Consider the following 57,308-nt stretch of genomic DNA (forward strand, 5'->3'; position numbering starts at 1 on the left):
GTGCGAGGCGTAGTCGACCCTGATCCACGCCGACGCGACCGAGCGCGCGGCGAGTTCGTCCCGTATCGCCTCGATCGCCGATCGATCACCGGAGACGACCGTGGATCCCGGGCTCGCGCTGCCTGCGACCCATACGTCACCGCCGTGCCGGGACAGCAGGTCGTTCGTGTCCTCAGCGGACAGGTCGAGCACGGCCATTCCGCCGTGGCCGGACAGTCTGGCGGCGATCGCGCTGCGCCTGCACATGATCAGCGCGGCATCATCGAGAGTGATCGCTCCGGCGACGTGCGCGGCGGCGACTTCACCCATGCTCATCCCAGCGACGGCATCCGGCTCGACTCCCTGTGATCGCCACAGGTGGGTCAGGGCGATCTGCATCGCGAAGATCGCCGGCTGGGCCAGCTCAGTACGCTCGATCCAGCTCTCGTCGGCTGAGGTCAGCAGCCGGGTGAGGGACCAGTCGACGTGTGGGCGCAGCGCGGTCTCGCACCGCATGATGGCCGAGCGGAACGCGGGCTCACGCAACAACGGCGCACCCATCCCGGTCCACTGCCCACCCTGGCCGCCGAACAGAAACATGATCTTCGGCCGGTCGCGGTCGACAATCCCGGTGCTGATTCCAGCCCCGGCACGGCCGCTGAGGAATTTCTCGGCGCCCGTGGCGATATCGTCGCGGTCGCGAACGGACAGTGCGAGCCGGTGCGAGCCGTCCGCCTCGACCGACGCGGCGGCGCACAGTCGGGCGATCGGCGTCAGGTCCCGAGCGGACGCCAGCTCCCGCGCCGCGGCACGGAGGCCGTCTTCGGTGCCCGCGGCAAGGGGCAACAGGCAGACCGGAGCGCAATCGCCGCTCTCGAGGACCACATGGCAGTTCGTGCCGCCGAAGCCGAACGCACTCACCCCGGCGACGAGGCGGCCCTCTGCGTCACCGTGCCACCGTTCCGCCCGCCTAGGCACCCGCAAACCCCATTCACCGAGAGGGATATTCGGGTTGGCTTCCTCGAACTGGCCGCATGGCGGCACGGTGCGATGCCGCATCGCCAGCAGCACCTTGATCAGCCCGGCGATCCCGGCCGCAGGCTCGAGATGGCCGATCGCGCTTTTGACCGAACCGACCGGCAGCAGCTGGTCGCGAGACCGGCCCGCGCCGAGCACCGCGCCCAGCGCGCTCGCCTCGATCGGGTCACCGAGCGCCGTTCCCGTTCCGTGCGCTTCGACGTACCCGACCTCGGCAGGCGCAACCCCCGCTCGGCGATAAGCGCTGCGCAGCAGGGATTCCTGGGCCAGCGGGCTCGGCGCGGTCAGGCCGTTACTGAATCCGTCGTGGTTGACCGCGCTGCCCTTGAGCACACCGTGAATCGGATTACCGTCGGCGAGCGCCCGATCGAGCGGCTTGAGTACGACCATCCCGCCACCTTCGCCGCGGCCGTATCCATCCGCACGCGCGTCGAACGCCTTGGACCGCCCGTCTGGTGCCAGCGCGCCGAGCCGGGACAGTGCGTGCACCGTGTCCTGCGCGAGCATCAGGCTCACACCACCGACCAAGGCGAGATCGCACTCGCCTTCACGCACGCTCTGCGCCGCGAGGTGGACCGCTACCAGTGACGACGAGCATGCGGTGTTCACCTGAAGACTCGGGCCGCGCGCACCGAGCGTGTAGGACAATCGGGCGGGAATAATGCTCGGATCGCCTCCGGCCAAGGTGTGCTGGGTGACCAGGTCGGGGTCCGCACGAATTCCCGCTCCGTACTCACTCCACATCGCACCGACGAAAACTCCGGTCCGGCTGCCTTCGAGACCGCTGGGCGGAATACCCGCGTCATCGAGAGCTTCCTGCATCAGTTCGAGCATGAGCCGTTGCTGCGGGTCGACGTGCGGAGCCTCACGGGGAGATATACCGAAGAACTCCGGGTCGAACTCGTCGATCCGGTCGAGGAACCCGCCGCGCGGCGGACCGTCGCGCCATCGACCATCCGGCGGTTCGGTGAGCGCGTCGGCGCCCGAGCTGAGTAATCGCCAGAATGCCATCGGGTCGGGAGCGCCGGGGAACCGGCAAGAAAGACCGACGATGGCGATCGAAAGCTGTTGATCCGGCGTTTCGCGCTGCACCGGTGACGTCGAGGCGGCTCCGGTCAGCCTGCGCGCCAGAGTGATCGGCGACGGATGCGCCCAAAACAGGACTGGCGAAACGGGGTGTCCCCCTGCCTCACTCAATTCGTCGGCGAGCACCGTCAACATCAGCGAGTCGAGCCCGTAGCTGGTAAACGGCTCACGTCCATCGATCGCAAGGGGATCCAACCCACTGAGGGCGGCGGTTCTAGCTATGAGCCAGTCCCGGACAGCTTCCATAGACCAGGACAACACGGGTGAAGCTACCTCCAGCAACAATCTAGTTCGTGGCATATCCGATGCCCGACCGGCGGCTCGCCCGAATCAGACCAGATGGTATCCCCGCTGAATTGCCTATGTAAAGTGCGGGATTCGTAGGTCGGCTTCAGATGTCTACCAGCGGTTCGGAGGATCCCGAGTTCCACGATCTGGTCGGCGATAGCGAGCGCCGGGCGATTTCACCGCGGTTGGTCCGACATCAACGCCCGACCCCGGTTCCGGCACCCGCTTGGACCCGGCTCGGGAGCGAACTGCGGGATAGCTGACCGGCGGCAACACCCGCCCTCTCCGGCAACCGAGCCGCTGGCCACCGGATCGGCCGTGATGGTAGACCGCCGCGCTGGGGACGACCTCGTAGGCGCCGACCGAAGCGAGGTTTACGAAGTGCCCGCCGCCCTGCCTTGCATGACCGGAAGCGCGGCGGCGATGCCGTGGAGCACTCCGCCTACGTTGACATCCAGCACGCGGTTCCATTCGTCGACTGTCAACGCGCTCAACGGCGACAGCGGCATGACTCCCGCGTTGTCGACCATGACCACCACCAGCCGAGGCTGGTCATCACCATTTCGGCACCCCAGCCCGCTCGGTCCGATGATCATCGGGGATTACGGCCGGTACCGGGGGTATACGCGGAGCAGGCAACGGCGGTGGAGTCGATGACGAACATCATCCGGTTCCGTCCGAGTAACAGTCGCCACCTACCGGAATGGATGCGCACATGCAGATTCAGGTCAACACCGACAGCAACATCGACAGCGGCGAAAAGCTGATCCGGCACGTCGAGGAGGAGATCGCCTCGACGCTCGAGCGCTTCAGCGACCAGATCACCAGCGTGGAAGCCCACCTCAGTGACCAGAACGCGGGCAAAGGCGGACCGGACGACAAGCGATGCGTGCTGCAGGCTCGTCCGACCGGTCAGCAGCCGGTCGCGGTGACCCACAACGCCGCGACGATCGATGACGCCTGCCGGGGCGCGGCCGAGAGCATGGCGCATCTGCTCGCCAGCCGGTTCGGCCGGTTGCACGAGACAAAGGGTGGCGACTCCATCAGGCACCCGCACAAGAACCACCCACACACGAACTGAGTCGGCAGCACCCGGCTGTTCGGTACTCGGGGCGGCCCGTCGATCCGTTGACTCGGTTCAGGAATTCGGGCGGCACGTGACTGTAGGACGTCACCACCAGCGGGATCTTCACCGATTCCTGAGACGCGCTGCCCCGCCCGGCCGATAGCCGCGGTCGGGGCGGTTGCGCATCTGCTGGCCACTGACATCGAGGAGGTCCGTGATCTGTCCTCGATGAGCGGCATCCATCCTGGCCCGAGTCGGTAACCTTACTCGATATCGGCGTTGTGCTGATCTCCGAACTCAGACCGGTGAGATCGGCGCAAAGGCCCGAATCTCGGCGGTGCCGGGTCCCACCACCGCCGCCGACGATTCCGGCACTTCGTTCCACGCGCCCTCGAGGTCCCGCAGGGGCTCGGACACCACGAAACGGGTTTCGCCGCCCAGTTCGCGCAGAACCTCGATTTCCGGGTGCAGGGCGCGCAGCTGGGAGAGCTCGGTGGAGAAGAACAATGACCGCGTTTGCCGCTCGCTGGAATATCGGAAGACCCACAAGAATTCGCCGTTGGTGGTCGCGACGGTCATCTGAACCGGATGCTCGACCTTGTTCGCGTGCCCGACATCTTCGACGAAGCCGACCGCGCGGGCGACACCATCGAAGGGATCATCGACGAGACCGAACGTCAGAGCAAGGTAGAACAGAGCTTCCGTATCCGTGGAACTCTGGTGGTGATCGACTTGCCGCGTGTGGGGAACCGCTGCCCGTCGCTCGAGGACAGAGTTCCCGCCCAGAAGGTCGCGGCCCGCGGCAAACCGCTGGTGGTAGCCAATGAGCGCCAGGTTCGCTGCCCGCAGCGTCTCCTCCCGCACGTGCCACTCCTTGGTCCAGGTGAGGATGCCGTAGGAGATGCCCGCTGGTCAGGCCGAGATTCGTGGCACCGGCCAGCAGGACGGCCGAGAGTGATTCACCTATCTGCTCGACGCCGTGGACCACCACGGTCAGCAGACGCGGGGAGTCCTCCGAGATCGAGACACCTACGGAACCACCGCCGTCTGCGCAGTCGAAGCGGCCCGGCTCGATGCCGACCGCCACCGCGCCCGCCGCCACATCCCGTTTTACGGGGCCCGGATCGATCGAGGAACGGTATCGGTTGTGCGGCGGATCGGTGGAGATGGTGGTCGTCGGTACCACGGCCGGCGCGTAGCAGCCGCATGCTGGGCGGACAGAGGTCGGCCCAGCACCCGGAGAAGGGAGATGGACGGTGGCATTGGGACGTCGTCGGCTGCTGATCGGTTTCGCCGGTGCGGGCGGTCTCACCCTGGCCGGATGGGGATGGTCACGAGAACTCGCGTCACCACCCAAACCCGCCACCATCCGATTCGATCCCCCACCCGGCACCCACGATGTCGAAGCGCGCCACCCCGGCACGATCACCGTCACCGACGGGACGCTGCGGTCGGTCGAATGGATCGATGAAACGGGTAGATCGCTGCCGGGCGCAGCGGCACCCGACCAGCGAACCTGGACGAGCACCGAACCACTCGGCTACGGACACACCTACACCGCCACAGCGGTGGCTCACGGCGAAACCGGCGACGTCACCGCGACGGCAACCTGCACCACGGTGGCACCGCAACAGCTCATCGACGTCTCCCTCCGCTCCGCCAATCTCATCGAGCTGGCCGAAAACGACATCTATGGAGTAGGTTTCGTGCTCGTCGCCCATTTCGATGAACCCGTCGATCGGGCAGCCGCGGAACGCCACCTGAAGGTCACCACCCAGCCGGCCGTCACCGGTGCCTGGTACTGGCTCGACGATCACAACGCACACTGGCGGCCGGAGCATTATCACGCACCGAGAACCCGGATCACGGTCGCGGCCGAACTCTTCGGCCGCGCGCTCGGCGAGGGCCGCTACGGCGTGCGTGACCAACGGGTTTCGGTGATCATCGGGCCCTCGCACGTCGCGATCGCCGACGACGACACCAAGCAGATCGAGGTCTTCGACAACGGAAACCTCGTGCGCACCATGCCCACCTCGATGGGCATGGGCGGCACCGCGGTCGTCGACGGCACAGTCATGTCGTTCTGGACTCGCCCCGGCATCTACACCGTGCTGGACCGGAATGACCCGGTGATCATGGACTCCGCCAGCTACGGCCTGCCCACCAACTCCGCGCTCGGCTACCGCACGAGCATCAACCACGCGGTCCGAATCAGCCACGACGGAATCTTCGTGCACGAATTGGCTGCGAGCATGTGGGCCCAAGGCAATACCAACGTCTCACACGGCTGCCTGAACCTCTCCCCTGCCGACGCCACATGGTTCTACGACTTCGTCATCCCCGGCGACGTCGTCGAGGTCCGCAACACCGGCGGCGACCCCCTCGATATCTGGCACAACGGCGACTGGAGCATCCCGTGGACCGACTGGCTTCGCGGTGGCGCCCACCGATGAACACGACTCTCCGACAGTGCACGGACCGGACGCCAGCGACCCGCCACCTGCCCAGTCGGCAACCCTACTGCCCGCGACGCCCTGTGACGTGGGAAGGCGACTGCCGCCACAGAGATACGGCCGGTCACCAATTCCAGCGGGGCCTGTGCAGCGGGAACCGCGATCAACTCACCCGATGCCGCTCCGGGTGGTGGAAAGCAGTGACACCATGGTGCCCAGCAGTAGCCAGTCGCGTCTGCGGGAACTGGTTGAACACGAGCTGGACGATCCGCTCTCGGCGGGGCCGCACAAGGTGCGCGCGGTGCGACCCCTATAGGCCCCATGCCCGCTGAACGAACGGCCTGGACGGCAGCGGCGACTCGAGATCTGCCCAGCATCGAAAGATTCGCCGAGATCGCCGCGGTGTATCGGTCGTGGGCATCCCGCACAGCCTGGCGCATGGTGTCGATGCCTTCGGCGACATCGGTTGCCCCCGTGTGCCATTCCCGGAAAGCATCGACCTGGCATCCGCGGCGGCACCGTTCCAGTTCTGCTGAACGGCGGAGATGCGTTGCTGCAGTCCGTCGAGGCTGTCATCGCGGAATTCGCCGGACTCGGCAACGGATCGCACCGGCGGCTACCCGCACCAGCTCAGCGAACGCCGTGCTGGTGTCCGTCGCTGCAGTGTCCGGCTTCTGCTCGATGGTCTCCAAGGTTGCTCAACTCCTCGCCCACGAGCTGCAAGTAGTTGAGGCATGGCGTCGTTCCACCTGGGGCGCCTCAACTTCGTGAGACGGCATCGCGTGGGCCTTGTATCGTTCCGGGGCAATTATCGGCTGGGCGACGCTGCATCACCCGATTGCTGCTTGCCGTCCAATAGACGGTTGACCGCCTTGCGGGCGCGCGTCAGGGCGTCCTCGCGGCGGAGAAGCTGGCGATCGTGATTCGCCTGAAGCACCATGGCATGTAGTTCGAAGACGAGCTGCTCGACGTCTGTGCCTGGTGGAAGCTCCCGAAGGCGCACGGCGAGTTCGACGTCGCGTTGGAGCAGGGCGTCGGCTCGGGCGACGGCGTCCGCGACCGCGTCTCGGACGGGTCCCGACCGGCCGTCGAGTTCGCTTGCGGCAGCGACGAAGAGGCATCCGCCCTCGAATGTCTCCAGGTAGTCGATCCACAACGACATCAGCGCCCGCAGTCGCGCGAGCCCGGCCGGCTCCCGCTCGGCGGGCAGCAGTACATCATGCTCGAAGACCCGCGCTGCCGCCGCGACGATCGAGAGTTGGAGTTCCTGCTTCGTGCCGAAGAGGGCCTGGATGCCGCTCTTGCTGGTGCGCACAGCCTCCGCCAAGCGTCCTAGCGTCAGACCCTCGATGCCTTCGACCGACGCGATGTGCATCGCGCGATCGACGATCGCGCCGCGGCGGGCGTCACCTGTGCGAGTCATGAATACGATCGTACCTGACTATACGATCGGACGTATTGACGTATACGATCGTATCGCCTAGCGTCGTCGTATTCGACCTGAGGAGTTCCATGACAACCCCATCCACGGCACTGGATCCTTCCGCGATCGCGAAGCGCTATTTCGCCGCTTGGGAGGCGCACGACATCGACGCGATCGTCGCTCTCCACACCCCCGATTCGCAGTTCCAGGCCCATGGACGCGGTGCCGCAGTCCATGGCCGCGAAGCCCTGCGGCGCGAGTTCGCGTACGTCTTCGAGCTCTACCCGGGCTTCGGCTTCGAGCAGCGACGCTTGCTGTTCGGCAGCGGGCATTGGGTTCTGGACTGGACGCTGACCTTCCAGCGGCCCGGGGAAGATCGTCGGGGCGTCCACTGCCTCGACGTCGTCGAGGTGGCATCCGACGGCCTCGTCACGCGCAAGGACACTTTCTTCGACTTCGCCGAGCTGAAGGCCGCGTTCGAGGAGGCCGCATGACCACCGCCGAGACGACCACGCCGATATTCGACCGGCCGTTGCTCGATGCGTTGCCGGTCGAGCATCTCTGCGATCTCAGCATCGACCTGGAACCAGCCCAAGTGATTTCGACCCCGCTCGGTACCCGTATGACTTTCGTGACCAAGGGCGGCCGTTTCAACGGGCCGGGCTTCCGGGGTGAAATGCTGCCCGGGGGCGGTGACTGGGTGTGGCTGGGAGCCGACGGGATCAGTCGCATGGACGTTCGCGCGACCCTGCGCACCCACGACGGTGTCCTCATCCACTACGAGTCGAACGGAGTACTCCGGTTCCCGCCCGATGGTCGTCAGCGTCTGGCCGACGGGCACCGGCTATCGATCGATGAGAGCTATGTGCGACCGACGCCGAGGTTCGAGACCTCCGACGAGCGTTACTCGTGGCTGTGCGGACTGGTCGTGGTCGGCTACGGCGAATACGGTCACGGCCGCATCGACCATCGGATGTATCGGATTCTGTAAGGAGCACTTCGCCCCGACGCGCGACCTCGTCGACCTTTCTGTTGTCGCCGGAGTCTACCGCCACGTCCTGCCTCCGGTGGAGCGCTTTCACGCTCCACCCGGATCGAAGCTCGCGTGCCACCGAGTGCGGGGCCCGGGGCATCAGTTCATGCGGCGGTGGGGTCGAACTCGGCGGTGACGCGGTCCGCGAGTTTCTTGGCTTCGGGGCTGTCGTGGTCGGTGGGCAGCTCCACGGGCTGTCCGTTGATCGGGATGGTCACCGGCCGACGGTTCGCCAGTACCTTTCCGGCACCGTCGCCGAGCGGTAGACCGGCCAAGGCCAGGATGCGGTTCATCACGGTGTCGGTGCCGACCGGCGGGAGGGCTACGACGCCCTGCGGCCACTGAACGCCTTTGATTTCGAAGAAATCATGGTAGCCGTCTATGTGCTGGTACCCCACCTGTCCGAAGTACAAATCATCCGGCGTCGAGCCTTGCGCTTGACTTATCTCATTGTTGAACGTGCCTTGGAACACGCTGGTGGGGTCGAAGTGTGCGTATTGGCCTGATACGGACGCCTGCGTCTTGAGCAAGTCGAAGACAACTTTCATACCATCGGGAGCAGGCTGGTTGTTCTTGGAGTAGAGAGCCTTGGCGCCATCGATGTCGGGCGGGTTCCACATGTGCGGGACGATGTCGAGGTCGTTGGCGTAGCGCTGCACTCGTTGCAGGCGTTGGCTGGTGTAGTTGACGAATTCCTGATTGCAGAAACTCGGTCCGGCGGTCGAGAGCACGCTGATCCTGGCTTTCTCGGAATTGTCCCATAGCCACTGGGTGTCGCGCAGGAACAGGGCCAGTGTGGGTGATAGGGCACCACCGAGGCTGTGGCCGGTGACGGTCAGCTCGATCGCCTTGTCGCCGAGCGTGCTCAGGAACTCGGGCAAGGTGTGACCGGCACCGGGACGGGGCCCGGAGGGTTTGAGATTTATGAGGGTTTTCACCCCGATGGCCGTGCCGATCGTGTGCATGGCGGCGCTATTCGCGAACCACGGGGTCTGGAGAATGAAGGAGTCCTCGACGAGCCAGTCGAACACCAGTGCATCACTGCTGCCGGCCATGGCGATCACGTACCGGGAGCGATCCTCGATGCTTCGCACCATGTAGAGGGCGTTGACCGCGTACAAGTCGGTGTCGAACAACGCGACTCCCGGACCCCAGACGATCTCCCACCCTCCGATGACCTCCTGGTTGGTGTCGAGATACTGCTGTATCTTCTGATAGAGCGTCCCCTCCAGGTCGCTGTCTTCCTTGCTGATGCTGTTGACCAGATTCGCGTACTCGCACAGCTGGTATGTGATCTTGTCTTGCAGAGTCGGCTCGTTGATCGTCGTGGATTGTGCAGTCATGTTCCGCTCCTTGCCGTATGAGTTTCACCCGAAACAGAGAGGAGAAAAGCGTTGACGCGAATTCACACGCCACGTCCGTATCGGGGACAGAACATCCCGTACCGGTAGCTGTTGATACGAGTCCAGATGACTCACCACCCATGCGGGCGAATCACCTGCCTGTCCGGGACCTGACGTTGCAGCTGAATCCTCCTGAAATTTCCAGGAACCCGTTGCGCCGAACTACGCGCAGAACAAAGAGAGCGTACGAATAATTGATCGAGTTGCGCTTCACACCTTCCGGATGAAACACGGAGCACCGTCTACGAGCACCGGACGGTAGGTCCCGCGTGGCCACCTGGAAACTTGCTCACTTGGCTATCCGGCCCGCAGATCCGTATGGCGCCGACCTCGCGCAGATCGGCGAGCATGCCGGTCGAGCCATTTCACCGTGATCTCCGGCCGATCAGAGCCACCAGCCGGCATGCAGCCACGCGATGGACGAGTCGAGCGCGATCGGGAGTGTTCCGAGCCGCTGTGAGGGCGACCTTCCGCGCCGCACGTCGGCGGCTTCGAGATGTGCAGTTGCAGGTATCACGGTGCGGCTGGTCGACCACGAACGGATTTCAGGTTTCGCGATCCATTCCTCACTGCAGCTGACATGCCAGAGATCGGGTCGTCGAGCGGTCGACGAGGCGGATGAGATCCCAGCGTTTGAAGGGTGTTGTCTGCGCCGATGGTGTACAGCGTCCGGCTATCCGCGCTGAGTGCGAGTCGTGTGATCTCACCGTTGTGAGCGTGGATCGAGCCGCCCAGCCGGAGCCGTCCGTTGTCGCTGATGAACAAGGCCGAGAGCGTGCCGTCGTGTCGGAGCCTTCGAGCTACTGACCTGATCGCGCACAGTCGCGTAGGCAGCTGGTGGTCACCGCGCTCAGCTCAGCGTGAACGTCGCCGTCCCCGAGATCTGCTCCAACTCCCTGTCGTTCGCGTCCAGCGCGACGATGCGAGCCTCCACCCGGCCGGCGCCCGGCGCAGTGCCGAAACCGACGATCACGCCGTCCACCGTGTTCTGGACGACGCCGTTCACGACGCGGTGCTGCTGCCCGTCCGCGTACCCCGTATCCAGGTTCTTGAAGCGAACAGCGACCTTCCAGTCCGAGCAGCTCTCCCCGGTCTGGGTGACGTTCACCCGCACGCCGAACGTGCCGGGCTTCTCCTGCCGCACGGTGACCGCGTCGATGATCGCGGAGCAGCTGGTCGGAACCAGGCGTGTCAGGGTCGGCGAGAACGGAAAGCCCGGATCATGCGGAATGGCGGTAGACGGCGCCGCGAGCCCGACCACCCCGGCGGCGGTCACCGCTGCGATGACACCGGCGCGGACCGAAAACTGTTGCAGCTGCCCGTGAGTGAGAGTCATGGACGGTTTGTCGGGTCACCGGCAGATGTTGTTACTTAGGTGCGATCGTTGGGGACGCGACACCATGCTGGAGCGGCGCCGTTGGCTACGCCGCGCATTCGTCCTCGACGTATTCCCGATCCGGTGCGCATCGCCTTCGCTGGATACCCTCAGGCGGGCCGGGCGTCGATCGATTCGCGCGGATCAGATGGGGCGGAATCCGGCGCCTATGTCGTTGCGGGAGTCGATGTCGGTGACGATGGCGTTGATGTCGGTTCCTACCTCGGGCCCTAGACACCCCATGCCCAGGTAGGCGTTGACCATGCCGACCAGGGTCGAACCGATCACCACCGGCGCGCCGGAATCGCCTTTGAGCACGCACATCTGGGTCCAGGTGTCCCTGCTGTCGCCCATCATGTCGCCCCAGGCGACACCACAGGTTCGACCGGTAGTGCGGCCCTTCTTACAGACGACGTCGGGGAACTGCGCGGGAGCGCCGAGCCCGTCGATGCGGAACCCACCGACCTCCCGGGCGGGAACGACACGTGCGGAATCGAATTCGATGATCGCGTAATCCAGTTCGTGATCGGCGTGGACGAAGCGCCCCAGCACCCCGTAGCTGGGATAGGTCAGGGACGTGACGCGCGCCCCGGGTTCGCCACAATGGCCCGCCGTCAGACCTACCAACCGGCCGTCTGCGTCGTGGCCGATAGTGGTCAGCGTGCACTCGGCTTCGTCGTCGATCACGATTCCCGATCCACCGCCTATCGGCGGCAGCGGTAGCTGCGGAACAGCGACTGCCGCGCCTGCGCCGACCGAGACCGGGCCGCACGCCAGCGCCGCCGTGGCGACAACCTTCATCAGCGAATGAGTCATTGTTCCTCCAACCGGACCGAGCAGAGCTCCCGCGACTCGGCGCGTGCCGTACCCGGTACTGCCGTCGACAAACTCGACATCCGCATCGTCTCCCACGGCCGAAGTCCGAACCAAGCGCGTACTTTCGCGCGTCCAGCGGAACTACCCACGCCGACGAGGCGGAAACCGGTTGGTACATGTGGGAGATCGCGCGTGTACGCGCGGGCCGACTGCTCGGAGAGGGCCGCCATTGGCCGGGTTCCGGCGTCAACGCCTCGTGATCGGATCCCACTTACGAGAAACGCTTCGCGATCGCTTCCGTGATCGCACGCGGTTCGTGTTCCTGGATGAAGTGACGAGTGCGCGGCAACTCGACCACTTCGAGATCTGCGAAGGCGGCGCGCATTCGTGGGACACAGGCGCTCGGCCGGAAGACCATGTCACGCATTCCCCACACCAACAGGGTCGGCTTGTCGCCGAGCAGGGCAGGTACGTCCCGGGCGAGTCGCTCGAGCAGTGGACGCGCGGCACGAATCTGCCCGGGCATGACGGCGAGTCCGCGACGGGCTTCGGCGGTGGGTTGCACCGCGCGGTAGTGATCGGCCTCGGCCGCGGTGAGTTTGTGCTTCAGCTCAGCGAGCAACACGCGCTCGATGAGGAAGTTGTGTTCGAGTATCCGCCACTGCATCGGACGGCTGCTCATGATCATGCTGAACGCCCGGTTGGCGACTGCCTCGATCGGCCAGAACACGGTATTGCCAGAACGATCCCTCTCACCCGGTCCGCCCGCGCGGTGACCGCGCCCAGACCGATGGGTCCGCCCCAATCGTGTCCCATCACGACGAAGCCATCGAGTTGCAGATGATCGATGAACTCGCCGAGGACCGCGGTGTGCTCGGCGATGGTGTAGCCGAAACCCATGGGCCGTTCGGACAATCCGAAGCCCAGGTAGTCGACGGCGACACAGCGGTACCGATCGCGCAGGGCCTGCACGATGTGGCGGTAGAGGAAGCTCCACGCCGGAGCGCCGTGACAGAACAGGAACGTTGGTCCGGCCCCCTCGTCGATGTAGTGAACGCGGCCGACGGACGAGTCGAACCAGCGCGACGCGAATGGATACAGGTTCCCATCGGGAACAAAGTCGATCACCATTGAGCAGCCCCTCCCTCTGCGCGAGACTACATGCGCTGTCCCGCTCAGCACCGGCCCCTAGCCGATTGCGCCGAAGCCGCTCCCCCGGCGCTATCGCTGCCGGGCTCAATGGACCTTCAGTTGCTTCCACCCACGCGCCAACTGCATCCGAACGATCTCACCGACATGTCAACGCGGGCGCACGCGGTGCGGCCGGCTCGGCTGGTTGCCCCGTTCAGCGAGCACACGGCAGCGGAGTACTCCTGTCGGCGCGACCCCACAGCCACCGCGTCTCTCTCGGCCCCGACTTCCCCGGTGACAGCGCCACACGGAAGGGGAACTGCGACAGCCGGTGCGCCCGGACGCTTGTCGACGTGGCCGACCCGGCGTGGTCGGCGGTGGGGTGCAGGCAGGCGCACCTTCGTGCGGCAGTCGGCGGTCAAACCGTGATGCGGGCGAGTGCGCCGGTTTCGAGTGCCGTCCACAATGCACCGTCGGGACCGAGGGTGATGCCGTGCGGTTCGGCGCCGGGGATGGGCAGGTCGTATGTCTCGATCACGCCATCGGTGGTGATGGATCCGACACGGTTGCCGCCCCACTCTGTGAACCACAGTGCTTCACCCGGTCCGGCGGTGATGGCGTGCGGTCGGGCCGCCCGGTCGGGTAGCGGGAACTCGGTGACCTGGCCATGAGTGGTGATCCGACCGATCTGTCCGGCGGCGATCTCGACGAACCACAACGCGCCGTCCGGCCCCGCGGTGATCCCTACCGGCGCGGCGGCCTCGGTCGGTAGCGGGTGGACGGTGATGCTGCCGTCCATGTCGATCCGCCCGATGGCATTGGTCTGGTTCAAGGTGAACCACATTCCACTGTCCGGGCCGACGGTGATCGCGGACGGGAACGCGCCCGTGGTCGGGAGCGGGAACTCCGTAACCGCACCCTCGGTGGTGACCCGGCCGATGCGATCGGCGGTGGTCTCGGTGAACCACAACGCACCATCGGGTCCGGCGGCGATGCCGAACGGCCCACACTCCCGCAACGGAAACTCCGTGATCTCGCCTCCTGTCGTGATCCGGCCGATTCGGTGCGCCTGGTACTCCGTGAACCACAACGCACCGTCCGGGCCGGACGCGATGATCGTCGGCCCGCAGTCCAGGTCGAGTTGGTGGTTCTCCGGTTCACCGCCGGGCACCAACCTGCCGATCTGTCCACTCCGGACAAGCGTGTACCACAGGGCGTCATCCGGGCCCGTGGTGATCGCGTACGGGCCACCGCCGGGCACGGCGTTGTGTTGGATAGTGGTCATCGGATTCCCTCCGCGATGCGGACGATGTCGGCAGGAGAGCCGGCCATGATGGTGCGGGCGTGCTCGGTGACGAGTTCGGTCGGCCAGTCCCACCAGGCGGCGCGGAGCAGGCGCTCGATGTCGGCATCGTCGAAGCGTCGGCGGATCGGACGGGCCGGGTTCCCGCCGACGATCGTGTACGGCGGCACGTCCGCGGTGACCACCGCGCCGGTCGCGATGATCGCGCCGTCCCCGATGGTGGTACCGGGCATGACGGTGGCCTGGTAGCCGAACCACACGTCGTTGCCGACCACGGTATCGCCCCGGCTGGGCATGCCCATGACGATGTCGAGAGTCTTGTCAGCCCACTCACCACCGAACATGGTGAAGGGGAACGTGGACACGCCCACCGTCGGGTGCTCGGCGCCGGCCATCAGGAACCGCGTGCCAGCGGCTATCGCGCAGTATCTGCCGATGACCAGCCGCTCCGGACCGTAGGCGTAAAGCACGTTGCGGGACTGGAACTCCGTCGCGCCGTCCGGGTCGTCATAGTAGGTGTAGTCGCCGACCACGATCTTGGGCGAATTGATCAGCGGCGCGAGGAAAACCACCCGCTCGTGCGCAGGCAGGGGATGGACGGTCGTCGGATCAGGTGTCAACTTCCAGCTCCTGGTGAAGGGATGTCTGCGGGAAAGCTATCGAGGGAGTTGCGGACGCGGCGAGACGGCCCCTGCTCGGTGACCATCACGGCCGGCCCGACGATCACCGCCTGGCCGGCTCGTTGGTGTCGAACATGGTCATCACGCTACGGGCGGCGACGAGATAGGAATCTGTCACACCCTCGGCCTCCCCTTCGGGGCTCGCCGTCCTCGACGACGTCCCCAGCCGCAACCCTGGGCGAAGCCCTGCTGCGCTGCGGCATCTGAGCACCGAGGTTGCCGGGGTATCGACAAGTCAGCGAAATGCTGGTTCAGAGAACAATTGTGAGCATCACGCGACGCCCTCGCGGCTGCCGACGCCTACGTAGCTCACCGTCAGCGTGCTGCTTCCAACCTTGACGAACTGTTGGGTTTATGCAACATTTAGTTGTATGACCCCTGTGAGGCGTGGGAAAAATCTTCCTATTTACAACCGCATCGGGGTGTTACGCGCCGAGCGGAGAATGAGCCGGGCCCAGCTTGCCGAGGCGATCGAGGTGAATCCGCAGACGGTCGGGGCGCTGGAACGAGGCGATCACTATCCGAGTCTCGATCTGGCGCTGCGGATCTGCGATGTGTTCGGCCTGCCGGTCGAGGCGGTGTTCTCGCGGGAAGAATTCGCGCCGCTGTCCACGGCGGTCTACCGGAACGACGGAGGGGATATTCGATGACGCACCCGAACCTGCTGGAGCGCTACCAGGCTCGCCGGACACGCCGGTTCGAGGTCTACGCCGAGCGCTGGGCCCACATGTTGCCGCGGTGGCGGACGCGGCGCCGCCGCCGGTTGCTGGTGGTGGCCCTCGCGACGATGTTCCTGGCTCTGACGGTCGTCGCGGTGCTGATCGCGTGCGGTCTGGAGCGGGGACCCCTGCTGTGGGCGCCGATATGTCTGCTGTTCTTTCCGCTGTGGATATCGTTGCAGATCGTCTCGGGACGCCAAGCCGACGCGCCCGTCGGCGCTCTGGACGAATGGGAGATCGAGCAGCGCAACGCGGCTCGCTCAGTGGGGCTCACCCTCACCCAGACGCTGGCGATGATTCCTGCGATCTGGCTGATCGTCGTGGGCGGATTCACCGACCTCGACAATATCCAGTCCGCCTACGCGGGCGGGGTGATGCTGCTGACCGCGCTGCTTGTCGGCGGTTGCACCCCAACAATGATCCTGGCCTGGACCCGCCCCGACGCGGAAGCCGAGGACGAGTGATGAACCTGCTCGCCGGAGACTTGATGCTGCTGCTTCTCAACGAACGTACTGGGCGCTCAATGCGCCGACGTGTGTGGCGGGTCGTGTCGAGTCTGGCGGGCAACGGTTTCGTCCGAGCGACACGCATTGCCACCGCATCGGCACCGATCGGTGCGCCGACCTCTACCCTTTGACTGTGGCGACCACCCGTTCGGAGTTCCACACCCACCAGGACGTGAGTGCGTCCTGCGCCCTGTGCACACAGCCCGTGGACCATGCGCCGCCTCGGCATATGACTGCGGCGGAGTTTCGGGAACACGGTCGCGCGGTGGTGGATTGGGTGGCCGACTACTGGGAGCGGGTGGAGTCCCTGCCGGTGTTGTCGACGGTGCCGTCCGGTGCGGTGCGTGCGCAACTGCCGTCATCGCCACCGGAGTTGGGTGAGCCGTTTCCCGACCTGCTCGACGATATTGATCGCATTATCGTGCCCGGCTTGACGCATTGGCAGCATCCCGGTTTTTTCGCCTACTACCCGACGGGCGCGTCGGGTCCCGCGGCGCTGGCCGATCTGCTGGCCTCCGGATTGGGCGTGCAGGGGATGCTCTGGCAGACCAGTCCGGCCTGTACCGAGTTGGAACAGCATGTCCTCGACTGGCTTGCCGGGCTGATCGGCCTGCCCGAACGCTTCACCTTCGCAGGCACCGGCGGCGGCGTCGTTCAGGACAGTGCCTCCACCGCGATGCTGGTCACGCTGCTCGCGGCGCTGCACCGGGCCTCTGGCGGGCAGGTGGCCCAGGAGGGTATCGGCCTGGGGCGCTACGTCGTCTACACCTCCGCCGAGGCCAACTGCGGCTTCGAGAAGGTCGCGCGCACCACCGGTCTGGGCTCCTCGGCGGTGCGTTTCATCGAGACCAGCGCCGACCTCTCGATGGACCCGCAGGCACTGCGTGCCGCGATCGAACACGACGTGGGTCTCGGGTTCACTCCCGTGCTGGTGATGGCGACGGTAGGCACGACGTCCACTGGTGCGATAGATCCGGTGGGACTCATCGGCCCGGTCTGTCGCGAATACGGCGCCTGGCTGCATGTGGACGCCGCGTATGCGGGCGTCGCGGCGATCTGTCCGGAGCTGCGGTGGATCCATGCCGGCGTGGCCGAGTTCGCCGATTCGTATGCGACCAACCCGCACAAATGGCTGCTCACCGCCCTGGACTTCGACGCTTGCTACGTCGCGGATCGCGGCGCTCTGACCGGTGCGCTGTCGGTGCTGCCGGAATACCTGCGCAACGGTGCGAGCGAATCGGGTGCAGTAGTGGACTACCGGGATTGGCAGGTGCCGGTGGGACGTAGGTTCCGGGCGTTGAAGTTGTGGGCGGTGATCCGCTGGTACGGCGCGGCCGGGCTGCGCGAGCATATTCGGCACAGTGTGGCACTGGCCCAGCAGTTCGCCTCCTGGGTCGGAACGGATGAGCGCTTCGAAGTGCTGGCTCCGCATCCGCTGTCGCTGATCTGTTTCCGGTTGCGCGGAGACGATTCGGCGAATCGGGAACTGCTCGATGCGGTCAACGCGACCGGACGAGTGTTTCTGTCACACACGAGGGTTCGTGGTGCATTCGCACTTCGGCTGGCCATCGGCGGCACTGCCACCCGAGGCGAGCATGTCGCCGCCGCGTGGGCGCTGCTGAGTGAACGCGCTGGCAGCGCACGATACTGACTCGGCCGCGGTGATGCCGCGTTGCCCCGGAGGGGGTGGTTCGGCCACCGCTGCCGGCCGACTGTCTCGTTGCTGGCCCGATTGCCAGCCGGTTCACGCGGCGCCAGGTCGTCGGCAGCGGATGGGTGAGACGCAGCGGTGCACCCGCGTGACGCCGACCATCCGGCGCCATCACAGCAATCCGGTCCGGCGGCGCTGGACAGCGCGTACGTGAACGCCGCCGAAGCACCCTTCGGCGGCGTGCTCACCCATCTCGGGCATTCAGTAGACGGTGAATGTGCCGACCAGCTCCGCTTCGGTGACGCCGGGACAGGATTGGTCGGTGGTCACGGTGTTGTCATCGGATGCGGTATGTCCCGCGTAGGTACCCGATACGATCACGATCGGGAACAAGGCCGGACCCGAGCCCTTGGATTTGCTCTGATTGCCCGCGGCCGCGCTGCTGATCGTGCTGGTGCTGCCATCGGACCAAGTGATGGTCCCGGTGCCCTGGTGGATGTTGACTTTCCCGTCGCACGATGCGACTTCGAAGCCCTGCTCGTCCATGCTCACCGGGTACGGCTGCCCCTCGTCGACGGCAGTCCCCGTACAGTCGGTGAATTGGGCGGTAGCCGTCCACTCGACCTTCGACGGCAACGAACCCAACCCCGATCCGGCCCAGTTCACAGTGCCGTGTTCGGTGCAGGTGATGATGGGGACCGCGGTAGTGCCACCGGGCGGCGCAGCGATGCCCGGGGCTGCGAACGGGATCACCCCGAGCGACGCGCTTGCGAGAACAACGGCTCCGGCCAGACGATATCGAGTGAACATGCGTCTCCTTGGTCGTTCCTGCTTGCCTGACGTCCGCTCCAGACATTAACCGGCTACCGACCGCGGAACCGGTTCCCCACGCCCCGCGGCGTTGCGGAGACGACCGGAAACTCGCAGTCCGGCCGCGCCTGCACACGACCAGGCGGCAGAGGCGAGCAACGCTGGCTATACCTCTCTCCGCGGTCGGACCGGCGCTACACCTGAAACGGGCTTGCTCCCCTGGACGGCGCGTGCGTCAGAACGCGATGTCGCCGCTGTGCCTGGACTGCAGCATTCGGCGTGCCCCCGTCAGTGCCGCGGCGCCGAGGACCCGTTCCAGTTGCTCCCAGCGGGTGACGAGGTCGGCGAGCATCATCATCATGACATCCGGGAATGCGTAGAGGAACGTTTTGTAACGGTAGTGGTCGAGGTAGTAGAGACGGACTGCGGTCACGGCGGTGACGGCGGCGGTTCTGGCGTCGAAGAACAGGTCGTGGCCGCCGAGGATACTGCCTCTGGCCAGTACGGCGCGGTCGTAGACACCGCCGAAATCGACCTCCACGTCACCCTCGGCGACGACGTAGACGCCGTGGGCGGTGTCGTCTTCGCGGCAGATGGGGTCGCCGGGGGCGTAGGTGAGTTCATCGAACATGGAGGCAAGGGTTTCGAGGTCGGCGTCGACAAGGGGCGCGAACAACGGCACGCCGAAGGGGTCCACACCATCGCTGAGGCACGCCACGCGAGCTCTCAGACAGTCGAAGCCGATATGCTTCATACGCATTCGCGCGAAGCGTTTCATGCGGTCGATATCGCGGCGCTGTCGGCGCGAGGTCTCGGTGCTCGGCGGGCTGTAGATCGACGGGTCATCGGCGATTCGGGCCGCTTCGCGTAGACCCGACTCGTAGGCACTGTGGACGCAACCCCAGTGATAACTGTTGGTCGCCTCGCCCGCGAAGAACAGGCGCGCGCCGACGGGTTCGGCGAGGGCGTCGAGGTCGCGAGGGGAAGCCTCGACACCGATGCAGGCGTAGGAACCGAGCGCGTAGGGATCCGATGACCACGCCGTTCGGGAAACATGCCTGGGCTCCGGAGTGTTCGTGCCGAAGATATCCCGCACGACGCCGACAGCGTAATCCTGGACCTCGAAATCGGTCCAAGACTCCGAGTCGCGCCCGAGCGATGCGCCGAGCAGCAGCACCAGAATCGGCTTACCGTGCGACTTCCACATGCTGATGACCACGGTCGGGTAACTGTCGGTCTCACGGCACAGATAACCGAAGACGTATTGCTCCGCAGGCCAGAAGATTCGGTCGTAGTGCAAGGCGATCTTGTTCAGCGTGCCGAACCCGACGCGGTCGATGGCATGACGTTTGGTTTCCGGCAGTAGCGGACTGAACTCGATCCCATTCGACTTGAGGACGCCTAGTGGTACGGTGACCAGAACCTTGTCGGCTTCGTAGACGCCGAGGTCGGTTGTCACCCGCACCGGCGTCGAGCCGTCGCCGGTCTCGATCCGGCGCACAACGGTTTCCAGTTCGATGGTCAGATCCTCGGCGAGTGCATCGACCACCGCCTGGTAGCCGCCGTGCAGGACGCTGTCGCCATAACCGTAGACGCGGTAGCCGTCTTCCCAGAACTTGAACGAGAGGCCGCCGGGATCCTCACCGACGTCCTCGCGCAGAATCACATTGAGGTGGTAGCGGATGCCCTGTTCATCGTCGTCAGTGTGGCCCGCTTCAGCGATGATTTGGTCGATGACCGCAGCGAGCGGCACATCGGGATGTCCGCTGCGCCGGGCGATCTCCGCGCGTCGCTCCAGTTCGTGGAGTAATTCGTCGGCGAGTTCCAGTGTCCGGTTCTTCACCGTCGCGGGGCTGATCTGCCGATCGGGTCCGAACAGCGTCAGGCTATCGAATCCACCGGTATAGGAACTGTCGCCGCCGACATAGCTATGCGGGATTTCGAGTTGTTCGACCAACTCTGTGATCGGATTGCCCTCCGTACCGTGTATCCAGTGCGCGCCCAGGTCGACACCGTCGCTGTCGGTCCAGATCCGGCCGCCGATCCGGCTGCGCGCCTCCAGCACGGTCACCGCATGGCCCCGCTTCTGAAGACATTGTGCCGCAGTCAATCCCGCGATACCCGCACCCACTACGAGCACGCTCGACGGCCTCTTTGCGATGGCAGCGTCGCCGATCGTTGCCTGCCCCGCGAGAGTGGGCTCCAAGCCATTGCTCGGTGAAAAATCACTCAGGTGCTCCATCGTCACAGTATCGGGGAAAGGCGTTGCGAGAGAGCACGTTCTACAATATTCGCATATTACCCAAGCGACCATTCGGAGATCCGAAACAGACAAGCTCCAAGTTTAAATCGGCTGACCCACCGGCGTTTCGATTTCACACCCGGTTCGGGGCGTGGGCCGCGGTGATGTGTGCGGCTTCCGCGGACCTTTCGGTGGCACTGGCGGTGGGGCAACCTACTGCTGGGGTGAGAGTTCACCCGTGGTTGGTCACGAAGTGTGCAGCGGGATCGCGACGACCTGATTTACCGACTGGCCGGTGAACAGTGTCGGCCCTGCGCTCGCCTGCCGTAGGCGGGTGCACGGCATGGATAGTCACCCGTAAGCGATTCTCTCCAGCAAATCCAGCGCTTCGTCCACCTTGTTCAGTTCGCCGGACGGCAAGCTCTCCGACAAAACCTGCGCGAGAGCGTTGTTCGGTGACCCCTGCTGCCCGCGCACCCAGGCCACGCCATCGTCGGTGAGCATCAGGTTCACCCGGCGTCCGTCGATCGGGTCGCGTACGCCGACGATCAGTCCCTGATCTCGTAACCCGTCGACGACATTGCGCATCGTCTGCGGGCGCAACATCTCCAGGCGAGCCAGATCGACAGCGGCCATGGCTCCGCATCGATGCAAGCGTCCCAGCACAGCCCACTGCGTCGCGGACAATCGACACTCGTTCGGATCCCTCCGGGTGCGCCGCAGAATTACGGTCAATGCAATGCGCAGACGGGCCGCCGTGGCGGCCAGTGCTGTGGCGTCCGTGGTATCAACGGCCAACATAAACTCCTACTCACCCGAGCGGGACAATCCATGGGTGGCGTCCGGCCTCGGCAACGTCGCGACGAGTGCTTGGTCGTCGTCGAGGGCCGATGGGCGGCCACAGGGAGCCCTGATCGCGCTCGGTGCCGTGCGGGTGCGCGAGTTGTTCGCCGGATCCCGGCTCTGCAGCACCCGCCCGGCGGGTGGTATCGAACCCACGCGGCCACCCGGCGCCCTGCCGGCAGTCGCTCGACCGGACGCCAGATCGATCTCGCTGTGCAGGCTGCGCGGCGGTGACGACGTCGAACTAAAAACACGCCGTCGTGCTCACCATGAACCATGCCGCCACCGCCGCGTGCTACTCGGGCTGGCCGGTTACAGGCAGAAGCTCAACTCGACAGGGCCGACCGGGATAGGGATGCATACTTCCACCGAGCCCGCGACCGGGGTTGCCGCGGAGGTATCCGCCGAGGCCGTGCCGACGCCGAGGGCGGTGGCGGACAGCGCGAATGCGACGACGGTGAGCGGGCGAATAATTCTCGAGTTCATACAGTCATCCTCAGTCGTGTTCATGTGGAATTCCCGGGTTCGGGACGGAACGATCAGATCACGAACTCGGGAGCCGTTGCACGTCGTTTTCCAGACTCTGTATATATAGATCAACTCTTTCCGAACCCGTCGTGGATCATCACAGTATCAAGTGGCATTCACACTTGCTGTGACCCGAATGTACACGATAGTTCAATCCATTGATTGTGGCATTTCGTCGCTGGCATCGAATATCTCCGAGGTCGCCAGGAAGTCTGCCGTGTCACACCCCGGACCTGCGCTGATAGGGGGAACTTCTGCACGGCGGCGGGTGCCAACTCGCCCATTCGCCGCATGCGGACGTCCGCAGTGGACGCGATGCGGGCCACACGGCAGTTGTGCAGCTGTTGTTCGTGCAGCATTCCCCTGGTTTGTCACCGCGCCCGCCGTCACATAGAAACTTGTTCCTGAAACCGACTTTTGTCGGTGGTGGTGCGTTGTGACGCCAGGGAAGAGGCTGTCGTTCGAAATAGAGCCTGTCACAAAAATCCGTTCGGCCCGCTTTTCGCTGCGCTATTGCCAGTACTTTGATCTTGGAAAACTCCCCATGCCTGAGAGGCTGCCGGACATTCGGAACCGTCGTCCCGCAGCTGCTTTCGATGCCTGAAGAACATGTTCCACCGACCGGACCGGCCCGTAGGCCTGGTGAAGGAGAAATATGTCCACCGACACCGATGCGACCCCTATATCGGACACCCCACCGGGAAGCCCCTGGTCCGAACGGCTTTCGTCGATCTCCCGCCATGATCTGCCCGCCTCGATCGTGGTGTTCCTTGTTGCCCTGCCCTTGTCGCTGGGCATTGCCATCGCCTCCGACGCTCCTCTCGCCGCCGGCCTGATCGCGGCCGCGGTCGGTGGCATCGTGGTCGGCTTCCTCGGTGGAAGCCCGATGCAGGTCAGTGGGCCGGCGGCCGGCCTCACCGTGGTCGTCGCCGATATCATTAACCAGTTCGGCTGGCAGACAACATGTTTCATTACCGCCGCAGCCGGCCTGTTGCAGATCGTGTTCGGAGTGAGCCGGATCGCGCGTGCCGCGCTGGCGATAGCGCCGGTCGTCGTGCATGCCATGCTCGCCGGTATCGGTGTCACCATCGCACTGCAGCAGGTGCACGTACTGCTGGGCGGGGCATCGCGTAGCTCGGCCTTCGAGAACATCAGCGAACTACCCGGTCAGCTGCTCAACCCGCACGGTGACGACTTCGTCATCGGCCTGATCGTCATCGGCATCATCGTCGCCTGGCGCCGGGTACCGGACAAGGTTCGCCTGATCCCCGGCCCGCTGGCCGCGGTGCTGGTGGGTACGGTGCTATCGCTGGTGCTGCCTGGCAATCCGGACCGCATCGAGATCGACAGCTCGCTGTTCACCGCCATCGGCCTGCCCGACCTGCCGAGCGGCAACTGGGGTGGGGTGGTGTCGGCGGTGCTTACCATCGCCCTCATCGCCAGCGTGGAGAGCCTGCTGTCAGCAGTGGCCGTGGACAAGCTGCACACTGGCAGGCGCACCAACTTCGACCGCGAGCTGCTGGCCCAGGGCGCGGCCAACATGACTTCCGGCATGCTCGGTGGCCTCCCGGTCACGGGTGTGATCGTGCGCAGCTCCACCAACGTGGCCGCCGGTGCGCGCACCAGGGCCTCGACGATTCTGCACGGTGTGTGGATTCTCGTGTTCTCCATTGCGCTCGTCGGCGTCCTACAGCAGGTCCCGAAGTCGGCGCTGGCCGGATTACTCATCGTGGTGGGCGTCCAGCTGGTGAAGCTGGCCCACATCCAGCTCGCCCATCGCACCGGCGACCTGGCGGTATACGCGGTGACCATGGTCAGCGTGGTGTTTCTGAACCTGCTCGAGGGCGTGCTGATCGGCCTGGCTATGGCGTTCTCGATTCTGCTGTGGCGAGTGGTGAAGGTATCGGTACAGGCCACACCGGTGGCGGGCACAGACCGCTGGATCGTCCGCGTCGACGGCACGTGCACGTTCCTGGCGCTGCCGAAGCTGACCAAGGAGCTGGCCACGGTGCCGGCGGGTTCCGACGTACTTGTCGAGCTGACCGTCGACTTCCTCGACCACGCCGGCTACGAGGCCATCCGCGATTGGGTCCGCCAGCACAAAAGTACCGGCGGGAACGTGGAATTCGTCGAGATCGGAACCGCGCGCATGGAACACGCCATGACCGGCCCGCCTCGGCGCGGCCGGGCGCGCGGCATTCTCGACGAGGTGCTCGTCCCGTGGCGCGAGCGCGACGGCGACGCGGTCGCAGCCGGCGTGGTCGCCTACCATCGCAGCCACGCCCACGTGATGCGGCCGCACCTGGATCAGCTGCGCGACCGGCAAGATCCGCACTCGCTGTTCCTCACCTGTGCCGACTCACGCATCGTGCCCAATGTGATCACCAACAGCGGTCCCGGTGACCTGTTCACCGTCCGCAACGTCGGCAACCTGCACCCCGCAGACGGATCGGACGCCTCGGTCGAGGCGGCCCTGTCCTTCGCGGTGGACAACCTGAAGGTGCACAACGTGGTGGTGTGCGGCCACTCCTCCTGCGGTGCCATGAAGGCCCTGCTGGCCGGCACCTCCGCGGGACCAGGACTGGACACCTGGCTCACCCATGCCCGCCCAAGCCTGGATGCCTACCGTGCCGGGCACCCGGTGCGAGCCGCTGCGGCGGCCGCGGGATACGACGAAACCGCCCAGCTGAGCATGGTCAACGTCGCCGTCCAGCTCGAGACCCTGCGACGCCACCCGGTGATCCGCCAGGCTGCCGCTGCCCGCGGCCTGACAGTATCGGGCCTGTTCTTCGACATCTCCACCGCCCGCGTGCTCGAGGTCACCACCGACGGCATCAGCGAAATCACCGACCAGGTCGCCGAACCGGTCATCGTGACCGGTCGGGTGCGAGTTCGCCGGTCCGTTGGATGAACTCACGCCGCGTGGTGGTGCCGACACCATGCGGACCACACGTCGATCGCCGAATTCCCGCGTACGCCGCCGCAAGGTGAGCCCGCCCACTGCCCTTTCTCCACTGGGGCCCCGCCGTTCTGGCACACCGCGCGAGTGCGTGGCACTGCCCGCCGTCATCTGCCGGGCCAGGAACATCGGCGAGGATGAGTCGAAAGGCAGATCAACTTCCGCGCAGCGCGGTGATGACCTGGTCAGCGGCGGTAAGGTGGCCCCGATAGTTGCCCGGCTCGCCACCGTGCCGTCGCCCGCCCGATATCAGTTACCGGAGGCTCGCCGTAGAGCCACTCACGGGCCAGGCGATGCCAATTGTTGGTCGTCTCGAGCTGACCGAGCGCAGCGAAGGTGAACAACTCCGCCCGCCTGGAGAACACGTGCTCAGCCGGAAGCAGCTGATGGCGCATACCCCGGAATTCGTCCGCCCTCGGGTCGACGGCGAGCACCACTGCCGCGGTGGCGAGCTCGGGGGTGATCGTGATCTGCTCGTCGAGCAGATGCCAACCCGAGGCAGCCCATACGTATTCCAGACATTCCTGTGGTGTGACGCTCGCGTCCGGGTCGATGATGCCGCGTCCGACCCACGCCTGGTACAGATCCCCTGCCCGGTGTTCTCCGGCGGCTAGCAGGGACGCACGCTCGAACTCGGCGTCCGCGGGATTCATCCGGTAATAGAGCCCGAAATCCACGAAGGCGAGTCGACCGCCCCCGTCCAGAAGGATGTTGCCGGGATGCGGGTCACCGCAGAACTCGTAGTCGGAGAACAGCGAACTGATGTAGAAGCGGTAGATCAGCTCACCGATCCGATCCCGGTCGGCCGCGGGCAGAGCCTGAATCTCTTGAAAGGACCTCCCTGCGACGAACTCTGTCACAAGAACGTGGTGCGTGCAGAGTTCTCCGACACTGTCGGGGACGGTGGTGAAGGGATGTTCGTGGAAGCGCGACGCGACTGCATGCTGAGTCCGCGCTTCGCGAAGGTAGTCGAGTTCACCGCCGATGTTGCGTGCGATCTCGTCCAGCACGGCGGCGTCGGCCGCGCTCGGCAGCACGGATCTCCACACCTTGGCGAACAACTGCAAGTTACGCATGTCCGCATGAACGGCCTCATCCACACCGGGGTACTTCACCTTCACCGCGACCATGCGCCCGTCATGCAACCTCGCCCGATACACCTGGCCGATCGAGGCTGCGGCCACGGGCGTCTCCTCGAAATCGGCGAACACTCGCGACATCGGCCCGAGATCACTCTCGATGACCTTCCGCATCGCCTTGAACGGAACCTCCGGTGCGCGATCTCGAAGTTCGGCGAGCTTCACCCGAAACAGTTCACGGTGGGATTCGGGAACGAGGTCGACATCGAGAACCGACAGCATCTGGCCCAGCTTCATCGCCGCGCCCTTCATGCCGCCGAGCACTGTGACCATTTGCTGCGCGGCTTGCAGAGCGGAACGCTCAGCGAGTATCTGCCGGGCTTCGTCAGGCCGACCGATCATGGACAACCGAGTCCCGACTCCACGCGCAGCCTGCCCCGCGACCAGTCGGCCCAGCCGACTGCCCCGCGCCAGTCGACCTCTGGGCAGCTGACCGGCCGCCATCAGTACCTCCGTGGGCCGACCCATGACCTGTATCCCGTCGCTGGTTTCGGCCGTTCCCGCAACGTCGGCCGTCACTTCAACGGTCTAACAACTTACAACAAGCGGCAGTGATATACGACAGCTGAAGTTGAAGCGAGCGAAGCTCAGGACTGTGTCAGCGCGTCCTGCCGGTAATCCCGGGAGTGTGTGCCGATCGGCTGGAATCGAGTGTGCCCCAGCTCACCGCCTCTTCGGAGGCTTATGGCGTGGCAACAAACCGCTCGAGCGCCAGACCGGCTTGTCAGCGATCCAATGCTCCATGCGTTCATTGCCGGCCGCTCCATCTTCTGCGACTGATTGACGATTCGTTGTTCGCACCGAATCGGGCATTCCACCCTGATCGACCTCCGACGACTGGCGTCCACTGCTGGATCCAGTGGCCGAAGGATCGCGCAACTCCTGGCCGACGTTCGCTGCTCGCGCGGCTTGTGAGCGCTATCGCAAATAGTGAGCAAATGTGTCGCGTAACCACCGAAGAATTCCTTTTGACGGTGTGTCGAATGGTCTTCCGCCGCATGTCATCGCCATGGTTCACCGACATCGAGGGGTCGGGCAAAGAAGAGTGGAAGGTGAGTTCGGGATCCTCTTATCGTTGGACCACGACCGATGAAGGGCCAGGTCGAATGCGTTCGCCGGGAGTTCGGCCGCCTCGCACGGCTGCCGACCGCACCATCGGCCGGTAGAGCCGCAGCAACCAGGCGGAAGGGAGTCGACGATGACAGCCGACGGGGCACTTGGGAATGGATTGACCGTCTCGGGCAAACCGATGCCCTTACCCACACACGGCGTGCGGGAGGTGTCTCGGCAGCTGGCCCCTGGTGACGTCGTCCCTGGTGACGCCGCCGCCATCACCAGGGTCTGTTTCGAGCTGTCAGCCAGCATGCTGGACGGGCAGGATCTTCCGGCGAAGACCGGCCGGCTGGCCGAAGCGGCGGCCGATTGGGCCCGGGAGGGCGTGTCGATCGACACGATCCTGCATTCCATCCACGAAGGATTGAAACTCGGTATGGATCTCATCTTCTCGAACGTGACGGTGAAGGACTACGCCAATCTGGTAGACGGCGTGAAGCTGGTGGTGGAAATGCTCGACATCATGAGCGCGACTGTCGCCCGTGCCTATGTCCGTGAGTACAAGGCGGCAGTCAGTGAGCACCACACCGCCGTACACACTCTGACCTCCGCGCTGCTGGGGGGATACGCCACTACAACAACGGCCTGCGAACACGGAATAGGCATTGCCGACGAGTATTCGGTTCTGGCAGTGGATATTCCAAAACACCCCGACGAGCAGCATCCGATGCTCGACGGCAAGGTCGTCGCCCGCCGCAAACTGCGCCGCCTGCAGGCCGAGCTTGCTACCCGCTGCGGCGAGAACGCACTCGCGCTGCTCAGTGTGGACGGTGGGACGATCCTGATCCCGACTGCGACGCTGAGCGGCGGGCGTCTCGACGAACTGCTCGCCCAGCTGTCGGCCGCCGCGCGCGTACCCCTGACAGCGGCCGTTGTCACAGCATCGGCCACTGAAGTGCCCGGTGCAGCCGACCGCGCTCACGAACTGCTCGACACGGTGCGGCGGCTGCAGTGTGCCCCCACCCTGTACCGTTTCGCCGATGTGGCGTTGGAGTACCAGCTGACCCGGCCGGGTCCGGGTCGTGAAAGTCTCGGGTCGCTGCTGGACCCCCTCGACGATCACCCCGAACTGCTCCAAACCTTGCAGTGTTATATCGGCAACAACCTCAATCGCCAACGCACCTCCCGCTCGTTGCAGATCCACACCAACACCGTCGACTATCGGCTCAAGCGCGTCAGCCAGCTCACCGGATTCGATCCCACTACTACGTCGGGTGTGTGGCAACTACGTTCGGCGCTCATCGCCCGCACGTTCAGCAAGCGCAGCCAACCCGATATCCCGGTCGACGCCGTGTAAAACTGCCATTGCGAATTCCGACCATTCGGACACGCCCGCCTCATATTCGAGTGTGACGAAGTTGTGTGGTTGCACGAACATCGCGATCTCAGCCGGAGACCAGCCAGCTCAGCTTCAGCCGTATGCCGTGATCGAATGTGGGACGGTGACTCGGCGATCCATGTCTCAGGCGGACATACTCGGCAATTCATCTGTCTGCTCTTGTTGTGAGCAGGATCGTCGGCGCGGTGTCAGTCGCTGAATGTGACCGCTACCAGCCGAGCGGCCGTACCCGATCCGGTGACTGATAGTGCGCAGTGGCTATCCAGAGCTTGTCGATGCCTCGATTTCGGCTTCGGCCCCTGCCGCGATCAGGCGGGCGGTCATGACGATGACTTCCTGGCGCTCGCCGGTGTCAGCGTCGAGTAGCGCGGCGCGGACTGCCGCCGCGAAACCGACGTTGATCAGAACGAACGCTATCGCGTCGTGGGCATTTCCATTGCCGGGGCCGAGCACCTGGATCAGCAGAACTTTCAGTAGTGCGCGCAGGCGTGGTTCGAATCCTGGGAGGCCGCTGTTGTAGTAGGCCAGCCCTCCCGCCAACGCCCGCACCAGTGAAGCATTGGCCACCAGTTCGTCGGTGACGGCCTCGAGGATGGTGATGGCCAGTTCCAGAACGGTTCTGCCGGCGGAATCGGACACGCTGCGAATAAGGTGCTGTTCGATACTTTCCAGCAGGCTTTCCAGCAGTTCGTCCACCATGACCCCACGGTCGGTGAAGTGTCGGTAGACAGTATTGACGCTCACCCCGGCCTCGGCAGCGATCCGGTTGGTCGAGGTATTGGCGATCCCGCGTTCCCCGAACAGGCGTGCGGCAGTATCAAGGATGTGCTCCCTGGTCGCCTTCGCGCGTTCCTGTGTCGGACGACGAGTCGCCTTCTTCTGCGGGGTCACCTACCCGCTCCTGTCTGTCGGCCCGGGAGGCTCGATGTTGTGCGGCTTGACGGTGGGCCAATCGTTGCGCGTTCGACCTGCGTCATGCCGAGTCTCTCGTGCGTTCGGATTCGATCCACGCAGCGACCGCACGCGCGGTGATGGTGAGAGCCCGTCTACGTTGCTGGTCGTCGATCTCCAGTACCGACGCGCGGAGCGCTGCCGCGATCCCGGTGTTGATCAACACGATGCTCATGATGTCGTATTTGTGGTCGTCGCCTGGGCCGAGCAGCTGGATGACCAGCACTTTGGCGAAAAGACGTAGACGGAGTTCGAGTTCGGGGATGCCGGTGTCATAGAACGAGACCCCGCCCGAGAGCGCGCGTATCAACTGGGCGTTGGCCACCAACTCGTCGGTGATGACCTCCAGAATGGACGCCACCAGCTCCGCGGTGGATTGTCCGGCGAGGCCGAACACACGCTGGGTGAAGCGCTGTTCGGCATTTTCCAGCAGCCGCTCGATCAGCTTGTCCACCATGACCGTGCGGTCGGTGAAGTAACGGTAGACAGTGCCGACACTCACTCCGGCCTCGGCGGCGATCCGGTTGGCCGAGGTGTTGGCGATCCCGTGTTCTCCGAACAGGCGTGCGGCACTGTCGAGGATGTGCTCCCGGGTCGCCTTCGCGCGCTCCTGTGTCGGACGACGGGTGCCACTGTTCGACGGCATAAATACTCCTGCCTGCTGTCGCTGGGAAGGGTCACCGTCGCCAACCCTACGGTCTGTGGGAGCGCCGGATGAACGGCTCTGGTGCACTTGCGGTGGCGGCCGGGTCTCGGTGACGGCACGATGTCTCGCGGAAAGGGGAATCTGCTGTCGGTGTGGCATTTCGCCGCACCGATGCCGCCGGGAGGAACTGGTGATGGTGCAGCGGCGGCGCCAGGTGCTTTGTCGACACCGACTACCGGGCCACCAACGACCCGGCCCATCTGGCTCTGTTCGTACACTCGGGCGTGGCAGCGACGCTACTTCGCGCGGACGAGGGGACGCGATCGGACGGTGAGATGGGCCGGCCGTCCATGGTGCTTACGGTGCTTGCACCAGTGCAGCGGTGATACGCCGCACCGCAGGCAATACCAGCAGCAGCGTCGGGAAGGCGATGGGCCAGGATACGGCCCAGGAACGCAACCAGACCCCGATCGCGAGGCCGTCGCTCATCAGCGTGCTGATCAACGAGACGATGCAGGTCATCAGGATCGACAACAGCATCGGCATGATCACCGAGGTGTAGCGGGCGGGCAGCTTGCCGAAGCCGGTGCGGGACTGGGGATTCGCGGAATTCATCGGTCGCTCCGTAAACGTCTCGTCAGTCAACGACGCCGCCTGGTGGCGGGCCGGTGCGTTGGTTGACGTGAAACGCTTACGGCGAGCGAGGTCGCGGCACCGAGCTTAAGCAGCCGCGTGCGGCAGTGCAAGTCCGGCTCGCACCGCCGCACGGCGCCGAAGGTCCATCGGGTCGACACCCCGGGGAGTGCGCCCTACTTCGGCGCCTGGAAGCCGCCGATCTTCTGCTCGAGCAGTTCGGCCAGCCGCAGCGGGGTGCGGTCCTCGAATATCGGACCGATGAGCTGCACTCCCACCGGCAGCCCCTCAGGCGACCGGCCCGCGGGTATGGCGGTGGCAGGCAGGCCGGGCATGGTGGCCACACCGGCCCAGACGAGCTGGTCGAAGTACGGGTACTCGACGCCGTCGATGTCGATATGCCGGTTCTCCAGACCTCCGTTGTGGTCGTGCGGGAAGGCGGGAGTGGGCGTGATGGGGCACACCACGGCATCGAACTCGGCGAAGAGCTGCCGCCAGCCGTGGCGGTGGAGTTCGCGACGGTTGCTCGCCTCGACCCAGTCGCGGTGGCTCAGCACCATGCCGCGCAGCCGCGCCGCATCGAGACTCCGGTCGTCCGCGCTCAGGGCGGCGGCGTGGGTCTGCAGCTGTTCGTACGCGTCGAGGGAAATACCTGCGGCGGCGTTCGACAGCATCAGCAGCATGTAGAGCGTCGCCGCTTCGGTCGGATCGGGCAGTAGCGGACTGCGCCGTTCGACGCGGGCGCCCTCGTCGACGAGCGCCTCGGCGACCCGGTTCACGCCCGCCCGCACCGCCGATCCGGTCGGAATGAGCGGATGGTCCTCGATGATCAGGACACGGAAGTCCGACAGCCGCTCGTGGCGCGCGGGCGGCAGTGCGACGTCGTAGGCGACGCCGTGGGTCAGCGGGTCCGGTCCGGCCATCACGTCGAGCAGCAGCGCGAGGTCGCGGGCGGTGCGCGCCATCGGGCCGACGACGGCGAGGTCGAGGTCGACCGGCAAGGCCGGCGCAGGCGGCGCGACCATGCCGCGGGTCGCCGCCAGCCCGAGTGTCGGCTTGTGCGCGTAGACACCGCAGAAATGCGCGGGGGTGCGCAGCGAACCGGCGAGGTCGGAGCCGATGGACAGCGCGCCGAATCCGGCCGCCAGGGCCGCCGCCGAACCGCCGGACGACCCACCCGACGTGCGACCGTGATCCCACGGATTGTTGGTGGTGCCGTAGATCTCGTTGAAACTCTGAATATCTCGCAGCATCAACGGCACATTGGTTTTACCGAGCAGCACCGCGCCGGCCGCCTTCAACCGCGACACCTGTACCGCGTCCTCGGCAGGCACATAGTCCCGCTGCGCCGGCATGCCCCAGGTCGTGGGCTGGCCAGCGATATCGTAGGACTCTTTGACCGTTACCGGAATACCGAGCAGCGGCCGATCCTCGCCGCTGGCGCGCGCCTGGTCGGCATCGCGTGCGGCAGCCCGCGCATGGTCGAAGTCCGGTACACAGATCGCGTTGATCATCTTGTCGTCGCGCTCGATACGGGCGATCGCCTCGTCGGTCAGTTCCACCGAGGTCACCGCACCGACACGCAAAGCAGCCGCGAGTTCTTCGGCCGATTGAAAATTCCGCTCCATGAATTCGACGCTATTAGCCTGCGGCAGAGGACATAAAATGGTGCTTCGCACAACGGGAAAGTCGAACGGACCACCTGCATTGGTGAATTCACGCACCCGTTCTGCCATCGAGGACGGCCGACTCCAGGTCACAGCGTCGGCAGTGGGCCAACTCTCCAGCACAGGGCATGAAATGCCACTCCGCACAACGGGATGAATGTCTCAATGCTCATCCCCACGCCCCCGGACCCAGACTGATCGGCTGACGCCCCGAGAAAACCGATCTGCGGATCCAGAAGATCCGTAGTGCGGGTTCGCTGACTGGCTGATCATGTCGGGCCTTCGCGTCATACTGACGGTCATGGGGTATGAAACCGTGCGGGGGCATTCACGCAGAGGACGGGTAGGCGGGAGTTACGTGAGGGGGTCGGTCCGCTTCACCGACCGGCGCGCACCGCAGCGGCCGGGGCGTTACCGGTCCCCGTACTTCCACGGTTACCGCAGTGCGGCGCCTATGCCGATCCTGTGGGGCCTCGCGGCGCTCGTGGGCGTCCCGGTCCTCGTGCTGGTGGTGCTGGCGCTCACCCACATGGGATCTCCCGATAGGCCTGCCGACACCGCTGTGGTGCCCTCGTCTCTCGCGCCCGCGCAGCCGACTCCCCCGCCGAAGTCGTGCTTCCCGTTCAACTGCTGACCGCAAGACGCGCGTGGCTCGGTCCGTTGTGCTGCCGTGCTCGACGGTCGATTCGGACTGGCGTCAGTCCTTGCGCCCCAGCAGCGCCATGGCGACGTTGCGGCGATCACCCGTGGTGATGAGTGCGACTGGAATCGCAAACGCCGCTCGCAGGCGCAGGGGTTCCGGCAATAGCACCAGTTACGGCGGAGTTGTTGGTGGTAAACGATTCTCATTGGACGGGGCGAGTGGTTCGGCGTTGCGCGTCGGGGTTGTGAGGAGATCGGCGCGTTCACGCGTGCGTCCTCCCCGCCCATGCCATGATGCGTGCGGCCCTGACGCTCACCCGAAGGAGACAACAGTGCGACTCACCCGCCTTCCGGTTCTGCCCGCCGTCGCGCTGCTCGGTTCGGGCCTCATGCTCGCCGGCTCGTCCTCCGCCCTCGCTGCAGGCCCCGGACTCGACGTCGCGGCCTTCAGCTGTCCCCATCCCGACGGACTCTTCCCTTACCCCGGGGACGTGACGAGGTACTTTCAGTGCTCGAACAACGTCCCGACCGTTCAGAGGTGTCCGGACGGCCTGAATTGGAACCCGACTGGCCAGTACTGCGACTGGCCGGCCAGTGCGGGCGCGGTGGCTGGTGCCCGGCAGCGGTAGGAGCCGCGGGAAGAACAGGCGAGGATGTAGAGAGGCCCACAGGGAACGGGCAGACTCTTTGAAACGGGACAATCCGCAGGTCTGGCCCTGGCGGCATCGGCCCGCATTTACGCGTAGACAGTTTCGCGGCGGACGCCGAATTCCTTGACCAGCCCTCGGCGGAAGTGGCGGGTGGCTACATTCCGCGGGAACTGGGTCTATCTGTGTGCCACGGTCGGCAGCGTGATCACCTTTGTCCTTCTGTTTCAGCCGTGGCTGACCACTGGCACCGGCGGGACGGACGGTGTGATCCACGCCAACGCCTTCGGACGAATTCACGTCACTACCTTCTGGGTTGATCTCTGGGCGCAAACATCGGTACCGAATCCGAAAGCCAGCGGAACGTGGGGCATCCTCACCAGCGTCGCGATTGTCATCACGGTGTGCAGCGTGGCGGTCAACAGTGTGGCCCGCACCGCGGCGCTCACGCACCTGGTGATCGTTGCCACGGTATTCGTCGCCATCTTCACCGTCACCACCGCGCTCTACCTGAACAGCAAGGGCGACGAACTGACGCGAGTGGTTTCCTATGGCGCGGCCCGGGACCCGGGGACCCAGATCGGATTGCTGATCCGATGGGCCAGAGGCCACGACAATTATCCGGCACCGGGGTTCCGCCAGGTCTCCTACGCCACCTACAGCCTCACATGGTCTGCGATCTACACTTTCCGCTATGGCTGTTGTCGCGCAATGGCTTCGAGGACGCGAGAATCGGCTGCACCAAAAGAGGCTGAACAAATCGGCCGCAGAGACAGCGTAACCGGTGAGCAAGAAAGAGGATTGACGACCGCAGCCGGGCCGTTCGCGCGGAAGTGTGGGCTTTGATTCAGCAGCACGAACCCGGCTACCGTGACGATCCCGCTGTGCGGACTTCCCTCGAGATGGTGAAGCAGATGTTCGCCGAACACGTCCCGGTTGGCATATTCGGCACGGCCGGTCAGCGCTGTAGGGGTCGCCGTAGCATTCGCCGAAAATCGGGCGGATATAGCGTAGTCGGCTGGTAAGGCCCAGTTTTCGTGTTCGCGGTGCGGATGTGGCTGGTTGGTGCTTGGCTGGGTGGCCGATGAGGTTGATCGGCACGGGTGGAGGCTGGGTTCGTGGCGACGCGGGTGTTCGCGGACGAGGAGTTGGAGCGTCTGCGGGGGTTCCCGGAGATCAGCCGTGAGGAGTTGTTCCGGTATTTCACGTTGACTCCGGCTGATCTGGCGTTCGTGGATCCGGGCCGGGGTCGGGGCCCGGCGGATCGGTTGGGGTTGGCGGTGGCGTTGTGCACGCTGGGGTGGTTGGGGTTCGTGCCGGATCGGTTGGCGACGGCGCCGCCGGTGGTGGTGGCTCGGCTGGCCGAGCAGTTGCGGGTGGATCCGGTGGAGATCGGCTCGTACGGTCGGCGGGCCAAGACCCGCACCGAGCATGTGCGGCTGGCGGCGCAGTATCTGGGCTGGCGGCCGGCGGGGGCGTTGGAGTTCAAGGAGCTGGATGAGTTCCTGCTGGCACGGGCGATGGAGCACGATTCGCCGACGTTGCTGTTCCGGCTGGCGTGTGAGTATCTGATCTCGGCGCGGGTGATCCGGCCGGGCCCGGTGACGGTGGTGGAACGGGTCGCGCACGCCCGCCACCAGGCCCAAGCCGAGACTTACGACCGGTTGGCGCACGAGTTCACCCCCGAGCGGTGCGCGGAGCTGGACGCGCTGCTGATTGTCGATCCGTCGCTGGGGATGTCACGGTTGCGGTGGCTGTCGACCGGACCTGTGGAGGCCTCGGCGACGGCGGTGAAAGCCGAGGTCGACAAGCTGGGGTTCCTGCGCAACCTGGGTGCGGACACTGTGGAGATGTCGGTGCTGCCCGCGGAGCGGCGCCGTTTCCTGGCCACGATGGGCCGCCGCCTGACCCCGCAGGCCCTGGAGCGCCGTGATCCGCAGCGCCGGTATCCGATCCTGCTCACCGTGCTGGCACAGTCGGCCACCGACGTCCTCGATGAGGTGGTGGCGCTGTTCGACCAGGCGATCTCGGCGAAGTTCTCCACCGCTGAACACCGGATGCGTGACGAACTCGCCGAACGCGGCAAGTCGGGTGAGAACCGCCAGGCCCTGCTGGACGAGCTCCTAGAAATCATCAACGACCCGCAGATCCCCGATGAACAGGTCGGTGGCCTGGTGCGTGGTGACCGCATCGGGTGGGAGCGGTTGCGGGCGGCGGTCGCCCAGTCCAAACCCAGGCTGCCGCGTGACCACGGGCATCTGGCCGCCCTGGACGGGTCGTATTCGTATCTGCGGCAGTTCACCCCGGCGGTGTTGTCGGTGGTGCGGTTCGCCGGCGGCACCGCGGCGACTGAGCTGCTGATCGCGGTGGACATGCTACGAGAGCTCAACGCCACGGGCCGCCGCAAGGTGTTCGATGACGCCCCGGCCGGGTTCGTGCCGACCAAGTGGCGTGGCTATCTCGACGAGGCCCGCAAATCGGGCAGTTCCACCGCCTACCGGCACTACTGGGAGCTGTGCGTGCTGCTCGGGCTGCGGGATGGGCTGCGTAGCGGGGATGTGTATGTGCCGGGGTCGCGCCGGTATGCCGACCCGGCGGCCTACATGCTCACCCCGGCGCAGTGGGAGCCCCAACGCACCGAATTCTGCCGCCTGGTCGGCAAATCCGCCGACCCCGCCCACGCACTGGCCACCGCGTCCGACGAGCTGCACGAAGCGGTCGCCGAGCTGGAGACCGTACTCGCCGAGGGCGTGGGCCCGGTGCGCCTGGACGAGGACGGGGATCTGGTGATCTCGCCGCTGACCGCGGAGGAGGTGCCGGAGGAGGCGAAGGCACTCAAGGCCGAGCTGACCGAGATGCTGCCGTTCGCGCCGATCGTGTCGCTGCTGATCGAGCTGGACAAACGCACCGGCTACCTGGACTGCTTCACCCACGCCACCGGCAAGCAGGCCCGGACCCCGGAGCTGAAACGGAACCTGATCGCGGTGCTGCTGGCGTATTCGACGAACCTGGGGCTGACCCGGATGGCGGAGGCGTCCGGGATTTCCTACGACATCCTCGCATGGACCAGCGAGTGGTATGTGCGGGAGGAGACGCTGCGGGCGGCGAACTTGGCGCTCATCGGCTACCACCAAAGGTTGCCGCTGACCGCGGTGTTCGGCGCCGGCACCCTGTCCTCGTCGGATGGGCAGCGGTTCCCGACCCGCGGCAAGTCTGTGACCGCCCGCGCACTGAGCCGCTATTTCGCCAACGAGGGCCTGTCGACCTACACCCATGTCACCGATCAGCACGCCACCTACGGCACCAAGGTCATCGTCGCTACTCGCCGCGAGGCGCACTACGTGCTCGACGAGATCCTGGGCAATGCCACGGATCTGCCGATCACCGAGCACGCCACCGACACCCACGGCGTGACGCTGGTGAACTTCGGGCTGTTCGACCTGCTCGGGTTGCAGCTCTCGCCGCGGATCCGGGACCTGGGGCGGATCACCCTGTACCGGCCGGGTACCCGCACCGAGACCGAGGCCCGGTTCCCACACGCGGGCCCGCTGATGACCCGGAAACTGAACCTGGACCTGATCGCCGAGCACTACGAGGAGGTCGAGGAACATCGCTGAGAAATCCGGCGCTTAGCGGTTACCGCACATAGCCGCGCTATCAGAGATTTTCGGCATCCGTCGGCCTGCTGCGGAACAGTGCGAGGATCCGAAGGCTGAAGCTGAGGAAGTAGAGAACTCCGCCCACGATTATTGCGGCCATACTGAGCACGTAGACCCAACTCGGTTGGCCCGGAGGATAGAAGGAACTCACGCTGACCGAGGTGACCAGGCTGCCTCCGATAAGTATCCACGACAGGGTGCGGTTGAGCAGTATGCGGCGGGCCCTTGCGAATACACGTTGTTCGGCAGCACGCTCGGCCGACGAAGCGTCCGGTTGCCCAGCATCGTCGGATGCCACACGCAGCTCCGCCAGCTGGAGGGAGATCTGGCGTTCGATCGTGTCCTTACCCTCAAGTTCGACCGGCCAGTCCCGGTAGAGCTGCAGCAGCGTTTCAAGCTGTTCGTGTGGAGGAGGCTTGCGAACATTCAAGCGGGCTACCACGGCTGCAATGAATGGGGACTGCTGCATGGATAGGTGACAACCGAGTTGGCTTGCCCTTCGGGTGGGCTGGAAGGATGTCATCGTGCCGAAGCCCTATCCCCGTGAGTTCCGCGACGATGTCGTGCGTGTGGCTCGCAATCGCGACGATGGTGTGACGCTGGAGCAGATCGCCGCCGATTTCGGGATCCACCCGATGACGCTGTCGAAATGGATGCGTCAGGCCGACGTCGACGAGGGAACCAAACCGGGCACCAGCACGAGCGAGTCGGCCGAGCTGCGGGCGGCGAAACGGCGAATCCGGTTGCTGGAGCAGGAGAACGAGGTCCTCAAACGGGCCGCCGCTTATTTCGCGCAGGCGAACCTGCCGGGAAAATGATCTACCCGCTCGTCCGCGAGCTGGCCGAAGACGGGATCCCCGTCACGGTGACGTGCCGGGTGCTGAAATTGGCCCGTCAGCCGTACTACCGATGGCTGGCCAAACCGGTCACTGCCGCCGAACTCGACCAGGCGTATCGGGCCAACGCGCTGTTCGACGCCCATCGCGACGATCCCGAATTCGGGTACCGATTTCTCGCCGACGAGGCCCGCGCCGCCGGTGAACCGATGGCCGACCGCACTGCATGGCGGATCTGTTCGGCTCAGGGCTGGTGGAGTGCGTTCGGCAAGAAGCGACGCGGAAAGGGCAAAGCCGGCCCGCCGGTCCACGATGATCTGGTCCAACGCAACTTCACCGCTGAGGCTCCGAATCGGCTGTGGCTGGCCGACATTTCCGAACATCAGACAGGCGAGGGCAAGCTCTACATTTGTGCGGTCAAGGACGTCTATTCCAACCGGATCGTCGGCTACTCCATCGACTCACGCATGAAATCGGCGCTGGCGGTGCACGCGCTCAACAATGCAGTGGCTCGCCGTGGTGAGGTGGCCGGTTGCATTCTGCACACCGACCGCGGATCGCAATTTCGCAGCCGGAAATTCGTGCGAGCCCTGACTCGTCACGGCATGGCCGGGTCGATGGGCCGTGTCGGCGCGGCCGGTGACAATGCCGCCATGGAGAGTTTCTTCGCGCTGCTGCAGAAGAATGTCCTCAACCGCCGATCCTGGTGCAGCCGTGACGAATTGCGCCTCGCGATCGTCACCTGGATCGAACGGACCTACCACCGCCGCCGACGCCAAGCTACCCTCGGCCGTTTGACGCCGGTCGAATACGAGACCATCATGACCCCACTGGCCAGTCAGGCCGCGTGATCGAATCTGTCACCCGATCGTGCAGCAGTCCCATGCGGCCAGGATCACCGCGAGTGGAGCAGAGATAGGTAGCCAGTCCACGACTGCGCTTCCACGCGGCGGATCGGCAGCAGCTAGCCAGGACAGCAACATACTCGAATGCTGCCATCTGCCAACTTCTTTCGCTTACCGTGATCCGTTTGCGTCGAACCGGGGGTAGAGGTCCAGATGTCAGGAGCTGGTCAGTGCCTGGCGGCGAAGGTTAGCGCTGCCTGGGCGGGTAGGTTGGCACTGTTGCTTCGACAAGATTTCTTACCGAACAGGTGTGCGATTACTGACCGCCGATAATGGGTGCTATCTGCGGTAGCCACGCCTTAGCGTGACTTTTCGCGGATCTGGACCCCACGTGCCGTGTTCCGTTCGCCGGTCGGCTTTCGGAACACCCGATTGCAGGTCACCCGGTGGTGAAGTCAGCGATCATGGGCCATGTCCCGCGTTCGAGGTTGTGACGTTGAGATGCGGTCTGTGTCATCGACACTCATCCTCGACTGCCGTTGCCAGGCGCATGGCGTCCTCGTGGTCGCGGTCGTTGTCGGTGAGCGTGAGCCTCTTGGCGCCGCGGTAGGCGGCCCTGCCTGGGGCGGGTGTGTCGATGATGTCGATGATCGGGCGGACCGCAGCGTCTGGGTGTTGACCCAACAGCGTCCCGAGAACTGTGGCAGCGACTTTCATGCCCTTCCCGACTTCGCCGGCGAAGCTGGAGCGGACAAGCCGAGCGGGGCCCCAGGTGACGTAAGAGAGGTCCTGGTTGTGGTTCGTGGCGAGGATGCCGAGCAGCTCGTTGGCCCGACGCTGCTGCGCGTTGGACCTTGCGAAGGTGAACCCTTTGCTCATCTCGAGGTCGTCGAAGGCGATGGCATCAGCTCGCGCGCCGGGAACGGCTGTGTTCACGATGACTGGTCTGTCAACTGCTCCGAGGAGCGCGTCGAGTCCGGTGACGAACAAATACTTGGAGATGAAGAACAGCGCCCAGGACGCCTCATGTCCCTCGGCTGTAGTGTGTCTACGTTGCCGTATGAACGAGGCCGCCAGAACCAGCGCATCGATCCGCTCGTGGTTCGCCTGCAGGTGCGCGACCACGCGACGGCTGTCTGCGACCAGTGACAGATCGGCCGCGACGAAATCCGCCCGCGACACCGCGGACTGGTCGTCGCCCGTCACAGTTGTGAGTAGTGCGTCGAACTTGGCGCGGCTTCGCCCAATCACGACGACGCGGTCGCCCGCACTCAGGAAGTGACGTGCCAGTGCAGCTCCCATACCGTCGGTACCTCCTGTGACCACGATCGTCCTCACCGCTTAGCCTCCCGATATTCGGAACATGTGTTCCGGATCAGGCTAGCATTGTTCCGGAACATATGTTCCGAATAGCTATAGTGAGGGCGTGGCAGATGATCGCAAGCAGCGGCGAGATGCCGTCGCCAACAGGGAACGAATCCTGGCAGCTGCAGCCGCCGCCTTCAGGGAGAGCGGCATGGCCGTCGACATGCGCGCCGTCGCCGCAGCGGCTGGTGTCGGAGTCGGCACCCTCTACCGGCACTTCCCCACCCGCGAGCACCTCGTGCACGCCGTGACGGGGACCGACCTCACCGACCTCGCCGGGGCAACCCTTCCGGAACGAGTGTCCGCGATTTCCGGTCTTCGCGAGTTCTTCGCCGCGACGATGGCTCAACTCACCAGCAGCAAGGCAATGATCGATCTGCTCACCGCCGGGTCACCATCGGATGCGGATCTCCGACGATGCATCTCGCACCTCACCAAGATCGGCCAAGAGGCCGTCGACCGATCCCGCACCGATCACACCCTCGCCGCCGACGTGACCGCTCGCGACATCGCCTATCAACTCCTCGGACTCATCCGCATCGCGCAACTGATCCCCGACTCCGAACCAGACACGATCGGACACCATGTAGAACTCGCGCTACGCGGTCTGGCCGCTGATCAACAGAATCGATACCAGGCCGCCGACTGTGCCGACTCGCCTGTCGTCAACGTCCCGCCCCGCAACATCTAGACCGCATGAGCCGGACGGAAGGACCAGTGTCTTGGAGCCGACCGGCTTCATGAACCGGGTGTCACGATCCTTTTATCGGCGCCCCAACTCCTCCGCAAGCGATCGTCGGCACGTTGCACATCGTCAACCGTTTCGCCCGCAGCCTGCACACTGATCCCGGCCCCATCGGCCTCTACGTCACCGAACTTCTCCTCAGCGGTTTCACTGCCCAACACGATGAGATGAGACCCCCTTTCACCCGGCGACGCGTTCCCGGGTGAGGTCCAGACGGGTGGTCATGTCGAGCCGTAACCGGCCATAGGGATTGATGTTCGACCAGAACAGGGGGCTCAGTGCGCGGCGTTCGGTGTCGCCGACCAGATCGTGGAACTGCGGGTCTTCCAGGACCGCTTGCAGCAGAAGGGTATTGATGTGGACCATCGCCGATTGCAGTAGGTGCAAAGCGAGCATCGACACCTCGGTGTGCTCGCGGTCGGCGCCGGTGAGCTGGGAGTCCTTGCCGTAGAACACGACCGTGTTGGCGGAGTTCCAGTTCTCCACCACCTGCAACCCGCTGTTGATCTCTCTTCTGAGTTCTTCCGACGCCACGCCCTCGGCTATTCCTCGGGCGGCCGGTTCCAGCGCTCCAGGGCAGGTTTTGGTGGTGTCGGCGTCGAGCAGGATGAACTCCCATGCCGCCGTCGATCGTGATGGTCCACCGGTCGACGTCCTCAACGGACACCCGGTAGTACGCCCTACATCGGTGCCTGGAAGCCGCCGATCTTCTGTTCGAGCAGTTCGGCCAGCCGCAGCGGGGTGCGGTCCTCGAACATCGGACCGATGAGCTGCACCCCCACCGGCAGGCCCTCGGGGGAGCGGCCCGCAGGTATAGCGGTGGCCGGCAGGCCGGGCATGGTCGCCACGCCGGGCCAGGCGTGCAGATCCCGGTATGGGTACCCGACGCCGTCGATATCGATCCGCTGCTCCCAGGGGTCGGAATGGTGGTCGTGCGGAAACGCAGGGGTCGGGGTGACCGGACACACCACGGCGTCGAACTCGGCGAACAGCTGCCGCCAGCCATGGCGGTGTAGTTCGCGGCGGTTGTTCGCCTGCACCCGGTCGCGATGGCTGAACACCGCGCTACGTAACCAATCCACACGGCTACTGTGGTCATCCGCGTCGAGTCCGGCGGCCGCGGTCCGCAGCCGCTCGTATTCCTCCGCCGGAGACCCCGCGGCGGCGTTCGACATCATCAACTGTATGTAGACCGTCGCCGCTTCGGCCAGATCGGGCAGCAACGGACTGTGCCGTTCGACGCGGGCGGCGGTCCCGGCGAGTGCGTCGGCGACGCGGTTCACCGCGGCCCGGACGGCGGACCCGGTCGGGATGAGCGGATGCTCCTCGAGGATCAGCACCCGGAAATCGCGAAGCTCCTGATGGCGCGCGACCGGCAGCGCCAAGTCGAACGCGGTGCCATGTGTCAGTGGGTCCGGTCCGGCCATCACGTCCAGCAACAACGTCAGGTCGCGGGCGGTGCGCGCCATCGGACCGACCACGGCGAGATCGTGGTCGACAGGCAGTGGCCGGTGTCGGTGGCGCGACCATACCGCGGGACGCCACCAGCCCGAGTGTCGGCTTGTGTGCGTAGACACCGCAGAAATGCGCGGGGACGCGCAGTGAACCGGCGAGGTCGGAGCCGATGGACAGCGCGCCGAACCCGGACGCCAGCGCCGCCGCCGATCCGCCGGAGGACCCGCCCGACGTGCGGTCGTGATCCCATGGGTTGTTGGTGGTGCCGTAGATCTCGTTGAAGCTCTGCCAATATCTCAGCGTGAGCGGCACATTGGTCTTACCGAGCACCACCACGCCGGCCGCCCGCAAACGCGAAACCTGTATCGCGTCCTCGGCGGGCACATAGTCCTTGTATGCCGGCATGCCCCAGGTCGTGGGCAGCCCGGCGATGTTGTAGGACTCCTTGACCGTCACCGGAATACCGAGCAACGGCCGGTCCTCGCCGCGGGCGCGCGCCTGGTCCGCAGCGCGCGCGGCGGCCCGCGCATTATCGAAGTCCGGCACACAGATCGCGTTAATCGCCTTGTCGTCGCGCTCGATACGGGCGATCGCCTCCTCGGTCAGTTCCATCGAGGTCACTTCACCAGCACGCAAAGCAGCCAAAAGCTCTTCGGCCGCGAGAAAACTCCACTCCATTAATCCGACGCTATCGGCTCGCCAGAGAGGACATAAAATGCCGCTTCGCGCAAAAGGGAAATTAGAACAGGGTGACCTTCAGGGCAAATTAACACATTCGTTCTGTCATATCCCAGGTCACGGTGTCGGCAGAGCCCGACTCGATTGGCGCAGGCCATGAAATGCCGATTCGCACAACGGGATAGATGTCTCAATACTCCTCATGTTCCTGCCCCGGCCAGAGACTATTCGGCCGACCGGCGACCATGGTGACGCGCGGCGGGATCGGTGTCGGCCTGGAAGTTCAGGAGAGGGCCTGGACGGGCTGTGGTTCGACGTGTACGCCTGGCTCCGCGAAGACGCCGGTTTGACCTGGGTGGTCGACCACCCGCACACCGAACTCGACGACGAGCACCCCGGCCACGAAATCGGCCGCTGCCGCGGCTTCCGCTTCCCCCTCGACCAACTGCCGGTGATATGGGCGCGCTACCAAGGCACCGACTGAACACCCAGTAGGCAGGGCAGCCCCGGAACACCCAACGTTCCGGGGCTGCCCTGCCTACTGGGGTCTACTTCTTCCCGCCGCTCTTACCGCTACCGGACTTCGCCGCGCTCGACTGAGCACGGAGACGCGAAGCCGGACTTCGCCGAGCTGCTGCCCGGGTTCTTCGCGGCCGCGGACTGGACTCGGGACGCAGCCGCGGCGGTCATCTTGCCGCCGCCGTGGCCCTTCCCACCAGACTTCGACATGACGCACTCCTTCCCGTACCTCGGCCCCTCCTCCGGGATACGCCCGCCGGGCCCAGCGCGCACCGACTTTCACTCGCCTTTGTGTGTCAGTCCGGGTGTGTCAGTTAGATAACGGACATGTTCGAAGACGCCCCGACGGCTGCGTCGGCCACCGGGTGCGTTGGGAGCGAGCCCGCCGCCGGATTCCACAGCTCGCTGATGTCGCGGTCGTCGATCTGCTCGGCGGCTGCACCAGCGCGGTCGACCGTGAAGTCCTCGAGCGACTCTTCGATCTGGCCCACATCGGCAACTGGAGCGCGCCGACACTGCTGCGCCGAGCCGACCAGGCGCGCCGAGTGCTGGCCACCCGTCACAGTGACCAGCCGATCAGACTCAGCCAAGTGCGCGCCGAGCTCGGCAACATCTGGCAGTCCCGCATCGTGGCTCACGTGCTCGACGACTGCGGCCAGCTGATCCACGACAGCGACTCGCGCGCGCAGCAATGGATCGACCGCCGAACTGCCACGCTCCCAGCGGGATTCCGTGACGAGGTCCGGGCCTGGCTGCTCGCGCTGCACGACGGCGAGCCACGGGCCCGCCCCCGCGCCGAGGCCACACTGCACGCCTACTTCGCCCGAGTGCACCCAGTGCTGATCGCATGGGCCCCGGCCCGCCCGCACCTGCGCGAAGTCACCCGCGAAGACGTCTCAGCCGTGCTGAAAACCCTGACCGGCCACCGACGAAACGGAACCTTCGTCGCCCTGCGGTCGCTGTTCGGATTCGCCAAACGACATCGCCTGATCTTCTCCGACCCGACCCGCCGCCTGCACGCAGGCCGCGCGCCACACCGCTCGATACTGCCCATGACCACCGAGCAAGTCGACACCGTCACAGCGACCGCGATAACCCCACTCCAGCGAGTCATCGTCGCCCTGGTGGCCGTCTACGCCGCCCGCGCCACCGCGCTGCGACACCTCCTGCTCGACGACATCGACCTCTCCGCGCGCCGGATCCGGATCGGCGCAACCAGCCACCTGCTCACCGAATTCACCTACGCCGTCGTGACAGAGTGGCTCGGCCACCGGCACGAGAACTGGCCGCACACCCCGAACCGCCACGTCATCGTCTCACGCGACTCCGTGCTGGGCACCGCACCGGTCTCCGACTACCACCTGACCTGGAACCTCGGCCTGCTCGGCATCGACCTCGAGCAGATCCGCGCCGACCGCGTTCTGCAAGAAGCACTCTCACTCGGCAGCGACCCGCTGCACCTGGCACAAGCGTTCGGTCTCAGCGACAAGACCGCAGTCGAATACGCCACGATCGCACGCACCCTCGCCGAGTAACCACCGCCACATCCGAGCGACCAAGTAACCAACCAGCACTCGGTTGTGCTGGTGAAGTGACCGCTGGGTGTCCCCGAGATTCACCCGGCGTCGTGTTTGGCTGACCGTCCGGTCCCACCCACTGGGGAATACGTGAACCTCACCTTGGGGAATTGCGTGAACGAGAATCAGCTGACCTAGGACTTCCACGGAAGCTGACATGCAGGCGCGCTACATCACAAGAGGTGTGTTTCGTCTCCAGGAAGGCTGTCGTAGACGGTGTTCGCCCAGCTTCGTTCAGGGATCGCGAAGAACGGGCGGGTGAGCAGAATGTCGCCTACGCGCTGGGCGAGCACCGTGAATCCCAGCTCGTCCGAGGCCGCGTCGCCGTCGGCGGAGATGGTGAGATCCAGGTCATGCTCGTCGGCGTACTCGAACCACTGCCGGGTGAGTTCGGAAGGTACTCGCCCGACCAATCCAAGACCGTGCATCCAGACCTGAGGTCCGCAGCCCGCCTCGACGGCAACACTGGCCAGCATGCCTTCGGTGTTGTAGTACACCGTGACGGCTGGCAGGTAGCCACCTCCGGTGGCGGGACGAAAGTCGGCCCGCTGATCGAGGCCAGGGTGTTTCGGCGAGCCGGGATAGATTTTGCCGTCGAATCCCTGCGTTCGCATCACAGCGGACGCTTGCTCGTGATTCATCTCGAAGCGCAGCGGCCCCACGTGCTCGAACGGGGTGTACTCCCACTGCGTGCGATCAGCTTCCTCGACGACCAGCCACATAGAGGCCCTTTCGACTTGATACAGAACTGGTGATACCAGCGGACTCGATTCCAGCGCGGCCATCGCAGGACATCTTTGCTGGGCAAGGCGTTGTCGTTGTTTATCGCGAGTCCGGAACTCCGTTCGGGCACGGAATCCGGGATCACGACAGAGGCGGGTCCACCCGCAGGGTTGCGCCCTCGGCAACCAGTCGGAACTGGTTTATCCAGGCTCCGGCGGTCCGACGACCCGGATAGTCAGCTCGTAGGTGCCGGTGTCCGAGCGGTCGAGCGACCAGCCGCCAGCGGCCAAGGTGTCGGCCAACGCGTCGATCATCGCCCGCCAGCCGGCGTGGACGAGGCGTTTGCGGCGCGGCGGCGCGGCAGCCAAGCCGGTGATCGCGTCAACCGCTTGGTCGCTCGGTTCCCACGCGACGTACACGCCGGGCATCCCGTCGATGATCGGGTCGTAGAAGACATAGGCGTGACCAGGGGGCACCTGAGTCCCCTTGGTGCTGTCGCCCGCGTCGAAGACCAGGACGCCCAGGAACTCCAGGTCGGCTACCACATCAGCCGCGAGAAGGGCGAACTCCGATTCGCGCTCAGCGTCGACTCGGTCAAACACCACCACGGACTCCATTCTCCCCACGAGGTCACCTTCAGCACGGGCTGATACTGCTGGCACCGGCGCAGTCTGACGCGCCGACGGGCGCTTCCGGCGGCGTCGGTTGTGTCTGACGAACGCACGCCACCAACGTCCTCAGGGACCCGCCGATTGGGGCATTCATGCTCCGTCGAGTGGCTTGATGTGTAGTCCGGCGTGTGGGTCCCACCCCTTGATCAGCACATAGCCGGCGGGTTCTGCAGGCCAGCACTGGAGCCGGACGTGCTGTTCATGACGCAAGGACTCGTCGAGTACTTCGTCGCCATAGGGGTCGTACTTCAGCGCGATCCGCAGTCGCAGCCATCCATTCGGAGCCGCGACCGCCGCGTCGTCTTCGACTCCGACAGGATCGACGAACCTCAGCTTGCCAGCGCTGACCTGCAGGCTGTCCTCCAAGACTGTCGCATAGGCATCCTCGTCGAAACGCGCCGGTGGTTGATCGAGAACATCAACAGACACGCTGACATACGCGTTCACGCCGGTATGGACGCCGGTCGCCTCAAACGGGTTCTTGAGCGCGAGCTCTGGCGGGGATTCGCTACCAATCACAAAGAAGTCTTCGGAATCACAACCGACTACCACACTGGTGCTCATCGTCCAGTTCTACCGCCACGCTGTGCATTCCCCGGGCTTCCACTTCGCCCTATTGGGAATAGGACAAGCAGGCGTACCGCCGCCGTGACGCGATCTGGCCCAGAGGTGCAAAACGGCATGACGCGCTCCAGCCGCGCGACTGCTCGGCAGCTGAGTCTGCGGTCTGGTGTGGCGCCAGCATTCGTGAACAGCTCCGAAGCGGCACCGCTGGCAACACGCATCCGACGACGGGGACGTCAGGATTCACCAACACGACATCCGCACGGTTTGGGATGCCGTCAAGGTTCACCGATCATTGGCGTCACTTATTCGCCAATGCAACCACGGCGCGGTTTGCCCGGAACTCGTCGGGATTCGCACGACCACAGCACGAACCCGGGCCAGTTCCCGCCGAAGAAGCTTCACTCACCATGAATACGCACGATTCCGGAGAGCAAGTTATGGACTTGGACGGTCTAAGGGAGGGACACCCGCGTCGGTGCGCCAGGACCGGGGCAAGCTCTCTTGCTGAGGGAGAGCGCGGCAGCACCTCGAGACCCAACCACCAGGCCCTCATTTTCGTGCGCGAAACCGGACTCTGCCCTGCTCAGGTCGTGCGGTACTTCGCTGTAGCCAGCATCCGGATCGAAGACATCCAGTCACCACCCCGACACAGCAGAAAGGCCCCGCCGATGGCGAGGCCCTTCGTCGTGTCGGTGGTCAGGCTGAGCGTCGGTGCCGGCGGGCGAGCAACGCCAGGATCTCGTCTCGGCTGATGGTGTCGTCGGCGGCCGCCTCGGCGGTCACCCACTCGGAGACCAGCTCGTCGACGCTGGCCTCGGCGGCCTCGGCGCGGGCGGTGAGCCGCTGCTCGATCAACAGCGGAATGCGCAACTCCACGGTGCGGGTGACGATCAGCTCGCCGGGCTGCTCCGGACGCTCCACCTCGACAGGTGCCGCGTCGGGGTCGGGCCGGAAGTCGTCGATGCTCCAGTCCTCGCCGAAGGCGTCGACGAGCTCGCGGTACACCGCATCAGCGGCGTCATCCCTCGTATGGCTCATCTGCCTGCACCTCCCACTTCTCGAACGCGGCCAGATCCGTACCGGCCAGCTCACCGGCCGCGACCACCAGCGACTCGAACAGAGCCACTTCCCTGACCGCGACCAGCACGGGCCTGCCCGATGCGGTTCGTGCTGCTATCAGTGTGACCCTGATCGGGCCGCCCGTCGATGGACGCGGCCACCGTCGGCGTGCCGTGAGCACCTGGTCGACTTCCTCGCGGGTCACACCCCGCAAATGCGATTCTGCCCAGTCAGGCAGCCAGTAGGGCATGGTGGGGCACCATACGCCCAACCCCTGACAGGTCGGAAGGATGATCCATGGCTGAATCCAGCAGCGAGAGTGGCTATATCACCTTCAGGAAGCGGTACTCCTGCGAGCACGACGCACCTGAACAGATCCCCATCCGCGACGCGGTGCGTGAGATCCAGAGATGGTTGCAGGCGTACGAGGACAGGATCACTGCGGCGATCGAGAACGGCCGGTCCCACTACGTCCACAACAAGATCCACTCCGTCGACTGTCCGACCCTGCGGGGCAACCTGTGGCCTACGACCTCGTGGTACTGGGTCACCGAGACCGACGACCCGAAAACGATCCAGGCTCGCTACACCGAGATCAACGAGGGCGAAGGTAGCGGGGGATACCAGTGGCGCGTTGCGGGCCAGCTTGTCACTCGCGAAGAAGCCGCCCAAACGGTTCTGAAGCGGTGCCGAACCTGTGCGCCCGACGTGAACCCCCGAGTGGCGGGTAAATGTCCCAAGAAGGTCGCCGGTCTCGGCGCAAGCGACCTGGGGCGCCTGCTCGACGGGCACCCCATCGAGTGCATCATCTACGAACCCGGTGTCGTGATCGTCCGCACGAGCGAAACCTCGCATCGGTTCGACGTGGCCGCGACCGTGCTTCTCGACCCCGCGCCCAGCGACCCGCCAGAGGACGAGAGCCGGGCTGATCAGCATGGACAACCGACCGATTCCGGCGGCCGGTGAGTCCCCGGCGGTTGGCACGGATCGATCACGGCCAAACTTTCGCAATTTCTTCGATCAGGAAAGCGTCAAGTTCAGTATCGGAGAGTTCGCCAGTCCCGTCCATCCACCAGCCCCCGATGCATTGAACGGCCGGATAAGGTAGATTGAATGCGTTCTGCATCAATTCAATCAAGTCGAGCGTCGACACACCTGGATAGAGTGTCAACATCTCTCGAAGTATGCGAGAGGGAACCCAGCCTTCTCGATATTTTGAGGCCGCTAGTGCGGCAGCCCCTTCGTCGAACCTCGGCTCGTAATAGTTCATTGGGTAAACTCCACCATTGCACTGGTGTACTCTCCGGGGCTACCCTGGACGTTCACAATTTCTACCCTTCCGAACCCCGCTTTAGCAGCTTGTTTTCCAGTCCATGTCCTCGCCGCCGCGGCCTCTAGTGACAATCCCTTAGCAGTGAGCTCGTTTAAGCCGGCAAGGTTCGATCCGAATTGCCAATTCCCTACTATCGAAGTGAACTTACCTTCGAAGAATTTCAGAATTGCTTGGAACTGTTCCTCACCGCTCAGCAGAGTCGACCGTTGTCCATTTTCCATTTTAGTTCTGAGGCTTACGAAGAGACTGCTACCCAAAATCTTACCCTCAGCGTGGAGCCGTGGGTTCGCCGTATCCTGTTTGTAGTATCGCTGACCCGGGATGGACCGATCGATCAGGCGCGGTGGTGAATGGACATTATCTTCGAGTGGGCCCGCCCCCGTGTGTTCGGGGCTCCGTCCCTCGCTTGCTTTCTCGAGCTCGCGCGCGCTGTGCTCGTCGGCATCGCCAAATGTTCCGCGCGCCGCGCGGAACTCATCGGCCACGTCGCCCAACGTGTCATGCAGGTGGGGACCGGTCCGACGGCTGAGCAGTTCGATCATGTCGTCCGCCATCCGCTGCAACTGGTGCAATAGCTCACCGTGCACGCCCTTCATCGCTGGCCGCCGCCTCCGACGCACGCATCGGGCATGGTCGCGGATCTCATATGTTGATCACCGGCCTGCTCGCCGCCGTGCGGCGGGGTCGCTGTCGGCTTGATACCGCCGTAGCCCGTCGTCGGAGACCCGCGCGTATTTGGCGAGGCTGCGTACGGAGGTATGCCCAGACAGTTTCATCAGCACCGGCGTCGAGCCTTCGTCCTCGGCGGGTTCAGCCGCGAATGCCGCAACTGGTGCAGCGTGTACGGACCGTCGTCGAAACCTTCGGTGTGAGTCTCGAACAACTCCGCCGCACGCCGATACGAAAGGCGCGCCCGCCCGGTCGACGGGGTCGATATCGTTGCGGGCCACAGAAGGCCGCGCTCTGCGGTCGGTGAGAAACAACGGACCGGATTTGCGGCCGGCCAGCATCTGCGGCAACAACCGCGCCGCGCCGGTCTGCCACGCGATGACCTCCCGCGCCCCGCCCGTACGGGTCACCACCGCGCACCGGTTCGCCGTATCCAGGTCGGGTACATCGAGCATCAGCACCTCCTCGGTACGCGCCGAGGACTCGTACAGCATGTGCCACAACACCCGTTCCCGCAGCGCCGCATCCGATCCCAGAATCTCGGCGACCCGCTCACGGCTCAGTGCCTTACTGGTATCCGGGGGCGCGGGCCGGGCCCGCAACCGCACCAACGGATCACCCGCCAGCCACTGCTGTTCGCGCCAACACCCGCACGCCGCCGCGAGAGCGGTCAACCGGATGTTGAACGTCTTGGGAGCCTTGCCGCCCCACACGAACGTGAACCAGCCTGCGACCCGATCCGGTTCCCGATCCAGCAGCGCCACATTCGTGTCCGCACCGAAATCGGCCACCAACCTGTCCAGCGCCGCCGCATAGGTTGCACGCGTGTTGGACACCGTGATCGTGGCCAGGTAAATCTGCACCGCGTCGGCCAATCGCACACCACTCACCAGCGTCGGCAGCATCCGAGCCCGTCCCACGACCCACCTCCCACCCGTACCGCAGATAGTCTCCCGAGCCACCGCCGCGTGAAAGGCGCTGAACCCTCGTGCGGAACCTACCGCCCGGCCAGAGCAGCGTTCGTGAATCGATCGGTTCGCGAACACCGTTAGCGGCAGAGCTGCGGATCGTGTTCTCCCCCTGGGGCGGGGTCATAGCATTGACGTATGGGAATCTTTCGGCGGTCCAACTCGGCGCGGCGGCGGCCTGTGGGAGTACCTGACACTTGGTCTGAGTGCTCGGTGTGCGATGGATCCGGTCGCCGCCGAAAGGACCCCGAAAGCAAGCGGGATCTCGATCAGATCAAGTACGAAGACTGCGGGGCATGCAACGGCATGGGCTGGCGCTACCCACCGTCCGGGGATCCGTATCGCAACAACAGTGGGCGGTGAGGGCCTCTTGGCTCCAGGCTCGGACGCGACAGACCCTCCCAAGCGAGTGTCGGAGAACCGATCGTTTCACGACACCTCATTCGAACCTGGATTCTGCAACCGCAGCCCCCAGGCAGGGGGTAGAGGCTCATCCGCCTACTGCCAGGCTCAGAGCCAGGCCGGTGACGGAACCTGGTGACGACGTCCCGGACATCGTGAGCCGGGCGGAATGCAGATGGGAGCTGGCCGAATGCCTCCGGGCATCAGCGCCTCTGGGCAGCCGCGGACAGCGACTAGCAGGGGGGCAGGGGGTCCGTCCAATAAACGTACGCCCCGCCCGCCAGCGCCACCCACCAGCCATTCGTCAGCTTGGCCCACGAGGGGTCTCCATTGAGGACAGTGGTGTTGGTGCGGGTGTAGCACACCATGTGGATTATGGTGCCCTTAACGTACTGGCCCATCGTGTCGCACAAGCTCTGGGGACAGCGACGGTATCGCAGGCCGTCGACCTGCACGGTGCCGGTGACGGCCGCGACGGCGGGCGCGGCGGTCACTGTCAGGGTGGCCATAGTGGCAGCGAAAGTGAGCGCGCACACCAGAAGTTTCATACGCGGATATTCTTCCAGCGAACCGCATTACGGAAAGCCGGAATCGCCGAAACGAACAGAACCCACCACACGTCGGCGGGCACCACCGTCTCCACATGCACCCGACGCAACGGTCGACCTTGCCGCTATCCGACCGAAATCGCGGACCAACCGATCCAGCGCGGCAGCGTAACCGCGGCGGGTATTCACCGCGGGGATCGTGGCGAGATACACCCGCACCGCATCCGCCAGTCGCACCCCAGCCGTTCTCGCCGGAAGCGTCCGCACCGATCCCACCCGAACACCCTCCAGCTCTACGGTAGATAGTTTCCCGAGTCGCCCGGGCGCGGAACCGTCATCACGCCAGGACGACTCGCAGCCTACGGCAGATAGTGGTCGACTATCCGCCATAAATCCTTAGCGCCGGATCGGGCGGTTCTGTTCCTCGACCCCCTACGACGACCTGCTCCGGTTGGCTGGATCACTGAAATTCGGGCATGCCACCGCATCCCTGCTGGTCGGTAAGCTGTCCGCGTCCGGTCGCCAGAACGCGCTCGCGGCGGCGCTCAAGGAGTATGGGGCGATGCGCCGCACCATCTACGCCGCGAAGTATTTGTCCGACCCGGACTATCGGCGCAAGATCTCCCGCCAGCTCAACAAGGGCGAGTCCCTGCACGCGCTGCGCCGGGACCTGCTCTATGCCCACGAGGGCATGATCCGGGCCCGGCATCTGGAGGGCCAGACCGAACAAGCGTGGTGCCTGACCCTGGCTACGAACGCCGTGATTGCGTGGACCACCGAGTACCGGGCTCGCGGTCGAACAGATGCGCCGGTCCGGACGACGGATCGATGACGATGTGCTGGCCCACATCAGCCCGGCGCACAGCGAGAACATCAACTTCTTCGGCGCGATCGAGGTCGACATCGACGCCGAACTTGCCCAGCTCGGGCCGACCGGGTACCGGCCGCTGCGGGTGCGTGACACGCTGTTCTGACCCGCGCGAGTTCAGGGGTGCCAGCGGACTTGGACGGGCTGCTCACCGTCGAGGACCCAACGCGGCCCCACCCCGTTGTTTTGGTCGCACGTCCTGCCGTACGGCGAGGTGAAAACTCGATATGAGCAGTCGGCTCGCCCCACGTCGGATGACACGTGACTTACACATGCATGGTCATGCCCTTCCGTTCTCTTGGTGTGCGCTCGGCAGGTCAGGGGGCGAGGAACTTCGCGGCGACGGGGGCGAATTCTTCCCAGTACTGGAAGACGCCGCCGTGTCCGGAGTTCGGGTAGATGATCAGCTCGGATCCCTTGATCCGCTGGTGCAGGTCCGTGGAGAGGATGGAAGGGACCATGCGGTCGTTGTCGCCGTTGGCGATCAGGGTGGGCTGGGTGATGACCGACAGGTCCGACGGCGCGGAGCGGCCGTATCGCTGGATGGCCTTGAGTTGGGTGCGGAACGCCGCGATGCTGATGGGCTTGTCGCGGTCGACGGTGCGCTCCTGGAGGCGCTCCACGAACGCCTTCCCGGCCTTCTTGCCGACTCTGTCGCGGTTGAAGAAGAGGAACTCCTTCGGGTCCGAGCGGGTGATCACGGAACGGAAGATGTCCCAGTAAGTCACGCCCACGACCTTGTCGATGTCCTTCCCGCCGCGGGGTCCGGTGCCGGTGAGGACGAGCTTGCGGACCAGGTCAGGGTGCTTGACGACGAGGTCTTGGGCGATCATGCCGCCCATGGAGAACGAGAAGATGTCGATCTTGTCGTAGCCGAGGCCCTTGGTGATGAAGGTGTATGCGTCGTCGGCTGCCTGCTTGATGGTGTCGGGGACGGTGCCGGAGGAGGCTCCGACGCCCCGCTGGTCGAAGGTGATCACGTGACGGGTTTTCGCGATCGCGTCCACGATGCGCGGGTCCCAGTTGTCCAGGGTCGCGGCCAGGTGCACGAAGAACACGACGGGGATGCCGCCCTTCGGGCCGAGTTCGCGGTAGGCGAACGTGGTGCCTCCCGCGATGAGGGTCTTCGCGGGTGCGTTCGCGTATGAGGTGATGACTGGCTCGTCGGCGGTGCTCATGGCGCTTACTCCTCCTGGGATCGGGTTGAATGCAGTTGGTGGTTGGCGGTGGGTGCGGTGGTCGGAGCACATCGACGTGTTGTCGGTTTCTGCTGGTAGCCGGATGGTTAGTCGGCGAGGAATTGCAACGCGTCGGGCACGAAGCGCTGGTGGTGCTGGAAGATGCCGCCGTGCCCGGAGTTCGGGTAGATCTTCAGTTGTGCGTTGGGCAGCCGGCGCGCCATATCGGCGGAGTGGCTGCTGGCGACCATGAGGTCGTTATCGCCGTTGGCTACCAAGACCGGGTGGGTGATGACGGACAGGTCGTCGGGCTGGGAGCGGCCGGCGTGCCGGATGGCCTTGATCTGGGCGATGGCAGCCTGGATCGAGATCCGCTTGTCGCGGTCGGCAGTGCGTTCTTTGAGGCGGCGCAGGTAGTCGGCCGCGGCCTGTTTGCCTTCGGGATTGCGGGGGAAGAACAGGAAGTTGCGGGGGTCGCTGAGGGTGAGCAACGCTTTGAGGTAGGCGAGGCCGACAATGGAGCCCATCTTGTCGATGCCGCCGCCACCGCGGGGCCCGGACCCGGCCACGATCAGGCGGCGGACCAGTTCGGGTGCTTGCAGGACCACCATCTGTGCGACACCGCCACCGAGTGAGAACCCGAGCAGATCGACTTTCTGCAGACCGAGTGCGCGGATGAACGCGATGGCGTCGGTGCCCATCTGTTCGACGGTGGATGGCACCGAGCCTGCGGTGGCGCCGACGCCGCGGTTGTCGAAGGCGATGACGCGATGGTGTGCGGCGATGCCGTCGATGACGCGGGGATCCCAGTCGTCGAGGACCGCGGTCAGATGGTGCAGTAACACCACGGGCACCTCGGAGGGTTTGCCGAGTTCGCGGTAGGTGAAAGTGGTGCCGTTGACATCGATGGTGCGGTTGGGTGCGTCTTTCCAGGTAGTCATTGCGGGCCTTCCCAGTAGATCCGGTGTAGCTGTCCGACGAGTGCGATCAGGGGGCGATGGCGCTGCGTGTCTCGAGTCCGGTCAGTGCGGCCTGGATTCGCGTATTTCGTGCTGGTTGCAGGTTCAGGGCACCTGTTCGTACAGCAAGCCCGCACATTAGCTTATGATCGTAATATTACGACCGTAAGCCTGTGCGGTAGACTTTGGCAAGTACGAGATTTCGACGGCGATCAGGAAGTCAGCAGCAATGCCGAGATATGACGTGAAACGCAAAGCCGAAACCCGGCGCCGGATCATTGATACCGCTAGTGCGCGCTTCAAGCAGGGCGGCATCGACGCATCGGGCATCGCGACACTGATGTCGGATGCAGGCCTGACGAACGGCGCGTTCTATGCGCACTTCGCCTCGAAGAGCGATCTGGTGGCCAACGTGATGGCCGATCAGCTGCGCATCCAGCACGAAACCCTGAGCGTGCTACCACCCGGGCGCGCAGCAATCGAGGAGTTCGTGCGCGAGTATCTTTCGCCGTTCCATCGCGACCATCCAGAATTGGGTTGCCCCAACGCCGCCCTGCTCGACGAGGTCGGCCGCTGCGACGATGCCGTGCGCCAGGCTTACACCCACGGCATGCAAGCCATCGTCAACGAGATCGCCGCCCGCTTGTCCCGAGCTGATCCCGCCGGGGCGCGTACCACCGCACTGGGACTGTTCACCATCCTCGTCGCCACCTTGCAACTTGCCCGCGCCGTCTCCGACCCGGCGCTGTCCGACGAGATCCTGGTCTCTGGGATCAGCAATGCCCAGAAGCTTCTCGAAACGTAACGCGTACAGGCACCTTCACTCTTCAGGCGGCCCCAACAACAAGCAACCTCATGAAGAGTTTGGTCGGCGCGCGATACGGAGAACGAGGTACCCGCGACGGCCTCGATGCCGCCCCGCCATCAGAAGGAGGATTTGTCATGAAGGCGTTCGTCGTTCGGAAATACGGCAAGGACGGCCTGGGTGCTGCAGCGGTGCCGGTGCCGACTGTGGGTCCTACCGATGTGCTGGTCAAGGTGAGCGCGGCGAGCATCAACCCGTTGGACGTGATGATCCGCAACGGCGAGTTCAAGCAGCTGCTCAAGTATCGCAAGCCATTCGTCCTCGGACACGACGTCGCGGGAGTGGTCACCGAGGTCGGTTCGGCGGTACAGGGTTTCGCGGTGGGCGACGAGATCTATTCGCGGCCCCGTGATCTGCGCATCGGAGCCTTCGCCGAGTACATCGCGATCGATCAGGCCGATCTGGCACCCAAGCCGGTCTCGCTGAGTTTGCACGAAGCTGCAGCGGTTCCGCTGGTCGCTCTCGCCGCCTGGCAGGTCTTGGTCGACCGCGCACACCTGCAACCCGGTCAGAAGGTCCTCGTTCACGCCGGTGCCGGAGGCCTGGGCTCCACCGTCATCCAACTTGCCAAGCATCTCGGCGCGCACGTCGCCACGACCGCGAACGGTCGCGACGCAGATCGCCTGCACAGGCTCGGCGCCGATAGCGTCATCGACTACACCAAGGAAGATTTCTCGCAGGTGCTGTCCGGGTACGACTTCGTACTGGAC

The 57,308-nt window shown here is 64.9% G+C and carries 51 protein-coding genes and 7 pseudogenes (2 of these 58 cut by a window edge); 21 read left to right on the forward strand and 37 right to left on the reverse strand.

Going from position 1 to position 57,308, the window contains the following annotated elements; all coding sequences use genetic code 11:
• Together M8859_RS29825 and M8859_RS29830 are read right to left on the reverse strand one after the other, a co-directional pair.
• On the reverse strand, positions 1-2,349 hold the 5' end (the start) of the coding sequence (locus tag M8859_RS29825; RefSeq protein ID WP_249645183.1) for a type I polyketide synthase. It extends 4,200 nt beyond the left edge of the window; only the first 2,349 of its 6,549 coding nucleotides appear in the window; the start codon lies at positions 2,347-2,349; its stop codon lies off the left edge, out of view.
• Positions 2,350-2,715: 366 nt separating this feature from the next.
• A pseudogene (locus tag M8859_RS29830) lies at positions 2,716-2,924 on the reverse strand (SDR family oxidoreductase); the annotation flags it as partial.
• Between the two features lie 182 nt (positions 2,925-3,106).
• Here M8859_RS29830 and M8859_RS29835 point away from each other — a divergent pair.
• Positions 3,107-3,472, forward strand: coding sequence for an HPF/RaiA family ribosome-associated protein (locus M8859_RS29835; RefSeq protein ID WP_223515229.1), 366 nt, complete (start codon positions 3,107-3,109; stop codon positions 3,470-3,472).
• Between the two features lie 282 nt (positions 3,473-3,754).
• On the opposite strand, the pseudogene M8859_RS29840 reads toward M8859_RS29835, so the two are convergent.
• Positions 3,755-4,177 (reverse strand): annotated as a pseudogene (locus M8859_RS29840) (class II glutamine amidotransferase); the annotation flags it as partial.
• Positions 4,174-4,412: pseudogene (locus M8859_RS37735) on the reverse strand (Tn3 family transposase); the annotation flags it as partial. The pseudogenes M8859_RS29840 and M8859_RS37735, both read right to left, overlap by 4 nt.
• Positions 4,413-4,713: 301 nt before the next feature.
• On the opposite strand from M8859_RS37735, the gene M8859_RS29845 reads away from it, so the two are divergent.
• Complete coding sequence (locus M8859_RS29845) at positions 4,714-5,910, forward strand: L,D-transpeptidase (protein WP_249645184.1); 1,197 nt, start codon at positions 4,714-4,716, stop codon at positions 5,908-5,910.
• Between the two features lie 808 nt (positions 5,911-6,718).
• On the opposite strand, the gene M8859_RS29850 is transcribed toward M8859_RS29845, so the two are convergent.
• Entirely contained in the window at positions 6,719-7,333 is a 615-nt protein-coding gene (locus tag M8859_RS29850; protein WP_249645185.1) for a TetR/AcrR family transcriptional regulator, read from the reverse strand.
• An 89-nt stretch (positions 7,334-7,422) separates the two neighbouring features.
• On the opposite strand from M8859_RS29850, the gene M8859_RS29855 reads away from it, so the two are divergent.
• Together M8859_RS29855 and M8859_RS29860 are read left to right on the forward strand one after the other, a co-directional pair.
• A complete protein-coding gene (locus M8859_RS29855; RefSeq protein WP_159928518.1) occupies positions 7,423-7,827 on the forward strand; it encodes a nuclear transport factor 2 family protein in 405 nt (134 codons plus the stop codon).
• On the forward strand, positions 7,824-8,324 hold the full coding sequence (locus M8859_RS29860; protein WP_249645186.1) for a DUF3237 domain-containing protein: 501 nt from the start codon (positions 7,824-7,826) through the stop codon (positions 8,322-8,324). Before M8859_RS29855 ends, M8859_RS29860 begins: the two co-directional genes overlap by 4 nt.
• A 146-nt stretch (positions 8,325-8,470) precedes the next feature.
• Here the strand turns inward: M8859_RS29860 and M8859_RS29865 are convergent, their stop codons facing one another.
• The 6 genes and pseudogenes from M8859_RS29865 to M8859_RS29890 all read right to left on the reverse strand — a co-directional run bounded on the left by M8859_RS29865 (position 8,471) and on the right by M8859_RS29890 (position 15,014).
• The gene (locus M8859_RS29865; protein ID WP_159928514.1) at positions 8,471-9,709 is read right to left on the reverse strand and encodes a lipase family protein; all 1,239 of its coding nucleotides are present in this window, start codon (positions 9,707-9,709) and stop codon (positions 8,471-8,473) included.
• A gap of 910 nt (positions 9,710-10,619) precedes the next feature.
• Entirely contained in the window at positions 10,620-11,105 is a 486-nt protein-coding gene (locus M8859_RS29870) for a hypothetical protein (protein ID WP_236565642.1), read from the reverse strand.
• Between the two features lie 183 nt (positions 11,106-11,288).
• On the reverse strand, positions 11,289-11,960 hold the full coding sequence (locus M8859_RS29875; RefSeq protein ID WP_195071866.1) for a chymotrypsin family serine protease: 672 nt from the start codon (positions 11,958-11,960) through the stop codon (positions 11,289-11,291).
• 271 nt (positions 11,961-12,231) lie between these two features.
• A pseudogene (locus M8859_RS29880) lies at positions 12,232-13,091 on the reverse strand (haloalkane dehalogenase).
• A 418-nt stretch (positions 13,092-13,509) separates the two neighbouring features.
• Positions 13,510-14,376 (reverse strand): Vgb family protein, encoded by an 867-nt coding sequence (locus M8859_RS29885; RefSeq protein WP_249645187.1) that lies wholly within the window; start codon positions 14,374-14,376, stop codon positions 13,510-13,512.
• Positions 14,373-15,014, reverse strand: a complete 642-nt coding sequence (locus M8859_RS29890) for a CatB-related O-acetyltransferase (RefSeq protein WP_195141024.1) — start codon at positions 15,012-15,014, stop codon at positions 14,373-14,375. The genes M8859_RS29885 and M8859_RS29890 overlap by 4 nt, the downstream gene beginning before the upstream one ends.
• A 431-nt stretch (positions 15,015-15,445) precedes the next feature.
• On the opposite strand from M8859_RS29890, the gene M8859_RS29895 reads away from it, so the two are divergent.
• The 3 genes from M8859_RS29895 (at position 15,446) to M8859_RS29905 (ending at position 17,950) form a co-directional block, all read left to right on the forward strand.
• Positions 15,446-15,724 (forward strand): helix-turn-helix transcriptional regulator, encoded by a 279-nt coding sequence (locus M8859_RS29895; RefSeq protein WP_159928504.1) that lies wholly within the window; start codon positions 15,446-15,448, stop codon positions 15,722-15,724.
• The gene (locus tag M8859_RS29900; protein WP_195141023.1) at positions 15,721-16,257 is read left to right on the forward strand and encodes a hypothetical protein; all 537 of its coding nucleotides are present in this window, start codon (positions 15,721-15,723) and stop codon (positions 16,255-16,257) included. Before M8859_RS29895 ends, M8859_RS29900 begins: the two co-directional genes overlap by 4 nt.
• A 175-nt stretch (positions 16,258-16,432) precedes the next feature.
• A complete protein-coding gene (locus tag M8859_RS29905) occupies positions 16,433-17,950 on the forward strand; it encodes an aminotransferase class V-fold PLP-dependent enzyme (RefSeq protein WP_249645188.1) in 1,518 nt (505 codons plus the stop codon).
• Positions 17,951-18,211: 261 nt separating this feature from the next.
• Here M8859_RS29905 and M8859_RS29910 read toward each other — a convergent pair whose 3' ends face one another.
• The 4 genes from M8859_RS29910 to M8859_RS29925 all read right to left on the reverse strand — a co-directional run bounded on the left by M8859_RS29910 (position 18,212) and on the right by M8859_RS29925 (position 22,331).
• The gene (locus M8859_RS29910) at positions 18,212-18,760 is read right to left on the reverse strand and encodes a hypothetical protein (protein WP_159928500.1); all 549 of its coding nucleotides are present in this window, start codon (positions 18,758-18,760) and stop codon (positions 18,212-18,214) included.
• Between the two features lie 235 nt (positions 18,761-18,995).
• On the reverse strand, positions 18,996-21,074 hold the full coding sequence (locus M8859_RS29915; RefSeq protein ID WP_249645189.1) for an FAD-dependent oxidoreductase: 2,079 nt from the start codon (positions 21,072-21,074) through the stop codon (positions 18,996-18,998).
• A gap of 279 nt (positions 21,075-21,353) precedes the next feature.
• Entirely contained in the window at positions 21,354-21,803 is a 450-nt protein-coding gene (locus tag M8859_RS37015) for a MarR family winged helix-turn-helix transcriptional regulator (RefSeq protein WP_223515178.1), read from the reverse strand.
• 354 nt (positions 21,804-22,157) lie between these two features.
• Positions 22,158-22,331, reverse strand: a complete 174-nt coding sequence (locus tag M8859_RS29925) for a hypothetical protein (RefSeq protein ID WP_195141021.1) — start codon at positions 22,329-22,331, stop codon at positions 22,158-22,160.
• A 697-nt stretch (positions 22,332-23,028) separates the two neighbouring features.
• Here M8859_RS29925 and M8859_RS29930 point away from each other — a divergent pair.
• Positions 23,029-25,284: a SulP family inorganic anion transporter gene (locus M8859_RS29930; RefSeq protein ID WP_249645191.1), complete on the forward strand. Its 2,256-nt coding sequence runs from the start codon at positions 23,029-23,031 to the stop codon at positions 25,282-25,284.
• Between the two features lie 233 nt (positions 25,285-25,517).
• Here the strand turns inward: M8859_RS29930 and M8859_RS29935 are convergent, their stop codons facing one another.
• Positions 25,518-26,915 carry an ABC1 kinase family protein gene (locus M8859_RS29935; protein WP_249645209.1) on the reverse strand — a complete coding sequence of 466 codons (1,398 nt, stop codon included), beginning with the start codon at positions 26,913-26,915 and terminating at the stop codon, positions 25,518-25,520.
• A 754-nt stretch (positions 26,916-27,669) separates the two neighbouring features.
• On the opposite strand from M8859_RS29935, the gene M8859_RS29940 reads away from it, so the two are divergent.
• A complete protein-coding gene (locus tag M8859_RS29940) occupies positions 27,670-28,881 on the forward strand; it encodes a PucR family transcriptional regulator (protein ID WP_159928494.1) in 1,212 nt (403 codons plus the stop codon).
• 300 nt (positions 28,882-29,181) lie between these two features.
• Here the strand turns inward: M8859_RS29940 and M8859_RS29945 are convergent, their stop codons facing one another.
• The 4 genes from M8859_RS29945 to M8859_RS29960 all read right to left on the reverse strand — a co-directional run bounded on the left by M8859_RS29945 (position 29,182) and on the right by M8859_RS29960 (position 32,889).
• Positions 29,182-29,814, reverse strand: a complete 633-nt coding sequence (locus M8859_RS29945; RefSeq protein ID WP_159928492.1) for a TetR/AcrR family transcriptional regulator — start codon at positions 29,812-29,814, stop codon at positions 29,182-29,184.
• Positions 29,815-29,896: 82 nt separating this feature from the next.
• Positions 29,897-30,520: a TetR/AcrR family transcriptional regulator gene (locus M8859_RS29950; protein ID WP_159928490.1), complete on the reverse strand. Its 624-nt coding sequence runs from the start codon at positions 30,518-30,520 to the stop codon at positions 29,897-29,899.
• Between the two features lie 357 nt (positions 30,521-30,877).
• Positions 30,878-31,135 (reverse strand): DUF2798 domain-containing protein, encoded by a 258-nt coding sequence (locus M8859_RS29955; protein WP_159928488.1) that lies wholly within the window; start codon positions 31,133-31,135, stop codon positions 30,878-30,880.
• A 194-nt stretch (positions 31,136-31,329) separates the two neighbouring features.
• On the reverse strand, positions 31,330-32,889 hold the full coding sequence (locus tag M8859_RS29960; RefSeq protein WP_249645192.1) for an amidase: 1,560 nt from the start codon (positions 32,887-32,889) through the stop codon (positions 31,330-31,332).
• Between the two features lie 289 nt (positions 32,890-33,178).
• Here M8859_RS29960 and M8859_RS29965 point away from each other — a divergent pair, with 289 nt between their 5' ends.
• The 4 genes and pseudogenes from M8859_RS29965 to M8859_RS29975 form a co-directional block, all read left to right on the forward strand.
• Positions 33,179-33,454, forward strand: a complete 276-nt coding sequence (locus M8859_RS29965; protein ID WP_159928486.1) for a hypothetical protein — start codon at positions 33,179-33,181, stop codon at positions 33,452-33,454.
• Positions 33,455-33,851: 397 nt separating this feature from the next.
• Complete coding sequence (locus M8859_RS37740; protein WP_372492950.1) at positions 33,852-34,091, forward strand: carbohydrate-binding module family 14 protein; 240 nt, start codon at positions 33,852-33,854, stop codon at positions 34,089-34,091.
• Positions 34,092-34,313: 222 nt separating this feature from the next.
• A complete protein-coding gene (locus M8859_RS29970; RefSeq protein WP_249645193.1) occupies positions 34,314-34,955 on the forward strand; it encodes a hypothetical protein in 642 nt (213 codons plus the stop codon).
• A 272-nt stretch (positions 34,956-35,227) separates the two neighbouring features.
• Positions 35,228-37,711 (forward strand): annotated as a pseudogene (locus M8859_RS29975) (Tn3 family transposase); the annotation flags it as partial.
• A 55-nt stretch (positions 37,712-37,766) separates the two neighbouring features.
• Here the strand turns inward: M8859_RS29975 and M8859_RS29980 are convergent.
• Positions 37,767-38,198: a hypothetical protein gene (locus M8859_RS29980; protein ID WP_249645195.1), complete on the reverse strand. Its 432-nt coding sequence runs from the start codon at positions 38,196-38,198 to the stop codon at positions 37,767-37,769.
• Between the two features lie 94 nt (positions 38,199-38,292).
• On the opposite strand from M8859_RS29980, the gene M8859_RS29985 reads away from it, so the two are divergent.
• A protein-coding gene (locus M8859_RS29985) for an IS3 family transposase (RefSeq protein WP_195072464.1) occupies positions 38,293-39,455 on the forward strand; the annotation gives its coding sequence in 2 pieces (ribosomal slippage) (positions 38,293-38,577 and positions 38,580-39,455; 1,161 coding nt in all).
• A 507-nt stretch (positions 39,456-39,962) separates the two neighbouring features.
• On the opposite strand, the gene M8859_RS29990 is transcribed toward M8859_RS29985, so the two are convergent.
• Positions 39,963-40,787, reverse strand: a complete 825-nt coding sequence (locus M8859_RS29990; protein ID WP_195141088.1) for an SDR family NAD(P)-dependent oxidoreductase — start codon at positions 40,785-40,787, stop codon at positions 39,963-39,965.
• A gap of 88 nt (positions 40,788-40,875) precedes the next feature.
• Here M8859_RS29990 and M8859_RS29995 point away from each other — a divergent pair, with 88 nt between their 5' ends.
• Positions 40,876-41,505 (forward strand): TetR/AcrR family transcriptional regulator, encoded by a 630-nt coding sequence (locus M8859_RS29995; RefSeq protein ID WP_195141087.1) that lies wholly within the window; start codon positions 40,876-40,878, stop codon positions 41,503-41,505.
• A gap of 234 nt (positions 41,506-41,739) precedes the next feature.
• Here M8859_RS29995 and M8859_RS30000 read toward each other — a convergent pair whose 3' ends face one another.
• From M8859_RS30000 to M8859_RS30010, 3 genes and pseudogenes are all read right to left on the reverse strand, one after another.
• Positions 41,740-42,219, reverse strand: a complete 480-nt coding sequence (locus M8859_RS30000) for a Tn3 family transposase (RefSeq protein ID WP_249645196.1) — start codon at positions 42,217-42,219, stop codon at positions 41,740-41,742.
• Positions 42,220-42,239: 20 nt separating this feature from the next.
• A complete protein-coding gene (locus M8859_RS30005; protein WP_249645197.1) occupies positions 42,240-43,040 on the reverse strand; it encodes an amidase family protein in 801 nt (266 codons plus the stop codon).
• 100 nt (positions 43,041-43,140) lie between these two features.
• Positions 43,141-43,692: pseudogene (locus M8859_RS30010) on the reverse strand (amidase family protein); the annotation flags it as partial.
• Positions 43,693-44,008: 316 nt separating this feature from the next.
• Here M8859_RS30010 and M8859_RS30015 point away from each other — a divergent pair.
• Positions 44,009-44,176: a hypothetical protein gene (locus tag M8859_RS30015; protein ID WP_249645198.1), complete on the forward strand. Its 168-nt coding sequence runs from the start codon at positions 44,009-44,011 to the stop codon at positions 44,174-44,176.
• Positions 44,177-44,265: 89 nt separating this feature from the next.
• Here the strand turns inward: M8859_RS30015 and M8859_RS30020 are convergent, their stop codons facing one another.
• On the reverse strand, positions 44,266-44,421 hold the full coding sequence (locus M8859_RS30020) for a hypothetical protein (protein WP_249645199.1): 156 nt from the start codon (positions 44,419-44,421) through the stop codon (positions 44,266-44,268).
• A 155-nt stretch (positions 44,422-44,576) separates the two neighbouring features.
• Here M8859_RS30020 and M8859_RS30025 point away from each other — a divergent pair, with 155 nt between their 5' ends.
• Positions 44,577-45,746, forward strand: a complete 1,170-nt coding sequence (locus M8859_RS30025; RefSeq protein WP_195141084.1) for a site-specific integrase — start codon at positions 44,577-44,579, stop codon at positions 45,744-45,746.
• A gap of 215 nt (positions 45,747-45,961) precedes the next feature.
• On the opposite strand, the gene M8859_RS30030 is transcribed toward M8859_RS30025, so the two are convergent.
• From M8859_RS30030 to M8859_RS30050, 5 genes are all read right to left on the reverse strand, one after another.
• The gene (locus M8859_RS30030; RefSeq protein ID WP_249645200.1) at positions 45,962-46,573 is read right to left on the reverse strand and encodes a hypothetical protein; all 612 of its coding nucleotides are present in this window, start codon (positions 46,571-46,573) and stop codon (positions 45,962-45,964) included.
• 138 nt (positions 46,574-46,711) lie between these two features.
• Positions 46,712-47,116, reverse strand: a complete 405-nt coding sequence (locus tag M8859_RS30035; protein WP_195141083.1) for a hypothetical protein — start codon at positions 47,114-47,116, stop codon at positions 46,712-46,714.
• 156 nt (positions 47,117-47,272) lie between these two features.
• Positions 47,273-47,746 (reverse strand): hypothetical protein, encoded by a 474-nt coding sequence (locus M8859_RS30040; protein ID WP_195141082.1) that lies wholly within the window; start codon positions 47,744-47,746, stop codon positions 47,273-47,275.
• Positions 47,747-48,445: 699 nt separating this feature from the next.
• Entirely contained in the window at positions 48,446-48,787 is a 342-nt protein-coding gene (locus tag M8859_RS30045; RefSeq protein ID WP_195141081.1) for a hypothetical protein, read from the reverse strand.
• Positions 48,768-49,058, reverse strand: a complete 291-nt coding sequence (locus M8859_RS30050) for a hypothetical protein (RefSeq protein WP_195141080.1) — start codon at positions 49,056-49,058, stop codon at positions 48,768-48,770. Before M8859_RS30050 ends, M8859_RS30045 begins: the two co-directional genes overlap by 20 nt.
• 47 nt (positions 49,059-49,105) lie before the next feature.
• Here M8859_RS30050 and M8859_RS30055 point away from each other — a divergent pair, with 47 nt between their 5' ends.
• The gene (locus M8859_RS30055) at positions 49,106-49,774 is read left to right on the forward strand and encodes a hypothetical protein (RefSeq protein ID WP_249645201.1); all 669 of its coding nucleotides are present in this window, start codon (positions 49,106-49,108) and stop codon (positions 49,772-49,774) included.
• Between the two features lie 25 nt (positions 49,775-49,799).
• Here M8859_RS30055 and M8859_RS30060 read toward each other — a convergent pair whose 3' ends face one another.
• The 4 genes from M8859_RS30060 to M8859_RS30075 form a co-directional block, all read right to left on the reverse strand.
• Positions 49,800-50,078, reverse strand: a complete 279-nt coding sequence (locus M8859_RS30060) for a hypothetical protein (RefSeq protein ID WP_195141078.1) — start codon at positions 50,076-50,078, stop codon at positions 49,800-49,802.
• A complete protein-coding gene (locus tag M8859_RS30065; protein WP_195141077.1) occupies positions 50,075-50,737 on the reverse strand; it encodes a hypothetical protein in 663 nt (220 codons plus the stop codon). The genes M8859_RS30060 and M8859_RS30065 overlap by 4 nt, the downstream gene beginning before the upstream one ends.
• A 57-nt stretch (positions 50,738-50,794) precedes the next feature.
• On the reverse strand, positions 50,795-51,730 hold the full coding sequence (locus M8859_RS30070) for a site-specific integrase (RefSeq protein ID WP_249645202.1): 936 nt from the start codon (positions 51,728-51,730) through the stop codon (positions 50,795-50,797).
• A gap of 683 nt (positions 51,731-52,413) precedes the next feature.
• Positions 52,414-52,689: a hypothetical protein gene (locus M8859_RS30075; protein ID WP_249645203.1), complete on the reverse strand. Its 276-nt coding sequence runs from the start codon at positions 52,687-52,689 to the stop codon at positions 52,414-52,416.
• 472 nt (positions 52,690-53,161) lie between these two features.
• On the opposite strand from M8859_RS30075, the pseudogene M8859_RS30080 reads away from it, so the two are divergent.
• Positions 53,162-53,702, forward strand: a pseudogene (locus M8859_RS30080) (Tn3 family transposase); the annotation flags it as partial.
• Between the two features lie 211 nt (positions 53,703-53,913).
• Here M8859_RS30080 and M8859_RS30090 read toward each other — a convergent pair.
• Together M8859_RS30090 and M8859_RS30095 are read right to left on the reverse strand one after the other, a co-directional pair.
• Positions 53,914-54,774, reverse strand: a complete 861-nt coding sequence (locus tag M8859_RS30090; protein ID WP_249645204.1) for an alpha/beta fold hydrolase — start codon at positions 54,772-54,774, stop codon at positions 53,914-53,916.
• Between the two features lie 107 nt (positions 54,775-54,881).
• Entirely contained in the window at positions 54,882-55,715 is an 834-nt protein-coding gene (locus M8859_RS30095) for an alpha/beta fold hydrolase (protein WP_195071853.1), read from the reverse strand.
• Positions 55,716-55,977: 262 nt separating this feature from the next.
• On the opposite strand from M8859_RS30095, the gene M8859_RS30100 reads away from it, so the two are divergent.
• Both M8859_RS30100 and M8859_RS30105 read left to right on the forward strand, forming a co-directional pair.
• Positions 55,978-56,538, forward strand: a complete 561-nt coding sequence (locus tag M8859_RS30100; RefSeq protein WP_308221235.1) for a TetR/AcrR family transcriptional regulator — start codon at positions 55,978-55,980, stop codon at positions 56,536-56,538.
• Between the two features lie 137 nt (positions 56,539-56,675).
• On the forward strand, positions 56,676-57,308 hold the 5' portion of the coding sequence (locus M8859_RS30105) for an NADP-dependent oxidoreductase (RefSeq protein ID WP_249645206.1). It continues 366 nt past the right edge of the window; only the first 633 of its 999 coding nucleotides appear in the window; its start codon is at positions 56,676-56,678; its stop codon lies beyond the right edge, outside the window.

The organism is Nocardia sputi (genome assembly GCF_023501985.1).

Excerpts from the sequence above, each read along its gene's own strand:
- M8859_RS29870 (WP_236565642.1), bottom strand. The coding sequence starts at position 11,105 with ATGACTCTCACTCACGGGCAGCTGCAACAGTTTTCGGTCCGCGCCGGT.
- M8859_RS30030 (WP_249645200.1), bottom strand. The coding sequence starts at position 46,573 with ATGGCCGCGCTGGAATCGAGTCCGCTGGTATCACCAGTTCTGTATCAA.
- M8859_RS29850 (WP_249645185.1), bottom strand. The coding sequence starts at position 7,333 with ATGACTCGCACAGGTGACGCCCGCCGCGGCGCGATCGTCGATCGCGCG.
- M8859_RS29895 (WP_159928504.1), top strand. The coding sequence starts at position 15,446 with ATGACCCCTGTGAGGCGTGGGAAAAATCTTCCTATTTACAACCGCATC.
- M8859_RS29915 (WP_249645189.1), bottom strand. The coding sequence starts at position 21,074 with ATGGTCGCTTGGGTAATATGCGAATATTGTAGAACGTGCTCTCTCGCA.
- M8859_RS29960 (WP_249645192.1), bottom strand. The coding sequence starts at position 32,889 with ATGGCAGAACGGGTGCGTGAATTCACCAATGCAGGTGGTCCGTTCGAC.
- M8859_RS29860 (WP_249645186.1), top strand. The coding sequence starts at position 7,824 with ATGACCACCGCCGAGACGACCACGCCGATATTCGACCGGCCGTTGCTC.
- M8859_RS29910 (WP_159928500.1), bottom strand. The coding sequence starts at position 18,760 with ATGTTCACTCGATATCGTCTGGCCGGAGCCGTTGTTCTCGCAAGCGCG.
- M8859_RS30075 (WP_249645203.1), bottom strand. The coding sequence starts at position 52,689 with ATGGCCACCCTGACAGTGACCGCCGCGCCCGCCGTCGCGGCCGTCACC.
- M8859_RS30020 (WP_249645199.1), bottom strand. The coding sequence starts at position 44,421 with ATGTCGAAGTCTGGTGGGAAGGGCCACGGCGGCGGCAAGATGACCGCC.
- M8859_RS29900 (WP_195141023.1), top strand. The coding sequence starts at position 15,721 with ATGACGCACCCGAACCTGCTGGAGCGCTACCAGGCTCGCCGGACACGC.
- M8859_RS30095 (WP_195071853.1), bottom strand. The coding sequence starts at position 55,715 with ATGACTACCTGGAAAGACGCACCCAACCGCACCATCGATGTCAACGGC.
- M8859_RS30060 (WP_195141078.1), bottom strand. The coding sequence starts at position 50,078 with ATGAACTATTACGAGCCGAGGTTCGACGAAGGGGCTGCCGCACTAGCG.
- M8859_RS37015 (WP_223515178.1), bottom strand. The coding sequence starts at position 21,803 with ATGTTGGCCGTTGATACCACGGACGCCACAGCACTGGCCGCCACGGCG.
- M8859_RS29940 (WP_159928494.1), top strand. The coding sequence starts at position 27,670 with ATGACAGCCGACGGGGCACTTGGGAATGGATTGACCGTCTCGGGCAAA.
- M8859_RS29835 (WP_223515229.1), top strand. The coding sequence starts at position 3,107 with ATGCAGATTCAGGTCAACACCGACAGCAACATCGACAGCGGCGAAAAG.
- M8859_RS29885 (WP_249645187.1), bottom strand. The coding sequence starts at position 14,376 with ATGACCACTATCCAACACAACGCCGTGCCCGGCGGTGGCCCGTACGCG.
- M8859_RS29855 (WP_159928518.1), top strand. The coding sequence starts at position 7,423 with ATGACAACCCCATCCACGGCACTGGATCCTTCCGCGATCGCGAAGCGC.
- M8859_RS29875 (WP_195071866.1), bottom strand. The coding sequence starts at position 11,960 with ATGACTCATTCGCTGATGAAGGTTGTCGCCACGGCGGCGCTGGCGTGC.
- M8859_RS29930 (WP_249645191.1), top strand. The coding sequence starts at position 23,029 with ATGTCCACCGACACCGATGCGACCCCTATATCGGACACCCCACCGGGA.
- M8859_RS29950 (WP_159928490.1), bottom strand. The coding sequence starts at position 30,520 with ATGCCGTCGAACAGTGGCACCCGTCGTCCGACACAGGAGCGCGCGAAG.
- M8859_RS29935 (WP_249645209.1), bottom strand. The coding sequence starts at position 26,915 with ATGGCGGCCGGTCAGCTGCCCAGAGGTCGACTGGCGCGGGGCAGTCGG.
- M8859_RS30090 (WP_249645204.1), bottom strand. The coding sequence starts at position 54,774 with ATGAGCACCGCCGACGAGCCAGTCATCACCTCATACGCGAACGCACCC.
- M8859_RS37740 (WP_372492950.1), top strand. The coding sequence starts at position 33,852 with ATGCTCGCCGGCTCGTCCTCCGCCCTCGCTGCAGGCCCCGGACTCGAC.
- M8859_RS29955 (WP_159928488.1), bottom strand. The coding sequence starts at position 31,135 with ATGAATTCCGCGAATCCCCAGTCCCGCACCGGCTTCGGCAAGCTGCCC.
- M8859_RS30045 (WP_195141081.1), bottom strand. The coding sequence starts at position 48,787 with ATGAGCCATACGAGGGATGACGCCGCTGATGCGGTGTACCGCGAGCTC.
- M8859_RS30050 (WP_195141080.1), bottom strand. The coding sequence starts at position 49,058 with ATGCCCTACTGGCTGCCTGACTGGGCAGAATCGCATTTGCGGGGTGTG.
- M8859_RS30055 (WP_249645201.1), top strand. The coding sequence starts at position 49,106 with ATGGCTGAATCCAGCAGCGAGAGTGGCTATATCACCTTCAGGAAGCGG.
- M8859_RS30065 (WP_195141077.1), bottom strand. The coding sequence starts at position 50,737 with ATGAAGGGCGTGCACGGTGAGCTATTGCACCAGTTGCAGCGGATGGCG.
- M8859_RS29865 (WP_159928514.1), bottom strand. The coding sequence starts at position 9,709 with ATGACTGCACAATCCACGACGATCAACGAGCCGACTCTGCAAGACAAG.
- M8859_RS29925 (WP_195141021.1), bottom strand. The coding sequence starts at position 22,331 with ATGAACTCGAGAATTATTCGCCCGCTCACCGTCGTCGCATTCGCGCTG.
- M8859_RS30040 (WP_195141082.1), bottom strand. The coding sequence starts at position 47,746 with ATGAGCACCAGTGTGGTAGTCGGTTGTGATTCCGAAGACTTCTTTGTG.